The 57,671-nt window shown below is 52.1% G+C and carries 46 protein-coding genes (2 of these 46 cut by a window edge); 18 read left to right on the top strand and 28 right to left on the bottom strand.

Translation table 11 applies throughout. The features are described from left to right. From pbpC to ACO0LC_RS00830, 8 genes are all read right to left on the bottom strand, one after another. Positions 1-1,356 carry the 5' portion of a penicillin-binding protein 1C gene (gene pbpC, locus ACO0LC_RS00795; protein ID WP_422999646.1) on the bottom strand. The gene continues 1,005 nt to the left of window position 1, outside the view, so only the first 1,356 of its 2,361 coding nucleotides appear in the window; its start codon is at positions 1,354-1,356; its stop codon lies beyond the left edge, outside the window. Positions 1,357-1,692: 336 nt separating this feature from the next. Continuing rightward, positions 1,693-6,843, bottom strand: coding sequence for an MG2 domain-containing protein (locus ACO0LC_RS00800; RefSeq protein ID WP_422999648.1), 5,151 nt, complete (start codon positions 6,841-6,843; stop codon positions 1,693-1,695). Between the two features lie 156 nt (positions 6,844-6,999). Continuing rightward, positions 7,000-7,410, bottom strand: a complete 411-nt coding sequence (locus tag ACO0LC_RS00805; protein WP_422999653.1) for a hypothetical protein — start codon at positions 7,408-7,410, stop codon at positions 7,000-7,002. 199 nt (positions 7,411-7,609) lie between these two features. After that, positions 7,610-8,209, bottom strand: a complete 600-nt coding sequence (locus tag ACO0LC_RS00810) for a protein tyrosine phosphatase family protein (RefSeq protein WP_422999655.1) — start codon at positions 8,207-8,209, stop codon at positions 7,610-7,612. A gap of 2 nt (positions 8,210-8,211) precedes the next feature. Continuing rightward, complete coding sequence (locus tag ACO0LC_RS00815; RefSeq protein ID WP_422999657.1) at positions 8,212-8,646, bottom strand: YybH family protein; 435 nt, start codon at positions 8,644-8,646, stop codon at positions 8,212-8,214. A gap of 46 nt (positions 8,647-8,692) precedes the next feature. Beyond that, positions 8,693-9,400 carry a riboflavin synthase subunit alpha gene (locus ACO0LC_RS00820; RefSeq protein ID WP_422999659.1) on the bottom strand — a complete coding sequence of 236 codons (708 nt, stop codon included), beginning with the start codon at positions 9,398-9,400 and terminating at the stop codon, positions 8,693-8,695. Between the two features lie 65 nt (positions 9,401-9,465). Further along, the gene (locus ACO0LC_RS00825; protein ID WP_422999661.1) at positions 9,466-11,475 is read right to left on the bottom strand and encodes a sensor histidine kinase; all 2,010 of its coding nucleotides are present in this window, start codon (positions 11,473-11,475) and stop codon (positions 9,466-9,468) included. A gap of 180 nt (positions 11,476-11,655) precedes the next feature. Then, positions 11,656-12,630 (bottom strand): LysR family transcriptional regulator, encoded by a 975-nt coding sequence (locus ACO0LC_RS00830; protein WP_422999663.1) that lies wholly within the window; start codon positions 12,628-12,630, stop codon positions 11,656-11,658. A 148-nt stretch (positions 12,631-12,778) separates the two neighbouring features. Here ACO0LC_RS00830 and ACO0LC_RS00835 point away from each other — a divergent pair, with 148 nt between their 5' ends. Then, positions 12,779-13,096, top strand: a complete 318-nt coding sequence (locus ACO0LC_RS00835) for a hypothetical protein (protein ID WP_422999665.1) — start codon at positions 12,779-12,781, stop codon at positions 13,094-13,096. A 68-nt stretch (positions 13,097-13,164) separates the two neighbouring features. Continuing rightward, the gene (locus tag ACO0LC_RS00840; RefSeq protein ID WP_422999667.1) at positions 13,165-13,572 is read left to right on the top strand and encodes a DUF2798 domain-containing protein; all 408 of its coding nucleotides are present in this window, start codon (positions 13,165-13,167) and stop codon (positions 13,570-13,572) included. Between the two features lie 27 nt (positions 13,573-13,599). On the opposite strand, the gene ACO0LC_RS00845 is transcribed toward ACO0LC_RS00840, so the two are convergent. After that, positions 13,600-14,370 carry a substrate-binding periplasmic protein gene (locus tag ACO0LC_RS00845; protein ID WP_422999669.1) on the bottom strand — a complete coding sequence of 257 codons (771 nt, stop codon included), beginning with the start codon at positions 14,368-14,370 and terminating at the stop codon, positions 13,600-13,602. Between the two features lie 143 nt (positions 14,371-14,513). Beyond that, positions 14,514-16,364: a phosphoenolpyruvate carboxykinase (GTP) gene (locus ACO0LC_RS00850; RefSeq protein WP_422999671.1), complete on the bottom strand. Its 1,851-nt coding sequence runs from the start codon at positions 16,362-16,364 to the stop codon at positions 14,514-14,516. Between the two features lie 374 nt (positions 16,365-16,738). Here ACO0LC_RS00850 and ACO0LC_RS00855 point away from each other — a divergent pair, with 374 nt between their 5' ends. From ACO0LC_RS00855 to ACO0LC_RS00875, 5 genes are all read left to right on the top strand, one after another. Beyond that, on the top strand, positions 16,739-17,716 hold the full coding sequence (locus ACO0LC_RS00855) for a D-2-hydroxyacid dehydrogenase family protein (RefSeq protein ID WP_422999673.1): 978 nt from the start codon (positions 16,739-16,741) through the stop codon (positions 17,714-17,716). 316 nt (positions 17,717-18,032) lie between these two features. Next, on the top strand, positions 18,033-19,961 hold the full coding sequence (locus ACO0LC_RS00860; RefSeq protein WP_422999675.1) for a putative bifunctional diguanylate cyclase/phosphodiesterase: 1,929 nt from the start codon (positions 18,033-18,035) through the stop codon (positions 19,959-19,961). A 91-nt stretch (positions 19,962-20,052) separates the two neighbouring features. Further along, positions 20,053-20,640, top strand: a complete 588-nt coding sequence (locus ACO0LC_RS00865) for a YdcF family protein (protein WP_422999677.1) — start codon at positions 20,053-20,055, stop codon at positions 20,638-20,640. Positions 20,641-20,819: 179 nt separating this feature from the next. Beyond that, a complete protein-coding gene (locus tag ACO0LC_RS00870) occupies positions 20,820-21,335 on the top strand; it encodes a TlpA family protein disulfide reductase (RefSeq protein ID WP_422999679.1) in 516 nt (171 codons plus the stop codon). 13 nt (positions 21,336-21,348) lie between these two features. Beyond that, on the top strand, positions 21,349-21,783 hold the full coding sequence (locus tag ACO0LC_RS00875; RefSeq protein WP_422999681.1) for a GNAT family N-acetyltransferase: 435 nt from the start codon (positions 21,349-21,351) through the stop codon (positions 21,781-21,783). A gap of 163 nt (positions 21,784-21,946) precedes the next feature. On the opposite strand, the gene ACO0LC_RS00880 is transcribed toward ACO0LC_RS00875, so the two are convergent. Further along, positions 21,947-22,723 carry an L-asparaginase gene (locus ACO0LC_RS00880; protein WP_422999683.1) on the bottom strand — a complete coding sequence of 259 codons (777 nt, stop codon included), beginning with the start codon at positions 22,721-22,723 and terminating at the stop codon, positions 21,947-21,949. A 147-nt stretch (positions 22,724-22,870) separates the two neighbouring features. Between ACO0LC_RS00880 and ACO0LC_RS00885 the strand changes: the two genes are divergently transcribed. Continuing rightward, positions 22,871-23,356, top strand: coding sequence for an asparaginase domain-containing protein (locus ACO0LC_RS00885; RefSeq protein ID WP_110254445.1), 486 nt, complete (start codon positions 22,871-22,873; stop codon positions 23,354-23,356). 27 nt (positions 23,357-23,383) lie between these two features. Then, entirely contained in the window at positions 23,384-23,878 is a 495-nt protein-coding gene (locus ACO0LC_RS00890) for a hypothetical protein (protein WP_422999685.1), read from the top strand. Between the two features lie 7 nt (positions 23,879-23,885). Here ACO0LC_RS00890 and hisC read toward each other — a convergent pair whose 3' ends face one another. Both hisC and ACO0LC_RS00900 read right to left on the bottom strand, forming a co-directional pair. Continuing rightward, positions 23,886-24,950, bottom strand: coding sequence for a histidinol-phosphate transaminase (gene hisC / locus ACO0LC_RS00895; RefSeq protein WP_422999687.1), 1,065 nt, complete (start codon positions 24,948-24,950; stop codon positions 23,886-23,888). A 151-nt stretch (positions 24,951-25,101) separates the two neighbouring features. Beyond that, positions 25,102-25,572, bottom strand: a complete 471-nt coding sequence (locus ACO0LC_RS00900) for a MarR family winged helix-turn-helix transcriptional regulator (protein ID WP_422999689.1) — start codon at positions 25,570-25,572, stop codon at positions 25,102-25,104. A gap of 38 nt (positions 25,573-25,610) precedes the next feature. On the opposite strand from ACO0LC_RS00900, the gene ACO0LC_RS00905 reads away from it, so the two are divergent. Next, the gene (locus ACO0LC_RS00905; protein WP_422999691.1) at positions 25,611-26,348 is read left to right on the top strand and encodes a siderophore-interacting protein; all 738 of its coding nucleotides are present in this window, start codon (positions 25,611-25,613) and stop codon (positions 26,346-26,348) included. 101 nt (positions 26,349-26,449) lie between these two features. Here the strand turns inward: ACO0LC_RS00905 and ACO0LC_RS00910 are convergent, their stop codons facing one another. Beyond that, complete coding sequence (locus tag ACO0LC_RS00910) at positions 26,450-26,995, bottom strand: hypothetical protein (RefSeq protein WP_422999693.1); 546 nt, start codon at positions 26,993-26,995, stop codon at positions 26,450-26,452. A gap of 20 nt (positions 26,996-27,015) precedes the next feature. Further along, positions 27,016-28,278, bottom strand: a complete 1,263-nt coding sequence (alaC, locus tag ACO0LC_RS00915) for an alanine transaminase (RefSeq protein ID WP_422999695.1) — start codon at positions 28,276-28,278, stop codon at positions 27,016-27,018. A gap of 629 nt (positions 28,279-28,907) precedes the next feature. On the opposite strand from alaC, the gene ACO0LC_RS00920 reads away from it, so the two are divergent. Continuing rightward, positions 28,908-29,801: a Dyp-type peroxidase gene (locus ACO0LC_RS00920; RefSeq protein WP_422999697.1), complete on the top strand. Its 894-nt coding sequence runs from the start codon at positions 28,908-28,910 to the stop codon at positions 29,799-29,801. On the opposite strand, the gene ACO0LC_RS00925 is transcribed toward ACO0LC_RS00920, so the two are convergent. Beyond that, positions 29,784-32,681, bottom strand: a complete 2,898-nt coding sequence (locus ACO0LC_RS00925) for a bifunctional diguanylate cyclase/phosphodiesterase (RefSeq protein WP_422999699.1) — start codon at positions 32,679-32,681, stop codon at positions 29,784-29,786. The two genes, ACO0LC_RS00920 and ACO0LC_RS00925, sit on opposite strands and share 18 nt — an antisense overlap. A 457-nt stretch (positions 32,682-33,138) precedes the next feature. Here ACO0LC_RS00925 and kdpF point away from each other — a divergent pair, with 457 nt between their 5' ends. The 7 genes from kdpF (at position 33,139) to ACO0LC_RS00960 (ending at position 42,268) form a co-directional block, all read left to right on the top strand. After that, on the top strand, positions 33,139-33,228 hold the full coding sequence (gene kdpF / locus ACO0LC_RS00930; RefSeq protein ID WP_110254457.1) for a K(+)-transporting ATPase subunit F: 90 nt from the start codon (positions 33,139-33,141) through the stop codon (positions 33,226-33,228). Beyond that, positions 33,228-35,036, top strand: a complete 1,809-nt coding sequence (gene kdpA, locus ACO0LC_RS00935) for a potassium-transporting ATPase subunit KdpA (RefSeq protein ID WP_422999702.1) — start codon at positions 33,228-33,230, stop codon at positions 35,034-35,036. The genes kdpF and kdpA overlap by 1 nt, the downstream gene beginning before the upstream one ends. A gap of 99 nt (positions 35,037-35,135) precedes the next feature. Next, the gene (gene kdpB, locus ACO0LC_RS00940; protein ID WP_422999704.1) at positions 35,136-37,304 is read left to right on the top strand and encodes a potassium-transporting ATPase subunit KdpB; all 2,169 of its coding nucleotides are present in this window, start codon (positions 35,136-35,138) and stop codon (positions 37,302-37,304) included. Positions 37,305-37,331: 27 nt separating this feature from the next. Then, the gene (gene kdpC / locus ACO0LC_RS00945; RefSeq protein WP_422999706.1) at positions 37,332-37,934 is read left to right on the top strand and encodes a potassium-transporting ATPase subunit KdpC; all 603 of its coding nucleotides are present in this window, start codon (positions 37,332-37,334) and stop codon (positions 37,932-37,934) included. Between the two features lie 58 nt (positions 37,935-37,992). Further along, positions 37,993-40,719 (top strand): two-component system sensor histidine kinase KdpD, encoded by a 2,727-nt coding sequence (gene kdpD / locus ACO0LC_RS00950; protein WP_422999708.1) that lies wholly within the window; start codon positions 37,993-37,995, stop codon positions 40,717-40,719. Further along, a complete protein-coding gene (kdpE, locus tag ACO0LC_RS00955; protein ID WP_422999710.1) occupies positions 40,716-41,438 on the top strand; it encodes a two-component system response regulator KdpE in 723 nt (240 codons plus the stop codon). The genes kdpD and kdpE overlap by 4 nt, the downstream gene beginning before the upstream one ends. A gap of 95 nt (positions 41,439-41,533) precedes the next feature. Next, positions 41,534-42,268: a TorF family putative porin gene (locus ACO0LC_RS00960; RefSeq protein ID WP_422999712.1), complete on the top strand. Its 735-nt coding sequence runs from the start codon at positions 41,534-41,536 to the stop codon at positions 42,266-42,268. Between the two features lie 99 nt (positions 42,269-42,367). Here the strand turns inward: ACO0LC_RS00960 and ACO0LC_RS00965 are convergent, their stop codons facing one another. From ACO0LC_RS00965 to ACO0LC_RS01020, 12 genes are all read right to left on the bottom strand, one after another. Further along, positions 42,368-42,850: a hypothetical protein gene (locus ACO0LC_RS00965; protein WP_422999714.1), complete on the bottom strand. Its 483-nt coding sequence runs from the start codon at positions 42,848-42,850 to the stop codon at positions 42,368-42,370. 95 nt (positions 42,851-42,945) lie between these two features. Further along, on the bottom strand, positions 42,946-43,395 hold the full coding sequence (locus ACO0LC_RS00970; protein WP_422999716.1) for a hypothetical protein: 450 nt from the start codon (positions 43,393-43,395) through the stop codon (positions 42,946-42,948). A gap of 18 nt (positions 43,396-43,413) precedes the next feature. Further along, positions 43,414-44,061 (bottom strand): hypothetical protein, encoded by a 648-nt coding sequence (locus tag ACO0LC_RS00975; RefSeq protein WP_422999718.1) that lies wholly within the window; start codon positions 44,059-44,061, stop codon positions 43,414-43,416. Positions 44,062-44,078: 17 nt separating this feature from the next. After that, positions 44,079-45,023, bottom strand: coding sequence for a 4-hydroxy-tetrahydrodipicolinate synthase (dapA, locus tag ACO0LC_RS00980; protein WP_422999720.1), 945 nt, complete (start codon positions 45,021-45,023; stop codon positions 44,079-44,081). A 43-nt stretch (positions 45,024-45,066) separates the two neighbouring features. Beyond that, the gene (locus ACO0LC_RS00985; protein ID WP_422999722.1) at positions 45,067-45,465 is read right to left on the bottom strand and encodes a hypothetical protein; all 399 of its coding nucleotides are present in this window, start codon (positions 45,463-45,465) and stop codon (positions 45,067-45,069) included. Between the two features lie 151 nt (positions 45,466-45,616). Continuing rightward, on the bottom strand, positions 45,617-49,330 hold the full coding sequence (locus ACO0LC_RS00990) for a two-component regulator propeller domain-containing protein (RefSeq protein ID WP_422999724.1): 3,714 nt from the start codon (positions 49,328-49,330) through the stop codon (positions 45,617-45,619). Between the two features lie 184 nt (positions 49,331-49,514). Then, positions 49,515-50,579 carry an ABC transporter ATP-binding protein gene (locus tag ACO0LC_RS00995; protein WP_422999726.1) on the bottom strand — a complete coding sequence of 355 codons (1,065 nt, stop codon included), beginning with the start codon at positions 50,577-50,579 and terminating at the stop codon, positions 49,515-49,517. Between the two features lie 81 nt (positions 50,580-50,660). Beyond that, positions 50,661-52,439 carry an ABC transporter permease gene (locus ACO0LC_RS01000; protein WP_422999728.1) on the bottom strand — a complete coding sequence of 593 codons (1,779 nt, stop codon included), beginning with the start codon at positions 52,437-52,439 and terminating at the stop codon, positions 50,661-50,663. Positions 52,440-52,547: 108 nt separating this feature from the next. Beyond that, complete coding sequence (locus tag ACO0LC_RS01005; protein ID WP_423000193.1) at positions 52,548-53,624, bottom strand: ABC transporter substrate-binding protein; 1,077 nt, start codon at positions 53,622-53,624, stop codon at positions 52,548-52,550. A 95-nt stretch (positions 53,625-53,719) separates the two neighbouring features. After that, the gene (locus tag ACO0LC_RS01010) at positions 53,720-54,703 is read right to left on the bottom strand and encodes a Bug family tripartite tricarboxylate transporter substrate binding protein (protein ID WP_422999730.1); all 984 of its coding nucleotides are present in this window, start codon (positions 54,701-54,703) and stop codon (positions 53,720-53,722) included. A 120-nt stretch (positions 54,704-54,823) separates the two neighbouring features. Then, complete coding sequence (locus ACO0LC_RS01015; RefSeq protein ID WP_422999732.1) at positions 54,824-55,939, bottom strand: ABC transporter substrate-binding protein; 1,116 nt, start codon at positions 55,937-55,939, stop codon at positions 54,824-54,826. A 577-nt stretch (positions 55,940-56,516) separates the two neighbouring features. Next, positions 56,517-57,671 carry the 3' portion of a methyl-accepting chemotaxis protein gene (locus ACO0LC_RS01020; protein WP_422999734.1) on the bottom strand. 768 nt of this gene lie beyond the right edge of the window, so 1,155 of the gene's 1,923 nt are visible here — the last part of the coding sequence; its start codon lies beyond the right edge, outside the window — the gene reads right to left on this strand; it ends in the stop codon at positions 56,517-56,519.

Here is a 57,671-nt window from a genome sequence, read left to right on the forward strand (position 1 = left end):
ACCGCCAAGAATAACACTGAGGTTGGGCGTTGCACCACGCGGGAATTCCAGCTTCAAACCACCGCGCCTGAGCATGGAGACAAAATTCGATGAGCCCAGTTGCTCCAGCACTTCGACAGCCGGTACATTCAGGGACTTTACGAGTGCTTCAGACACACTGACCGGGCCACTGAAATTTTGCTGGAAATTGCCAGGCTGGTAGCCAGAAAAAGATTGCGGTGTATCGGATAATAAAGATTCTGAATGAATCAGGCCTTCATCAAGCGCAAATGCATACAAAAAGGGTTTCAAGGCAGAACCTGGCGAGCGCGCCGCCCTCACCATATCGACATCACTGAAACGTTCACGGTCACTAAAGTCTGCCGAACCGGCATAGCCCAGCACTTCAAAGCTGGCATTGTCCATCACCATCGCGGCCATCGATACATGTGGCGGCAGTTGTCGTATGCGGTCGGCCAGCAGGGTTTCTACAGTTTGCTGGATGGCGGTATCAACCGTGGTCTGGATCACGGTCTGCTGGTTTTTTCTGCGCCTGGTCTGCTGCTTCATGCGCAGTGCCAGCAAGGGTGCGAGCAGGGGTTCACGCACGACCTGGGCAGTCACAGGCTCTGTCAGGGCATCGGCAATGATGTCCTGACTCCAGTTGCCATCCATGCGCCGTATGACCTTGTCACGCGCCGCTTGCGCGCGTTGTGGATAACGGTCTGGCCGCAAGATGGACGGCAATTGTGGCAACACCGTCAGCAGTGCTGCTTCTGCATGCGTGAGGCGACTGGCAGGTTTGCCAAGGTAGGCGCGGCTGGCGGCTTCCACGCCTTCGAGTACACCACCCATGGGGGCATAGTTGAGGTAGATAGTCAGGATTTCTTTTTTCGAATAATGCGCTTCCAGTTGCAGCGCACGGGCAATCTGTTTGAGCTTGCCACGCAGGGTATGTGGTGTAGGGTCGATGATACGCGCCACCTGCATGGTGATGGTGGACCCACCGGATACGATCTTGCCATTGTGCACCCACTGCCAGGCTGCCCGCGTCAATGCCAGCGGGTTGACACCAGGGTGCCACCAGTATGCCCGGTCTTCATACTGCGTCAGTGCATCAACATAATAGGGCGAGACTTCCTGCAGGCTGATGGCGTGACGCCAGATGTGGTCCTTGTCAGGGAAGGCGCGCAGCGGCGTGCCATCGCGGGCCAGGACTACCATGGCGTAAGGGGAATCGCGGCCGGGTTTGGGCAGGGGGAAGCAGAGGTCGGCGATGATGAAAGTCAAGGCGACGATGATGATTGCTGCCCAGGTTTTTTTGTGGGTGAGCAGGGCTTGTATATGTCGTTTGAAAATTTGCAGATATTTGTTCATCGACTTACTTTGTTCAACGCTTAAATTCCCTCCCTTTCAAGGGGAGGGTTAGGGTGGGGATGGGGTGCGGTTGATAGGCAACGAGTTTCCATTTGCGTCAGAAACTCATCCCCATCCCAACCTTCCCCTTGAAGGGGAAGGAGTAACAAATCCAGAATTGGCAGGTCATTAGCAAATCGACGCGAAGAAACCACGAAATCTCTTTGCTTTTCCTCTGTGACTCTGTGTCTCTGTGGTGAGAGGTTTTAAATCAGGCTTTGATTAACAACTACGCTATTCAAAGCCCCAGTGTTGGGCTGGTGAAGCGTAGCCCAACCTACATTTCGTTTGCCACACCTACTTCCCACTCTCCACCACAGTCAACATATCCGCCCCACCCGTTTGCCCATACAAATCCGGCCTGTACATATCTTCTGCATACAGCGGCGGGATGACGAATTTACCTGGGGTCACTACCCGCACGCGGTAGAACAGGTTCAGTACATTCCAGTCCATGCGTACTGCTGCTACAAACCTGTCGTCGCGGAATTCTACATGCTTGATATGCGGGTCTTGCATGACTTCGGCGGGCTTGAGTTTATCTATCGTCACCGTACTCATTTGCTCACCCTGGACGATATTCGTGTTCTCGATTTCCAGGCCAGCCGGGATGCGGTCGACGATCATGCCTGTGCCCATGGCGTTGCGGCTGCGGGCGGTGATGCGCATGATGATGGTCTCGCCTACCTTCAAGGCACGGTTGCCGATTTCCGAGCCATCCGGTGCATACATCTTGCGGCTCAGTTCTATGACATCAGTCTTGGCAGGTGGCATCTTGACCGGATTACCGTTCATGGATAATTCTACGTACAGATTGTCCTTGCTGTTATTGCTGAGCTTGACGCCGCCAGACAATTCACTGGCCTGCAATTCACGGAACAGCGTGCTCCTGGCTGACAATTCATCAGCCTTGCCTGCGATGGTTAAAGTACCAGTCCATGGAGCTGCTTCACCAGTACTGTAAGAGCGGCCCACCAGGAACAGGGCAAGTTTTTCCTGGGTGCTGTAGTAGCGGTATTTCTCCATCTCATTGGCGATGACGCCTACCAGATTGTCGCGGCCAGGGATGTTGATCTGGTGGCGATCCAGCAAGGCATAGGACAGGGCAGCGTCGCGCAGATTGCTGCCGTAGTCATACCACCAATAGCCATTGTCACGGCCCTTCTTGACACCTTCAGCCAGTGCCACATCGCTGCGTGCCTTGTCGCCCATTTGCTTCAGGGCGATGCCCAGTTGTATCAGGCCCAGGCCAGACTGCGCATTGCCACGGACATCATGCATCTGGCGCAATGTTGCCAGTGGTGCCTTGTTCTGGCGTGACAGTACATAAGCACCGGCTGCCAGTACGCTAAAGCGACCATTGTCGAGCACACGGTTTTCTTCCCACAAGCCAGTGCTATTGGCGGTAGTAGTTGTTGCGGCTGCCACCGGTTTTGGATTGGCTGGCAAACGTGCTACCCCTTCCTGCAAACCGCGCAGCAAAAAGTCCAGCGCCTTGTTATACATGGCATCTGGCACACCAAAGCCCTGCTCACGTGCATCCACCAAAAAGCCGGTGACATAGGCGGACAGCCAGTACTCATACTCAGATGCATTACCCCACAGGCTGAAACCGCCATTCGGTGCCTGCATGGTGGCCAGGCGGGCGATGGCCTTGTCCAGCATTTCCACCCTTTGCTCGCGTGTATATGGCTTGAGTCCAAAGCGTTTAGCGGCTTCTTCATCGATGAAGACATGCGGGTAAGCGGTACTGGTGGTTTGCTCGACACAGCCGTAAGGGTAAGTCAGCAAACCCTGGATGGCGGCGCGGACATCGATAGGTGCCTTGTTCGATACCACCATGTGCGCCAGCACAGATGCCTTGTGCAAGCCAGCCAGATCAGCTTCCTTGATATCCAGCGATTCGCCAGCCTTCACCGTAAAGCGTTTGGTGATCTGTGTCTGTGGCGTAGGAGCCTGTACGGTCAGGGCAAAGCTACGTTCCATCTTGATGCCAGAGCCGCTGATGTTGACGGTAATGGTATGCAAACCCGGCACAGGCCTGGCTTCGATAGGGAAGCGCAGGGTTTGTTTTTGCTGGTCTTTCAGGCTCAGGCTGCGTTCTGCCTCAGTCAGTTTCAAGGCTTCGCCGCCATTGATGCTGACTTTCAGGTTTTGTCCAGCACCCGAGAGATTATGCAAATCCAGCGCGACGATGGCAGTGTCACCAAAGGACAGAAAGCGTGGTGTCGCCAGTTCGGCAATCAGCGGTGCTGCCACTGTCATCTCGGCATCTTTGGCACCAAAACGCTCACCACCAGCCACCACGGCCATCAGGCGCAAAGTGCCGTTGAAGTCGGGGATGGCCAGCGGTATCTCGGCTTCACCCTGCTCATTGAGTTGCACAGGGCCGCTGAAGATGTCGATGAGTTTGACCTTCTTCGGCAAGCTCTTGGTGGCTTTGGGCGTGTTATCACCACCAAACTTCAGCTTGCCTTTCTGGCCCTGCATTTTTTCTATGAGACGGCCATAGATATCATGCTGGTCCGGGCCATAACGCAATTTGGCAAAGAAAAAGGCATGCGGATCAGGCGAGGCAAATTTGGTGATGTTGAGTATGCCCACATCAACTGCCGACAAGGTCACCATGGTTTTTTGGCCTTTGGCTTCCGGCACCTTGATTTTTACCTTGACGGTGGTGTCAGGCAGCACTTTGACGGGCGCTTCCATGCTCACGGCAAATTTGCGGTCTGTTCTGTCCAGCGGGATATGTGCCAGGCCCAGTGCACGCGCCGGTGTCACCTTGTCGCCTTCATTGCCAGGGCGCAGAACCACGGCAGATACATACAGGTCGTGGCGTTTCCAGTCCTTGTTGAGTGGGATATCGATGGTTGTCGCATCGGCACCGACAGACAGGCGTTTTACCCACAGGGTCTTGTCACCTTCCACCGTGATCAGGGCTTCGCCTTTATGCGGTGGGGTGATGGTCAGGTGTGCTGTGTCACCGTCCTTATAGACGGGCTTATCCAGCTTCATGGCGACCTTGTCGGGGCGTACACCCTGGCTTTCGTCACTGCGCGCGCTCCAGCCTGCATAGAAGCGATACACGGCTTGCATCTTGGTATCCGGGTCCAGAACTTCAAGGCGATAGCGGCCGTAATGCACTGGCAGGCGCAATTTGCCACGGCCATTGGCGGGCACGGCAACGACACTGGTTTCTACCAGTTCATCGGTTTCAGTAAAGCCAGATTGCCAGCCGCGCTGGTCTTCAAAACGCCAGTAGTAATTACGGTCTTCGCGGAACAGACGTACCGGCAAGGTTGGCGATGCCTGCAATTTGCCTTCCTTGTCCGAGCGTATGACTTCAAATTCCACAGGGCTGCCTTCAGGCGCATATTCACCCGTGAACATCGGGCGCAGGCCGACCAGTACGGGAGCAGGCCAGACTACGCGTTCCATACTGCGTACGACGGGGCGGCCACCACTTTCCAGCAGGCTCAGGGTAGTGCGTACGGTGAAGGGGGAACGGCGTTTGGCGATGGGTGAAAGATCAACATCAACGGAGGCCTTGCCTTCATCGTCGAGCTTGCTCTCCTCGAGTTCAGTGCGGGTCTTGGCTTCGTTCTCTGTGACATCGCCAAATTCAAAACCTGGGTATTGCTTGGCCAGGGGATTTTTATTGCGCTCGAACTGAGCTACACCCAACAGGCGGTTACCGGCTGCCGGTGCGCCATACAGATAGTTGCCGACCACATCGACACTGTAGTCACTGTCAGCCGCCAGTGTTGCCAGCTTGCTGGACAAATCCAGCTTCATGCGTTCCGGTAAAAATTCTTCGACGCCGAAGCGGAATACCGTGCCTGGCACCTTGTCGGCAGGGTCAGCCCGTAATTCCAGGGTCCAGAAACCGGTAGGTGCATCGGCGGGTAATTCCAGGCGCTTGACCAGGTAACCACCAAAGCGCTGGTCTGGTCGCCAGGTGGCGGTGAACTGGTCCTTGCCATCGGGACGTTTCAATTTGGCTTGTATGGCTTTGGCAGGCACAGTGCGGCCATCGGCATCGCGGGCCAGTACCGACACATCAAATTGTTCGCCGGGGCGGTATAAATTACGGCCAGAATAGGCGAACAAACGCGTCGCCTTGAATGGCGAGCCAGTGATATCGTATTCCGACAAATCAAGCGCCGGTTCTTTCAGGGCCAGTACAGAAATCTGCTCGCCCTTGCGTGCCATCAAGACCTTTGCTGTCTTGGGTTGCTCGGCAAAAGTCGCATGGCCATCACCATCGGTATCCGACTTGGCCAGTACCTTGCCTGCTTCATCCATCCAGGAGACTTCGACACCACTGACGGCCTTGCCATCGGTCAGGGAACTGACAAAGGCGTCGGCTGACTTGTCATACAAACGCGTATGCAGGCCAAGGTCGGATACATAGAAATAAGTGGTCTGGTATTCATAGCGGAAGCGGCCAGGCTGGCTCATGACTGCGACATACACGCCGGGTTCCTTGAGTTCCTTGATGTCTTCCACCGAGATGTAGGTGACGCTGCGTTTGTTGGCTTTTTGCTCGGTCATGAAGCGGCCAAGGTAGACGCTGTCTGACATACCGCGCAGATCATCGATCTGGTAAATCTGGACAGCGCCCTTCAGGCTGCTGCGCCTGTAGTCATAGTTGTAGTCATCGCCGCCTTCACCTTCTTCATCGTCAGCTTTTGCAGTATCGGCTTTTTTCGTTTTGCCATTGATGACACGGTCCAGGAAGCGTGGCAACTGGTCATTTTTCACACGCAGGAATTGCACATCCACTTCTGGCACATTCACCGTGACGATGGGCAGGCCGCCATTCTGCTTGGCTGGCAAGACCATGCCATTGCTGGCGAAATAATAGGAAGGCGATACTGGCGCAGAGACGATGGAATAACGCGCCTCGCTACCCAGGGTCTTGCCATTGCGCGCAGGTAAACCTATCTGCACTTGTACGACATAGCGGGTTTGCGGCTTGATATGCGGGAAGTACAAGAGGCGCGGGTTTTCACCCACCACCCAGGCACCGGCTACCGGCTTGCCACCCTTGCTGTCGGTATCTTCTGCCGTGGTACTGACGGTGCTGACCTTGCCCTTCTTGGGCTGGCCATCGTCGTCGTAGCCATTTTCTTCATCGTTGTTATTAGTCTCGGTCTTTTTCAGGTCGGCTGCCGAAGGTGGCATCTCGAATACCTGCAAATACTTTTCGTAGGTCTTGCTACTGTCGAGCGGAATGCTGAAAGTCAGGGCCAGTGCCGGTGCACCATCAAGGCCACGGTCTGCCGCATCGACCAGGGTAAGTGGGGCATTTGGGTCATCATTGACTACCAGGCCGCCTACAGCATCGGATGCTCCCGGGCTTTTGTTCTTGTACCAGTATGCGCCGCCTATGATGGCAATGAGTAAGGCGAACAACATCGCCATTTTGAACGATTTGCTTTGCATGTGGTGTCCCTGAGTAATCTGGATGATTGCTTAAATTTTGCCCAATGATTATGACATGGGCATTGTCAACAATTTCACTTGTTACGATATCTTCCGGTGTTACGATTTCTTCCGCGGGGGGAAATACAACAGAGCTTCATAAGAGAATTTCAGTGCTCAGGGAGTGGGACGCAGATACGTAAAATAGATCACCATCAACAACAAGGCTGCGGCCAGTACGCCAGTGACAATAAAGAAAGCGATGTGGGTTTTACCGTAAGTCGCCTGGCACAGGGCACCTATGCACAGGCAAATACCGCGCAGCACGGCAAGCGAACTGAGGAAAGTGATGAGACCAAATAGTTTGGCATAGCCAAATGCGGAATTAAAGAATTCTGTGTTACTGGGGTTGCTGCCATGCCCACCCTGTCCAGCCAAACCCGCAAGCAGGACGATGCCAACCACGACTGTGATGGAGACAATCAGGAAGAGTACGAAAATCGGTATGGATAACAGTAAGGCGCGTGTAGCTTGTCCCCATGTGACGATGTGCTCGTTCTTGACTGCATTGCTGAGGTATTCAATCACGATATTCCACCTGTTCCATGGGCAAACCAATGTGTCTTGTTCATGCACAGGGCTTAGGTGGCATGGGCGAAAATATACAAAATAATAGGCATACTATCGCGATGGAACACAAAAACATAGCCGACCAAAGTATGTGGTGGCTTCAGGACACCTGGGTTTAATATGGTCAAGGTGCCCTAAGATTGCTTAAGGGGATGGATCAATACGGCTCAAAATTGATCTTGTGCTTTTGCAAGACATCCAGCATCAATTGCTTCCAGGGTCCGCTGGGTGCCCAGACCTTGCTGACGGCTTCATAAGCCAGGACAGGGTCTTCCTTGCCTACCACCACCCGGTACAAAAAGACCATGGTGGATGCGCGCATATTCACCTGGCAATGCACCAATACCTTTTTCTTTCCCAGGCCTTGCAGGATGGCGGCAAAGCTTTCGTAGTCGTTGACGGTGGGCTTGTTGAAAACTATGGGGATATTCACAAACACCATGTTCTGGCGACCGACGATGAGATTCTCTTCGCGCACGGCATCAGAGACATGCGGCGGGGCCAGGTAGATGACGGCTTCATAGCCTTGTGCGGACAGGCTTTCCAGCGCCTTGGCGGTAGGCTGGCCTGAGCTGGTTAGTTGTGCGGTAATCGGGACGACATTCGGTGCATCAATGTTTTGTGCATAAGTGCTTGTGGATAAGCCTGTACATAAGGCTGTGGACAAGCCCAGAAAAGCGGTGCATAAGTATGTAGATAAGCTTGTGGATATACCTGTGAATATCCTGTGGAACAATGAGTCAGAAAGCTTGTACATGTTCATGCTCCTGACTCATTCCGGGTTTCCAGCGTCAGCAAATTCGCATCACGGCTGATACGCCATTTGCCATCGGCCTGCAAGCGCCAGATACTCAATACATTCCCGGCACGCCGCATTTGCGGGCCTGCCTGCTTGGGGATGATCTCGACTTGCAGGTAAGACCAGGTATAGGCCAGATCAGCCTGCACGACAATTTCCTGTATCTGGGCGCTGGAAGCGATGTGATGTGTCTGTAAGATGTTGCGCAGGTTCTGGGTAAATTGTTCGCGGCCCTTCATGGGCGGATGGCCTGCTATCAGGAACACCACTTCTTCATCCATCAAATCAAGCAACTTATCCACATCCCCGGCAGCGGTGGCATCTTGCCATAGCTGGATATTGTTGCGTATGGTGTTGGCTGCTGCGCTGGTTTGCTCGCTTACTGCAGTGTGCATGGCTATCCTTGTTGATGTTTGGGGCTGAAGCAAGCGCATACCAGATTTATTTTTTTGGTGACACCTGGGTTTGCAGGATTTGTCCCAGGTCCTTGCCTTGCTGTGCCAGCAGGATTTCCAGTGCCGGCATCAGCGGCCCCAGGGTTTCTGCCAGCATGCTGCGTACTGTATCGACCACGACCTGGGTAGTTCGTTCAATTTCTATGTTCAGGCTGGCACCGGTTTTTTTCTCGGCAAAGACGGTCATGCGCAGGGTTTCAGGGATCAGCCAGACTTCAAACCAGCCTTCCTGGCGGTTGACTTCAGCTATCGTCAGGCTGGCACCATTGATGGCGATATAGCCTTTGGCGAAGATATAGCGCAGCCATTCTGGTGGCACGGCGATGCGTATCACATAATTATTTTCCAGCTCGCGTATCTGGGCGATATGGGCTTTGAAGTCGATATGCCCAGACAAGGGGTGGCCGCCGATCTCGGCACCATCTTTGGCGGCGCGTTCTACATTGACGCGGCCATCCTGGTCATATTCACCCAGCGTGGTGATCGCCAGGCTTTGCTGCATGACATCAAATTCTGCGGCGTGGTCGCCATGCAAGGCCGTCACAGTCAGGCAAACGCCGTCGACGGCAACGCTGGCACCGATTTCCAGGTCTTTGCAAAAACCTTCAGGGAAATCCAGCTGATAAGTGCGCAAGCCGGTTTTGTCATGGAGTGCTGTGATGCGGGCTATGCCCTGTACTATGCCTGTAAACATGTTTTATCTTGTTGAGGTACTTGGAATGTCTATGATTGTAAGCCATTCGTGCACTGGCGATATTTTTATGCCGCCAGTGGCAATTCCACCATGAAGCTGCATCCCTCGCCGACCACGCTTTCGCAATGGACCTTGCCACCACAGGCTTCACTGAGTTTCTTGACTATGGACAAGCCCAGGCCGCTGGAATGTTCACCGGCTGTCGGCAGGCTGGATAGCTTGGTGAATTTTTCAAACAAATGCTGCTGGTCTTCTGTGGATAAGCCCGGCCCTTCATCCCTGACCTGGAACACGCCAAACTCTGGTGTATTGCTGACACTGAGCCAGATGCGCTTGCCCAGTGGTGAATACTTGACCGCATTCGACAACAGGTTATCTATGATTTGTACACAGGCATCAAAGTCGGCCTTGACCATGACGCCATCCTGTATATCCAGGATGACTTGCAAGTCCTTGGCTTTGAGCATCTCGGTATATTGCTGGGCCACGTCCTGCAAGATCTTGCTGACATCCAGGCTTTGCATCTGCAAATGCAGATGGCCGGTTTCCAGGGCATTCACATCCAGCAAATTACTGATGATGCGCATCATGCGCTGGCCACTGTTGCTGATGCGTTCGAGATAATGCTGGCGCTGTTGCTCCGGCATGGATTGCTGTAATTTACGCAATAAATCACTCATGCCTATGATGCTGGTTAGAGGGTTTTTCAAATCATGGGCAGCGATGCCCAGGAAATCATTCTTATCCTTGTCCAGTTTTTGCAGGCGCGCCACGGCTTCGGCCAACTCGGCAGTGCGTTGCCTGACTTTGGCATCGAGTTGCTGTTCCGTGCGTTGCGAAATTTCCAGCAATTTGGCCTGGGTCTGGGCATGTTCTTTTTTCATCAGGCTGATGTGGTAAGCCTGGGCCAGCGCCAGCAAGATGGCTTCAATGGCAGAACCTATCTGGAAGCCGTATTCAGTTTCCCAGCTCGGTTCCAGCACACCCATATTGCGCAGGGTGACCAGCGACAGGCCAGTGATCCAGGTGGCTGATGCCAGCATGACGATGTAGCCAGGCCGGTAGCCGCGTATGCCAACGATCAGGCACACTGGCAAGATCACCAGTATCAGGGCGAAGCCAGTCACTTGCATGATGGGAGCAACCAGCGGATAGTAACCAGCCAGCACTGCCAGCGCGGCAAGCACACAGACGATCTGTGCCAGCACGAACAGGCGATAGATACGCGGCATTTTCTCTTGCAGGCGCAAGAAGCTGGCGATGAACATGGACGTACTCATGACCACCAGGGGTGACAAGACGCCCGGTAGCATATCCACAAATTCAGGCCAGTCGGGGGTCAGGTACATGCCTACATGGCCATTGATGCTCATGCCCGCCAGCAGGGATATGCAAGATAGCAACAGGTAATAGCGCAGCGCGACATCACGATAAGACACGGCCAGCAAGAGGTTATAGACTATCATCGCCAGCATGATGCCGTAGTAGATCCCCATGAAATTCGAGACCTGGTTCGAGTGCTCTACAAAGGCATGCGGCTGCCACAGGCTGGCCCGTAAAAACACGGCGCTGCTGCTTTGTATGCGCAGATATAAATGATGGACTTCGGTATCTGGCAGCTCCAGCAAGAAGAGCGGATAGCGATGGCATATTTCCAGAGCAGAAAATGGCAGGTGATCACCGGCGCGGTGCACTGTCATGCTGCCATCAGCGGCGTAGTGATAGAGGCGGATATCGTCGAGGATGACAGGAGAAAGTTCCAACAGCCATTGTTTGCCCTGATCTGGCCCGGTGCGCTGTATGTCCAGCTTGAGCCAGAATACGGAAGAAGAAAAAGAAGCGCTCAGATTGCCATGCAGGGGCTGGAATTTTTTTTCGTACTCTGCCTTGCTTATGTCGGCAATTTGCAGTTGTGCACTTTTGTCTTCATAGACCTGAAAGCTGGAGCGCAGCGAGACTTCATCCTTGCTGCCATCGAGCTTGAGGCTTGCTGCATGCGCTGTCGTATTGCACAGGCCCAGGCACAGTGCAAACAAAAACAGATAGCGCAAGCAATAAGCGTGGATTTCGGTCATGTTAAAGTGTAAATATCGTGCGTTGCAGCCATGCCGAAATGGGAAAGTAAAAAAATGCCGCCAGAAATCCTGCTTTTAGCCTAACAAGTTTTTGCTGGTGCAGCAATAGCAGAAAGACTTGTCTTCGTTCAACTGCGCTGTTTTACAGCTATCTTGTCTTTTTTCATGTTGATACCGGCTCTAGGTATCGAGTTGCACATCATGCTCGAGTTCCGGGATCAGATTGGAATGTGTCATATTGACCAGGTTCTGGCGCAGCCACTGGTGAGCAGGGTTGCGGCTGTCGCGTTCATGCCAGAGCATGTCGATATGGACATCCGGCATGGTGAAGGGCAGCTCTTTCCAGATCAGCGCCTCGGTCATGCCGGTGGCAGAAATCAGGTGGCGCGGCAAGACAGTGAGCAAGTCTGAATTTGCCACTACCCGGCCACCGGTGAAGAACTGGTTCACCGTCAACAAGATACGTCGTTCACGGCCCATCTGGCTCAGGGCCTCATCGACCAGACCATGGGCACGACCAGAAAAACTGACCAGCAAATGCTTGGCATTGCAATAATCGTCCAGCGTCAGCTTGCTATTGGCCAGGGGATGATCTTGCCGCATGACGCAGACATAATGGCCGGAATACAATCTTTCATGACGGATCGCGCTATTCGCCGCCCCTTGCCCACCTGTCAATTGAGCAACCACGCCAGGGAAGAAACCGATAGCGATATCAATATCTCCACGCATGAGCATGGGGCGCGGCTCGCGTGTAGTCAGTGGCACCATGCGCGCATTCACGCCCGGGGCCTCGTTTTCTATGGCACGCACCAGGGTGGGCATCCACAAGGCGGCAGTGGCATCAGCCATGGCCATGCGAAAGGTGGTCTGGGCTTTGGAGACATCAAAGCTGCTGGGTGCGATGGCGCTTTCCAGGCTGGAGAGTGCCTGGCGTATTGCTGGCCACAGGGTTTCTGCCCGCGGTGTAGGCTTGACGCCATAGGCGGTGCGTATCAATAACTCATCCCCCAGGGAATGACGCAGGCGTTTCAGGGCATTGGAGACAGCGGGTTGGGTCATGGCCAGCTTGTCTGCCGCACGGGTCAGGTTTTGCTCAATCATGACGGCGTCAAAGACACGCAGGAGATTCAAATCCAATGTCAGAAAATTCACGTTATTCACTCCGGTTAGTCAATTAGCAATAAATTACTGACAATTATTCATAAAAAGCATAATTGATATGATAAATCAAAATTAGAATTATATGATGCACTGCAATATTATGACGTCATTACAAAGTGTTTAAAGAGTGGAGTAAATCATGACTTTCCTAAATATCGCCTTCCCTGCTGCAAGTGCCCTGCCCGTTTCTCAAATGGCCATCAGTGCTGTTATTGGTGCTGCCCGTCCTCTGCTGGGCCTGGGTATCCTGGCTACCATGCTGATCGTATTCAAACCCATGTTGATGGGTATGTTGCGCGCTGCCTTGCTGGTCATCAGCCCAAAACAATCCCGTGAAGAAAAAACCGCGTCCCGTAACTTGCGCACTATGCTGACTATCCGTCGCATTGCCAATGACCTGGATCGTAGTTCACCAAACATGGCTGCAGAATTGCGCGCCCTGGCTGCACGTGGCTAAACAGTAGCACGAATAAATAAGCAGACTTAAAAATAGACTTAGAAGCAGATTCATACGTTATTGCTATTATGCAACAGTCAACAGTATATTCCCTGGCTACAGGCACGGTTCAGCGGCAGTCTCAAGCTCAGGCCCGCGTCGTGGCTGGTTCCAAGAGTCTGGCGTCTATGCTGCCTACCATCCTGACGACGGGTTTGGTGAGTCTGGTGGCAACGGCAGTCTTGCGCTTGATGTGGATGGGCTGGGGCCATGATTTTATGGGGGCATGGATGGAAGCCTGGTTGACGGTATGGCCTATTGCATTTCCGGCTGCCTATATCAGCAAACCCCTGGTCAACAAGCTGGCGCGTCGCCTGAGCAAACCCTTGGCAAGCGAGCATGCGCTGGGTGCCAGCACCATCATGCAGGCGTCGAAGCAAGCAACAGCCAGAAGTGGTTTGACACGCAAACCCAGCTTATTACCTGTACATCGTTGAACTTATAAAGTCATTTACAAAAAGCCGCTAGCCAGCGGCTTTTTTGTTTCTTGCATCAGAAAGTTCTGTGCATTGTTCCATGTATTCCTGCATGACTTCTTCCTGGATTTTCTTGATGCTGCCGTCTCTTTCCATATTCCTCAAGACCTCTTCCAGTGCAGGCACCAATTGCTGATGCCTGATATGCAGGAAGTGATAGCCCAGGCGTTTCTCCAGCGAGGGTTCAAGGATGCGAATATGATTGAGGCCCAGCTTGCGCACCAGGCAAAAGCTGAAACGTGAGTCGACGGCGACATCGGTGCGTCCGGCTTCCAGTTTCCTGAACAGGGATTCCAGATTGGGTGCAGTTTCTTTTTGCGGCACATTCCTCAGTCTTTCATCCAGATAAGTGACACCGTTGACATAGCCAACCACATAGGGTTTCAGGCTGTCAAAGCCATCGACAGTAAAAGTCTTTTTTGTCGCAAACACCACCGCTTCTTCATAGGCAATGGGTATATTGACCTTGATGGAATCCGGTAAGCCACTATCAATGACCTTGGCTGCGACGGCATCAAGCTTGCCTGCATTCCACATATTCATGGTACGTGCTGCAGGTGTGGCGATGAAATTAAGCTTGATACCCAGTTGCCCATAGGCCATGCTCAAGACTTTTTGCGCGGCCATGATGCTGGGCCGATTCACGTCTGGCAGCGAAATATCCAGCCTGAGCTCTTCCCTGCCTTGAGACAGGCCAGGCCAGGCAAGTATGCTAGCGGTGAAGAATAGCGACAACAGCCGGTGTTTGGAGATGAGCATGGGATTCCCGCAATCTTGGTCACCATTAAGTGATACGCGCATGGCTGCTATTTATACACCTGTTGACTGTGCATTTCCAGCTTGTGCAAAAAAACAAAAAGCGCGACCAGAGCCGCGCTTTTTGTAGATTCATGCTTTCAGATTCAAGCTGACAAACTTTTTTCCAGAGCCTGACGGGTCGCTTCCAGCTCGACTGGCAAATGATAAGCCAGTTTTTCAAATAGCTCGGTATGCAGTTTCAACTCTGCTTCCCAGGCGGCTTTGTCGATAGAAGTGATCGTGTCGAACTGCGCTTGTGTGAAGTCCAGGCCTTCCCAGTTCAGGTCGGCAAAAGTGGGCGTGACACCAAAGATGTTTTCCACACCATGAGCCTGGCCTTCTATGCGTTCCAGCATCCACTTCAAAACGCGCATATTGTCGCCAAAACCTGGCCAGACAAATTTGCCGTTTTCATCCGTGCGGAACCAGTTGACGCAGAAAATGGCTGGCTGTGTTGCACCCGCGGCTTCTATCTTCTTGCCCATGTCCAGCCAGTGCTGGAAATAGTCACTCATGTTGTAGCCCATGAAAGGCAACATGGCGAAAGGATCACGGCGCACCACGCCTTGCTGGCCAACGGCAGCAGCCGTGGTTTCAGAACCCATGGTCGCAGCCATGTAGACGCCTTCCACCCAGTTGCGGGCTTCTGTCACCAGCGGCACTGTCGTTGAGCGACGGCCACCGAAGATGAAGGCCGAGATAGGCACGCCAGCCGGATCATCCCAGGCTGCATCGATGACAGGGTTTTGTGTTGCTGCCACCGTGAAACGCGCATTAGGATGGGCGGCTTTACGGCCGGTCTCCTTGGCAATTTCTGGTGTCCAGTCCTTGCCTTGCCAGTCTATCAGATGGGCTGGGGCTTCTTTGCTCATGCCTTCCCACCAGACATCGCCATCATCGGTCAGGCCGACATTGGTGAAGATAGTGTTGGCGGTCAGGGATGCCATGCAGTTGGAATTGGTCGCGGTATTGGTGCCAGGTGCCACGCCAAAATAACCAGCTTCAGGATTGATCGCATACAAACGGCCATCCGCACCAGGTTTGATCCAGGCGATGTCGTCACCAATGGTGGTGACTTTCCAGCCCTTGATGGCAGGGATCAGCATGGCGAAATTGGTCTTGCCGCAGGCAGACGGGAAGGCTGCAGCCACATAATGCTTCTTGCCCTCTGGCGATTCCACACCGAGGATCAGCATGTGTTCTGCCAGCCAGCCCTGGTCACGGCCCATGGTAGAGGCGATACGCAGTGCAAAGCATTTTTTGCCCAGCAGTGCATTGCCACCGTAACCGGAACCGAAGGACCAGATCTCGCGCGTTTCTGGATAATGCACGATGTATTTGGTGTTATTGCAAGGCCATGCCACATCAGCCTGGCCTTCTGTCAAAGGTGCACCTACGGTATGTACGCAAGGGACAAAATCGCCATCCGTGCCCAGTACGTCATATACAGCCTGGCCCATGCGCGTCATGATGCGCATGTTGACGGCAACATAAGGCGAGTCAGACAATTCCACGCCTATGTGGGCGATGGGTGAACCCAGCGGGCCCATGGAGAAAGGCACGACATACATGGTGCGGCCACGCATGCAGCCATCAAACATGGGATTCAGGGTGGCGCGCATTTCTGCCGGTGCCATCCAGTTATTGGTCGGGCCTGCATCTTCCTTGTTGGTCGAGCAGATATAGGTGCGGTCTTCGACACGGGCCACGTCCGACGGGTCGGAACAGGCCAGGTAACTATTCGGGCGCTTGGCTTCATTGAGCTTTGTCATGGTGCCAGCGGCAACCATTTGTGCGCACAGACGGTCATACTCTTCTTGCGAGCCGTCACACCAATAGATATTGTCAGGTTTGGTCAAGGCCGCCATTTCGGCGATCCAGTTGATCAATTTCTGATGTTTCACGTAAGCGGGTGCGTTTAATGCAGCCACACCTTTCATGATGGGTTGATTCACGATACTACCTCCAATGCCATTTCAATAAAAAAACCGGTGTAGCGGCACGGCAGGATCGTCGTTAGATTGTGGCGATGCGATCGCAGGAGCGCTCAAGCAAGGCGAACACCATAGCGGCGGTTCTGTCGGATAATACGAAGACAAGAGGGTGTCTTGGCTCCAGGCTTGCGCCCGGCAGGATGGCGCGGGGCGGAAGAAATCAAAAAGCTACGTAGGCGAACATTGTACACGCGAGTCTTGCCTGACGCGAATTTTGCATCAGTTTCATTATCATTGTTTTACGTTTTGTGAAAGTGAAGATTTTTCGGCTCAAGCTCGAATCAAAGCAGGAACAAAGATTTTCTATCGTTTTAAAGAATGAATAAGGATAAAGCATGAAAATAGCCATACTTGATGATTACCAGGACGTGGTCCGGCATCTGCCTTGTTTTGATCTATTGAAGGACCATGAAGTCAAGGTCTTCAATAATACCGCCGTAGGTACAGGCCAACTGGCGATACGCCTGCAAGCTTTTGACGCCGTCGTGCTGATACGCGAGCGCACCCGCCTGACCCGCGCGCTGATGCAAAAACTGCCCAATCTGAAGCTGATTTCACAGACCGGCAAAGTCGCAGGCAATATAGAGATTGCAGCCGCCCATGAACTGGGTATCGTCATTGCCGAAGGCATAGGTGACCCGACCGCACCAGCGGAGCTGACCTGGACCCTGATCATGGCAGCCTCGCGCCGCCTGACTAACTATGTACAACTCTTGCAGGAAGGCGCCTGGCAAACTTCCTCCCTCAATCCCGCCCACAATCAGCTGGGCCGTGTCTTGAAGAAGCGCACCCTGGGTATTTGGGGCTATGGCAAGATAGGCAAGATGATCGCTGGCTATGCCAGGGCCTTTGGCATGCAGGTCATGGTATGGGGACGTGAACCCAGCCGTGCGCAAGCTGCACAGGATGGTTTGCTGGTGGCAGATTCCAAACAAGCCTTCTTTGCCGCTTGCGACATCATCAGCATGCACCTGCGCCTGAATGAGGCCACCCGCGGCATCGTCAGCCAGGCTGATCTGGCGCTGATGAAGCCGGATGCCTTGTTCGTTAATACCAGCCGTGCAGAACTGGTGCAGGAAGGCGCTCTGGAAGCCGCCCTGGATGCCGGTTGCCCCGGCTTTGCTGCGATTGATGTCTTCGAGAGCGAGCCGGTTGCCCCAGATCATCCTTTGCTGCACCGGGAAAATGTTCTGGCAACCCCGCACCTGGGTTATGTCGAGCAAAGCAGTTATGAATTGTATTTCCGCATTGCTTTCCAGAACATCGTCGATTTTGCCAATGGTAATCCGCAAAACATTTTGCCAGCGACCTGAGACTGGAGCGCATCCATAGAGTCAGGAATAAATATAAACAAATATGAAAAATATGATCATTTTCCAACAGGTGAAAAAATATTTCAAAAATAACATTGTAAATACTTTAACTTTGTAAAAAATACACTAAACTTTAGCCTCATAGCCAGCGTCCAAGGGCTAATCTGTGTGAGTGATGAATTTTCCTTGGCAAGTATATTTGTCAAAGATTGCCACACATTAATAAATCCTGAAACTGGCCTTGCCTCTATCAACCTGAAGCTACGTTGGTATGACTCATATTGACTGTGAGGAGAGCTTTGCGATGAGACTACAAATGTTAAATCCTGCCATGCTGAAAGGCATGCTGGGTATGGTGGCCGGGCATGAGTTAAGCGTCAAGCAGCGCAAACCTCATGTGCGGCGGCTGATTTATATTGCCTTGCCCTGCGCCATATTGCTGGCCCTGGCGAATTACCTGAAATCCGGCTATCCCTTGCCGGGTTTGATTTTTGCGCTGATTGCCGCGCTGATGCTGGGCGCGGCATTTTTTCTAAGTACTCAGGACAAGCTGCTGGCAATGTCAGAGTCCTTGCTCTTGCTGTTTGCACTGGGCACCAGTGTTGCCCTGGGTTTGCTGGGCGGCATCTCTGGCAGTGGCGTGTTGTGGATTTACGCTTTCCCCTTCCTGGCCTTATGGCTCAAAGGCCAGCGCCAGGGCGTGCAATGGAGTTTGCTGTGGTTGTTGTGCATGTCGCTCAGCATCTGGAATGCCAGTGAACTTTCTTTCGGCTATGTCTATGAAGAACAATTCAAGGTACAAGCCAGCATTGCCCTGCTGCTGTATACCGGCATAGCGCTGGCCTACAATTTCAGCCGTAGCCAATTGCAAGAAAAACTGTATGTCAGCGAGCAAGGGGTACAGGCCAAGAAGCGCGACTATCTGACGAAACTGGAGCAAGCCGCCTATCAGGATGGCGTGACCGGTCTGCCTAACTGCCTGCGCCTGCTGGAGTTATTGCACAAGGAAATCAGCATAGCCCAGGAACGCGGCCATACCTTGCTGGTAGCCCATATACGCCTGAAAAAAATGTTTGAAACCGCCAATATCATAGGTGCAGATGCCAGCGATAAACTGATACGCAATATCGCCGCCACCATGACGGCGGCGGTAGGTTCACGCGGCAGCTTTGCACGCATACGGCGTGACGAGTTCGTCTGCATTTACCGCAAGCATTCGGAAGACATCACCGCTACCGATATCATCAAGGAAATCCTGGACTTTCGCCTGGAATATAAAATCAATGAGTATGCGGTGCACATAGACCATACGATAGGCATAGCCAGCTTCCCCAGACATGGGCAAGATGCCGAGACCTTGTTGCGCAAAGCTTCTCAGGCCATGCTGCAGGCACAATTTGCCCATCAGAGCCTGGCATTCTTTGATGAAAGACAGGAACAGCAATTCACCCGCCAGCAACAGCTCTTTGTGCAGCTACATGAAGCATTGCATAAAGGCGGTCTCAGCTTGCATTACCAGGCCTTGATCGATTTGAAAACCGGGGTCGTCGTCGGTGCCGAAGCTTTGGCCCGATGGATAGACCCGGTATCCGGGCCTGTCACCCCGACGGAATTTATTCCGATTGCAGAAAAATCCGGCCTTATCAAGCCGTTTACCCTGTGGGTCATGCGCGAAGCCTTTGGCCAGCTTGCCAGATGGCGTGCCGAAGGGCTGAACCTCAGTGTCTCCATCAATTTGTCAGCCCGCTGCATAGTCGATCGTCAACTCGTCGATGACTTGTGTGCTTTGCTCACAGAATTCAATTTGCCTGCTGAATCCATCATCCTTGAACTGCGGGAATCCAGCTTTGCCGATGCAGCTGAAACTGCCATGCAAACCATACAGAACTTGCATAAGCTGGGCTTTCGCCTGTCCATCGATGACTTTGGAGCGGGATATTCTTCCCTGGCTTATCTGAAAGACTTAAAGATAGATGAACTCAAGATAGACCAGAGCTTTATGCGCACCATGGGGATAGATGCCAGCAGCCGTGCCATCGTGCTATCGACGATACAACTGGCGCATAACCTCAATCTCAAAGTCGTCGCCGAAGGCATAGAAAGCGCCAGGGTCGAGCAGCAATTGCAGGAAATGGGCTGTGACCTGGGCCAGGGCTATTATTTCTGTAAGCCCATGCCTGCTGATGTATTCAGCCAATGGGCCAGATCCTGGCAAATCAACCGGCGGGCAGTGTTGTCGGCCTGATCCAGGCATAAGCAGGTATAAGCCGGGTTTTGCATTCGACCCTGAAAAGGCTTAGCATGCGGGTTCCTGTCTACTACTTCCCCCTGCTTCCATGCCTTATTCACTGCAAAAGAAAATAAAACAATTCAGCCTGGCTTTCCTGATCTGCCTCTTGTTCATGGCAGCGGCTATTTCTACCCTGGGTTTGCGCGATCAGGTTGTGGCTGCGGATGTGGTGGTGGTACCGGGTAATACCGTCAATCCCGATGGCAAACCATCCGATCGCCTGCGTGGCCGCCTGAATGCAGCCTTGCGCTTGTATGTGGCACAAAAGTGCAAAGCCATCCTGGTCAGCGGTGGCACAGGGGAAGAGGGTCATGATGAAGCCGCCGTGATGAAAAAATACCTGGTCGATCATGGGGTGCCAGACGCTGCTGTGTACACCGACAACCAGGGCATCAATACCTTTGCCACCGCAAAAGCTGCGGCAGCCCTGATGAGAGAGAAAAACTGGAAATCCAGCATGCTGGCCAGCCAGTTTTTTCATATCGCACGTTTCCAACTGGCAATGAAGAAATATGGGATCGACCCTGTGGGGCATGTACATTCTACCGATTATGAAATACGGGATGCTTATTCACTGGCACGCGAGGTATTTGCCTATTTTGAGTATACATTCAGCAATCCACAAACAGAGTGAATTGTTTGTTGTAGCCACTTAATCGGGGTTTGCTATGGGCTTGGTCAGCTTGAAAATGAGAATGTCATATTTCGTGTCCTGAAATAAATCACAGTAAGCTGATCGTCTAAGCCTGCGACCAATTTATATCTGTCGTATGATTCATGCATAAGTACATATCTTTATAGAAAGCTTTTATCGTGAAAAAAACAAAATTACTCAGTGTCATCATCGCAGCGATGCTGGCGACAGCCAGTGTCGGGGCTAGTGCACAGGCAGGCAAGGATAGCCAGCAGATGAGTTTCCAGGGGGCGGACTTGAATGGCAAGAAGCTTGCCCTCAGTGATTACGCGGGCAAGACCGTGCTGGTCAGTTTTTTTACTGCGGGTTGCAATCTCTGTGCACGCGACTTGAAACTCATGCGTGAGTTTTATGTAGGCAATATGAAACGCAATTTTGTCTTGCTGGCCATCAATATTGATGCGGACAAAAAAGATTTTGATTCTTATGTACAACTGATCAATCTGGCTGTGCCTGCGGAGCAACGTTTTCCCATCATCTGGCGCAATACGCCAGGGTATAAGGATAATTTTGGCACTATTGTCAGCCAGCCCACACATTTCGTGATTAACCCCAAAGGCCAGCTGGTCTTGAAACGGGAAGGCAGTTTCCAGGCGAATGACTGGGATAATCTGTGGGAATCGCTGGGCTCCTGAAATAGGGATGGAGATGAAATACGAAGTGAGCATACTTGATACCAGCCTGGTAGAAAATATACGCCAGTGTTTCAGCGTTTTTAGCTACTTGCGGCCCCACCTGGATGAGGCAGAATTCATCAGCCGGGTGCAAACCCAGCTGGCAGAAGGCTATACCATCGCCTGCATCTACATGGACGGGGAAGTGGTCGCTGCGGCTGGCTATCGAATCCAGCATTATCTGGCCTGGGGCAAGATACTCTATCTCGATGATTTGATTACCCACCCGCAAAAGAAAAATGCGGGTTTGGGCTCAGCATTGATGGAATGGGTAAAACTGCAGGCAAAGATCTTGAATTGCAGTGAATTGCACCTTGATACCGGCTATCAAAGGCATGATGCGCACAGACTGTATCTGAAGAATGGCTTTGACCTGAGTTGTCACCATCTTTCCAGGAAAACAAGCTGAGCTGGCGGCTACTCCCTACTTGTGTCTTGTAGGAGCGGCTTCAGCCGCGCATCTCTGAGCCAAATGAAATGCTGGCACGGCATGCTGTTCGCGGCTAAAGCCGCTCCTACAAAGCCAAGCGCATGGACCCCAGCGCAGTCGTCTGCAGTTATTCAGAGCTTTCTTAGAATTCCAGCGGCAAACTCCAGCTGGTGGGAATCACATCATGCCTGACCACGGCACGCTGTTGCTGGCGGCGTTGCAGGCTGTCGGGGCTCCAGGTTTTTTCCCAGCCGGGTGGGTAGGCCAGGCCCACACCTTGCCAGTCTGGCAGGCGCTGGCGCACGGCGATCACCGGCAGGTGCAGAGGTAAAGGCTGCTCCGGGGTATCTGCCCCCAGGCTATAGGCATAATTCGGCAGCAGGGCATCGCAGACTGCGGCAAACCAGGCCATATGATCTTCATCCTGGCCCAGCGCATTGGCCAGGCCAGCCGGATCAAAGCGGGCCAGGGCCTCTATCAATTCTGCCGTGCTGGCACCGGGGGCATCGCCCCAGCCCATGACGGGGTTGAAGTTGTAGTCGGCACCTGAACCATACCAGCCTTCACGCCAGGGTCTTTGCATCCAGTTGCGCGGGCCTGTGAATAATTGCCAGCGCCAGTGCAGGCCAGACGCCTTGGGCCAGCTATACAGATAGAGTTTTTGATACCCGGCAGCATGCAAGTCCCTGACCATGGCCATCAGGCGCGCATGTGGCATGCGTTCTGGCGGAGTGCGGCGGAAAAGTATGGGTTCACCATCGGCATGCTGGACTTCATCTGTCGACAAGTTCAAATCCAGGGTGCGCTTTTCATCCCCAAAGCGCGCCGCCACCCAGCCACTGAGCAGGTTCACGGCAGTCAGTACGCCATAGCCACGATGGCGGTGAAAAATTACGGTTCCGGGGGCGATCGGTTTCATATATCTCTGGTGTATCTTGGATCTATCAACAAGCTGCATGCGATGAAATGCAACAGCTTAGTGTAGCAGTTTTCACTGGCCCCCTATGCGCGTTACAATGTGTCTAATCCAAAATTTTTGAAACCCCTCATCTACAGAGACTAGACCATGACTTTGCGCATCATCGCCACGGGCGGCACTTTTGACAAACATTATGACGAACTGGCAGGCAAGCTCAGCTTTGCTGACAGCCACCTGCCTGAAGTGCTGAAACGCGCGCGCCTGACCATACCGGTAGAACTGGAAGTCTGCATGCTGGTCGATTCGCTCGACATGAACGACAGCCACCGCAATACCGTCTTGCAGGCTTGCCAGCAATCGGCAGAAAAAGCCATCGTCATCATCCACGGCACCGACACCATGCGTGAAACCGCAGAAGTACTGGGCGCGGCCAATCTGGGCAAGACCATCGTGTTTACTGGTGCCATGATCCCTTACGAAATCGCCAATTCCGATGCCTTTTTCAATCTGGGTTTTGCCTGCAGCGCAGCACAACTCTTGCCAGCCGGTGTGCATGTCGCCATGAATGGCAAGGTCTTCCCCTGGAACGATGTACAAAAGAACCGTGAAGCTGGCGTCTTCGTTAATAAGTAAGATCAACTGAGACCAAGCGAGACCACTATGAAACTGCTGCTGGCGACTTTATTGCTGTGTTTTTCTACCTTAACGCAGGCAGCAGAAACGCGTTTTGATTCTATCTATTTTTTCCAGTCGCAAGCCGAGCTGGAAAAAAAAGGCATCAATGTCGATAGCTTTGGCCGCTATACCCGTGCCTTGCAGACACAAATCTACAAGGCCCTGAAAAAAGCCAAGATGCCTGAGAGTGCTGGTTATCTGGTCGTGGCGATACGTTCAGATGGTGAAGTCACTTGCTGGCTGGACATGACACCCGCCGTGCATGAATATTACGATAACCAGATTTATGAAATCGTCAAAAAAGTTTCGCCTGTGAATGTAGAAAGCGGCATCCTGGTATTTGGCATGAAGATGGCGATAGACACTGCCGTACATACCAAAAAAGCCGTGCCTGCCCCTGCTGACTGGGCAGAGGCTAAAAAGAAACTGAATGATCCGAATAATATAGAAGAGCTGGTCTTGTCCCGCTGGCCTGAGTAAGCACTTTTCAGTCTTGTTTTACCAATAGCTTTAATGCCGCAAGCAGTTCCGCACTTTCTTCGTCCGTGCCTATGGAAATCCGCAAGAATTCACTGATGCGCGGCAGCTTGAAATGGCGCACGATAATGCCGGACTGACGCAAATCCAGGGCGATTTTTTCAGCAGCAAAACCAGGGTGGCGGGCGAAGATGAAATTCGTGGACGATGGCAAGACTTCAAAACCCAGCTCCCGCATATCTGCGGCCAATTTTTCCCGCGTTGCCATCACCGCCTGGCAAGTCTGCAAAAAATAATCCTGGTCTTCAAATGCAGCAATCGCGCCTGCTACTGCCAACCTGTCCAGTGGGTAAGCATTGAAACTGTTTTTGACACGGTTCAAGCCTGTAATCAGGTCTGCATGACCAGCCGCAAAACCTACCCGCAAACCGGCCAGTGAGCGTGATTTTGACAGGGTGTGCACGACCAGTAAATTGGGGTAACGGTCTATCAAAGCAATCGCCGTCTCGCCACCAAAATCCACATAGGCTTCATCAATGACAACGACGCTATCGCGATTGTGTTGCAGCAGGAATTCAATTTTTTCCAGCGCTACGGCGCAGCCGGTTGGTGCATTAGGATTGGCGAAAATAATCCCGCCATTTTCTTGCAGATAATCTTCTACATTCAGTTGAAATTCTGCATCCAGTGGCACCCTGCGATGGGCTATCTCATACAGACCGCAATACACTGGATAAAAGCTGTAGCTGATGTCAGGGAAGAGCAAGGGCTGCTGATGCTTGAGCAAGGCCTGGAACACGTGGGCCAGCACTTCGTCAGAGCTGTTACCAACAAAAACCTGGTCTGCCTGCAAGCCATGATAATTGGCGATGACGCTACGCAAATGATCTGAACCGGGGTCAGGATAGAGACGCAGGTCAGCATTCGTGGCTTGCTGTATTGCCGCCAGCACAAGGGGCGAAGGCGGGTAAGGGTTTTCATTGGTATTGAGCTTGATGAGTCTTGCCATTTTTGGCTGCTCACCAGGGGTATAAGGGCTCAACTTGTGGACAACTTCACTCCAGTATTTACTCATGATCTGACAATTCTTTAGCTAAAATTTCTTTAGAGGCTGTTGCAAAAATAAATGTGTAGGGTGCGCCACGCGCACCGCTTTCATAGCCAAAAAAATGCTGCACATGGCGTACCTTACAAGGTGGCAGGCACCCTCATCTTGCAACAGCTTTTCAAGACCCGGCATCCAGATTGACTTTAACTCTTTGCAAGAGTTGCAGCAACTCTTGCTGCTCATTGCTGGCCATATCTTGCAATGCCAGGGTATTGAGGCGTTTGGCTTGCTGGCGTAATGTCGTCAGCACGCTTTGTCCATCCGTAGTCAGTGTCAACCGGACATTGCGCTTGTCGCTTTCATCGGCAACGGCATCAAGCAGGCCACGGTCACGCAAGCCCTTGATGAGCCTGGCCAGTTGCGCCTTGTCGCGGCCACTGTGCTTGGCCAGGTCACTCTGGGTAGAACCAGGGTAATGGCCAAAAAAACTCAATACCTTGCCTTCCATATGGGTGATGTCATACGGGCCATCGCGCAAGGCCTGGTATTGCATGGAGCGGTATTGATGCATGACCGCATGGATAAGGTCCAGCACCCCATCCTCATTATTTTCTTGAGAATGGTTGACATTGTCATTTGTTTTGCGCATTATAGTAGATATTGTCAACTAATTTGATGGGTGAATAAATGAGTATAGCCTCTGAAACCAGCCGCGTACAACGCATACGCCATGAAATCAAACGCCGTAATCTGCAAGTTGTCCGTGTTGAAAGCCCAACCCCACACTTCCGCCGCATCACCCTGAGTGGTGCTGATCTGCCAGGTTTTATCAGCGCATCTTTTGATGACCATATTAAACTGATACTGGATGCTGACAGTGAAGATGCTATCAAGCGTGACTATACGCCCAGGCATTACGATGCCACCAAGGGCGAGCTGGTGCTGGAATTTTCCATACATGGCGACGGCCCTGCGGCCGCCTGGGCCAGCCAGGCAGATGTTGGTCATAGCGTCACTGTTGCCGGGCCGCGTGGCTCGCTGGTCATCCCGGTCGATTACGAATGGCATTTGCTGGCCGGTGATGAAACTGCCTTGCCAGCGATATCCCGACGCCTGGAAGAATTGCCTGCCGGGGTAAGCGCCATCGTCATCCTGCAAGTGCAGCCAGCCGAACGTCGCACATTAAGCAGTGCAGCAGATATCAGTATAGTCTGGGTGGAGAGTGCACAAGAGTTCCTGGACACCTTGCGTGCTCTGCCTTTGCCGGCGGGCGATGGCTATGCCTGGTGTGCCGGTGAAGCAGCCACCATGGCAGCCACACGTCGCATACTGGCAGAAGAAAAAGGCCATGCTGGTACTGCCATGCGGGTGGCGGCTTACTGGAAGCGCGGTTTGACAGCGCATCATGAGAATTTGGAAGCCTGATTCAAGAATGAAACCCTGCTACAGCCGGATAGCTATTTGAAGAATTGTTATGCCAAAAAAATACTCACCATGGTCCTGTCAGGGACCGGGCCAGTCTTAATTCAGCAATACCAGCGCCAGGCGGCCAGCATTTGATGGGCATCTGCACTACCTGCCAGTAGCTGATCCAGCGCCAGAGTGACTTGCGCACGGGCAGTGGCTGTCAATTCATAAGTGTCATCAAAAGCCTGCTCATCGAGTTCGCGCATGGTATTCGCGACGCAGGCGATGGCGGCGAAGGCTGTCAGCAAATCTGGTGCAAACAGCTGGAAATCGGGCTTGCCACCAGCCAGGGAAAAATAAACCTGCCCTGATACGGTGTCGAGCATGAAGGGATTGCTGCCTTCCGTCGCCACCACCAGCCAGTGGTCTTGCCAGCCAGGCAAACGCTGGCCGGTATTGCCATGCCAGCGATAACAAGCCTGCCTGGCCCACAGGTTTTTGAGCAATGGTATATCGACAGGATTGCCGCCTGCACTCAGCGACAAACCCGTGGGCCCGGCTTGCGCATAGAAGTCGGCGACAATCGCAGGCAGGGGTATTTCACCCTGCCAGTCACTTGCTGCTTGCGGGCGCAATTCTCCCCATGCTGACAATAAGTCACGCAAGACAGTAAACGTGATACTGCTTATTTCGCCACTCCATCATCCTTGAACATGGTTTTCAAACCACGCAAGGCCTGGCGTATGCGCGACTCATTTTCAATTAAAGCAAAGCGCACATATTCATCACCATATTCACCAAAGCCTATGCCGGGTGAAACGCAGAGCTTGGCTTTGTCCAGCATCTGTTTGGCAAATTCCAGCGAACCCAGGTGGCGATAATGTTCAGGGATATGGGCCCAGATATACATCGATGCCTTTGGTTTTTCCACCATCCAGCCAAGTTCATGCAAGCCCTTGACGAGTACATCACGGCGGCGCTGGTACTGGTCGCGTATCTCATTGACGCAAGTCTGGTCGCCTTCCAGCGCGGCAATCGCAGCCACTTGCACCGGTGTGAAGCTGCCATAGTCATGGTAACTCTTGATGCGTGCTAGCGCCGCCACCAGTTCCTTGTTACCCACCATGAAGCCTATACGCCAGCCTGCCATGTTATAGCTTTTTGAGAGCGTAAAAAATTCCACGGCGACATCGCGTGCACCTGGCACCTGCATGATGGACGGGGCTTTCCAGCCATCGTAAGTGATGTCGGCATAAGCCAGGTCATGCACCACCAGAATATTGTGTTCCTTGGCGAGCCTGACCACGCGCTCGAAAAATTCCAGTTCCACACATTGCGCGGTGGGGTTCGATGGAAAGCCAAAGATCATCATCTTCGGCTTGGGATAAGTTTCGCGTATCGCTCTTTCCAGTTCGGCAAAAAAATCTACGCCAGGGCTCATGCGTATGGAGCGTATATCTGCACCGGCGATTACTGCACCATAGATGTGGATGGGGTAGCTGGGATTGGGTACCAGCACCGTGTCGCCCTTGTCCAGCGTCGCCAGCATCAGATGGGCCAGGCCTTCTTTTGAGCCTATGGTAACGATGGCTTCTGAATCAGGATTCAGGTCTACCTCATAGCGGCTCTTGTACCAGTGAGCAATTGCGCGACGCAAACGGGGTATGCCTTTGGAGGCAGAATAACCGTGGGTGTCAGGGCGCTGTGCCACTTCGACCAGTTTTTCCACGATGTGCGCAGGGGTTGCACCATCGGGATTACCCATGGACATATCAATGATGTCTTCACCACGACGGCGCGCAGCCATCTTCAGCTCGGCAGTGATATTGAATACGTAAGGGGGCAGGCGATTGATACGAGCGAAAGAAAATTGAGGAGTCGTTGTTGCAGGCGCAGGCGTGCCTTCAACAGCAGAACCCCGGCCCGGCGGAGTAGTTGTATTTGTCATTATCTAAATTGTACGTAGCCCTTGTAGTCCATAAGACTGCAAGAACGGGCGCCCGGAACCGTCCGAGCGACGTTGAAGCGATTTGCCTCGCGTTTGATTGTAGCGAGCAATCTAAAAAATAACAAGCTGCTATATCGCAGGATGTCATACTGCTCTCTGGAATAATTATCTTGACTCGTTTTGAACACCAAATACAAGCCGTGTCCTAGCGATTTTTCTGTGTTAGGTTCTTAATTCTGCAATTGAATATTTTTGCCAATGGTCGCAATAGAAGCTCCTTCCCCTTCAAGGGGAAGGTTGGGATGGGGATGGGTTTCTGACGTAAATTCATCTATCGTTAATCAATCGAAACCCATCCCCACCCTAGCCCTCCCCTTGAAAGGGAGGGAATTTAGTCGCTATTGCTTGTGAAGCACGTTATTCCAGACAGCATTGCAGGATGCCAGGAGGATTTTACCTGGAACATATTGCCTGCCTGTTGATAAAATGCGTCCCAGAGCTGGCTTACGTGCCCTTTGCATTTTTGTAGGAGCGGCTTTTGCTGCGAACAGTCTGCTGTGTCGGACATTCGCGGCAAAAGCCGCTCCTACAACACAGGTAGTTTGAAATTTATCAATCAGGAGCAGTACATGAACTTATTCCAGGAAGGCATATTGCAGACAGTCCCTGCCCATGCCGTTTATCTCAGTTTAAATATCAAGGCTGGTATTGATGCAGCAACGCTCAAGAAAGTAGTACGCGCACTGGCAGACAAAACCGATGGCCAAAATCTGGTCATCGGCTTCGGTGCCAGCCTCTTGCAAGTATTGGGCAGCGAGATCGCCGGCATGAAAGAATTCCATGGCATACAAGGCAGCCGCATGCGCCTGCCTGCGACACCAGCGGCATTGTGGTGCTGGTTGCGCCAGCATGAACGTGGCGACCTGGTGCGTCCTTTGCAGCAACTGATGTCTGTGCTGGCTCCGGCATTTGAATTGCAACAGCAAGTCGATGCCTTCAAATACCAGGAAGGCCGTGATCTCAGCGGTTATGAAGATGGTACAGAGAATCCGCATGACGATGCTGCCATTGCTGCGGCTTTTGTGATGGGTGATGTGCCTGGCCTGGCAGGCTCCAGTTTTGTAGCCATCCAGCAATGGCTACACAAGTTTGATCGCTTTGATGCCATGGCAACTGACGACCAGGACAATGCCATAGGCCGTCGCCGCAGCGATAATGAAGAACTGGAAGATGCGCCAGAATCAGCTCATGTCAAACGCACTGCGCAAGAAAATTTCACACCCGAAGCCTACATGCTCAGGCGTTCCATGCCCTGGTCTGCGCAGGACAAGGCCGGCCTGTATTTCGTCGCTTTTGCCAATTCCTTCTATCCGTTTGAAGTGCAATTAAAACGCATGTCAGGTGCTGAAGATGGTGTCACTGATGCCTTGTTTCAGTTCACTGTTCCGCAGACTGGCAGTTATTTCTGGTGTCCACCCATGCAGGATGGCAAGCTCGATGTGCGCTTATTGAACCTCGTCTGATTCTGGCGCTTTCAAGAGTGCCAGAAAGCCTTCCAGTGGCAAGGGTTTGGAGAAGTAATAGCCCTGGAAGGCATAGCAATTATGGGCAATCAAAAACGCCCGCTGGGCACTGGTTTCCACCCCTTCGGCTATCACATTCAAACCCAGGTTAACGCCCAGTGAGATGATGGCGCGGACTATAGTAGCATCATTTTCATCATGACTTAAGTCGCGCACAAAAGACTGGTCTATCTTCAATTGATTTAAGGGCAGGCGCTGCAAGTAGGCCAGTGAAGAATAACCAGTGCCAAAATCATCCATGGAAAAAGCAATGCCCAGCTTTTTCAACTCATGCATTTTTTCGGTCGTGGCATCGACATTGTCGAGCACGGTACTCTCCGTCAATTCTATTTTCAGGCGGGTGGGATCTATCTTGTGCCGCCGTATGATTTCGCTGAGGGTATCAACAAAATCGACTTGCTGGAATTGTTTGGCACTGACGTTGACCGCCAGTGTCAGGTGGCGGGTGTCCTTGCTGCCTTCCCATTGCTTGATCTGGGCACAGGCGGTTTCCAGTACCCATAAACCTATGGGAATGATGAGGCCGGTTTCCTCTGCCAGCGGGATAAAGTCAGCCGGTGAAATAAAACCACGGTCAGGGTGTATCCAGCGCAGCAGGGCTTCTGCACCTATGAGCTTGCCTTCGGAGTTCACTTGTACCTGGTAGTACAACTGGAATTGATTATTCGCCAGCGCCACGCGCAAATTCGATTCCAGCAGCATGCGCACCACCAGGATAGCCTGCATGGCCGGATCAAAAAAGCGCACGGCATTGCGACCCGCCGTCTTGGCTTCATACATGGCGGTGTCGGCGCGCTTGAACAAGTCCTTGACCGTGATATCGCCCCCCTGGAACAGGCAGACACCTATGCTGCTGGAACCATGATGCTCAAAGTCGGTTATCTGATAAGGCTGGCTCAGTAGCTGGCGTATTTTTTCTGCGATCCTGTCAGCCTGGCGCAGGGCATCTTCTTTTTCTACACTCAGTTCTTCGAGCACCACGACAAATTCGTCGCCACCCAGGCGCGCCACGGTGTCGCTGTCGCGCATACAGGTTTGCAGGCGGCTGGCAGTTTCTATCAACAGCAGGTCTCCAGCATCATGGCCACGGGTATCGTTGAGGGTCTTGAAGTTATCGAGGTCGATAAACAGGATGGCGCTGTGGGTGTCATTGCGGTTACTGATGGAGATCAAGTGCTGCAACCTGTCCATCAGCAAACGGCGGTTAGGTAACTGTGTCAATGGATCATAGAAGGCCAGATTGCGTATCTCAGCTTCATATCCCTTGTGGCGACTGATGTCGGTGAAAGAACCTATGTAATTGCTAACCTCGCCATGGTTGTCAGTGATGGCGGTCAGGGTAATCATCTGTGGGTAAATTTCCCCATTCTTGCGGCGGCTCCACAGTTCGCCATGCCAGTAGCGGTGTTCTGCCAGCGAGGCATTAATATGCACAAAAAAATCCCGGTCTTGCTGTTTGGTCTTGTGCAAGGGCGGGCGTTTGCCTATCAAGTCTGCCGCTGCATAACCGGTGATACGGGTGAAAGCCTGGTTCAGCCTCAGCATGACCCAGTTGGCGTCAGTCACGAAAATACCTTCCTGCGATTCAAAGGTGCAGGCAGCGATACGCAAATCCTGTTCAGCCTGTTTGCGTTCTGTGATGTCGGTAATAAAACAATGCCAGAGCATGGAGCCACCAGGCTCAGGCTCAGGCAAGCCATCCAGATACAGCCAGCGCACCGTGCCATCCTTGCGGTGCATGCGGAATTCGCTTTGCCAGGGTGAGAGATTGCGCATGGCCTCACGTATCAGTGCTGTACCGTTTTCTATATCGCGTGGGTCTATGCGGGAAAATAAATGCAGGGCATCATCCTTGACTTCATCATGCGTGACTTCGAACATCTGCACGATGGCATCGCTGGCAAAAGGGATGGAGGCACTATGGTCAGGCCGTATGCGATATTGCAAGACCAAACCAGGCAGGCGCGAGGCAACTTTGTTGATGCGCTGGTAAGCTTCCTGTATCTGCCGGGTGGCGTCTAAGCTTTCTGACTGCAGGGCAGTGATGATCAGGGTAATCAATACCATGGTCGTCATATACGCCCAGAGTATCAGCAGATTCGCCTGGCCACCGTCATAAAACGGCCCCATGCTATTGGATGTGGCCCAGGCCGAGAACAAAGACGTCGTCAGCACCACACAAGATGCGCCGCTAATACCAAAACGCATTGCCGCCCAGATCATGATGCCCACCATGACGAAGGTCAGGTGCAGGTGGCTATAAGGGGAAGCAAAAATCAGCCAGTTGGCCAGCGCGAACAGCAGCAGGAAACCAAATATTTCCTTGCGGCGTTTGGACAGGCCTGACAGCGACTTCAGCGAAAAAGACAGCAATAGGGGGGCGGCCAGCAAGGCTCCTACGGTATCACCGGCCCACCAGGTCAGCCAGACTGTTGCCAGATCGGCATTCAAGCCATGTAGCCAAAGTGTCAGTGTGCCACCCGTCGCCGAGATGCACATGCCCAGCATGACAGCCATGCCAAAGCCGATCACATCGCGCCGCCTCGGAAAATCGCGCCTGAAACCCTGTTTGCGCAATAGCCATTGACTGAGCACTGGCCCCAGGGTATTACCCACGGCCAGGCTGCCAGCCACCCATAAGCTGAAGCCTGCCGACATTTCCAGCAGCCAGGCTGCGATAAAAACAGCAATCGCCGCCAGCTTGCCATAACGCAGCAAGCCTGTGATGGCGATGCCGGTTGGCAGCCAGATCAGGCTGACGTTGGGGTTGACATAGGGAATGGACAAGCCTATGCGCCCGGCACCAAAGTAGGCCAGCATAATCAATAGAATATGCCCCAGCCTTATTTTCTGGAGAAAACTTCTGGATAAGGCAAATTGCTCAGACTTGTACATGGATTAAGGCTTTAAGAGACTTGAGCAATTATGCGGCAAAGCCAGACTGGCGTTAGTTAACTTTTGATAAGTCAACATTCTTTGTCATTAGTCGGCGCTGACAAAAATACATAAGGGCAGTCATTCTTGATCTTAGATCAAGATCCGCATTCTTTCAATTTGCCTTTGAATTGCAGATTCTGCCAAATTTTTACATCTTGTTTACGTCCCCTGTTTAAGTCTTTACGAAGTTTTTACATGCTTCTGGCTATGCTTCACAGTGTAAAAACGAGGAGCGAAGCATGGAATATCTGATGGAATTTTTATATCTCGCAGGCATGGGAATTTTCTTCCTGTTGGTCTGGGCTTTAGTGCTGGCCTGCGACACTTTGGGAGCAAAAGCATGAATCCCTTCTACATCCTGGGCACGGTGGTGGCTGCCGCCTTGTTCGTCTATCTGATCGCAGCCTTGTTGAATGCCGAGGAGCTGTGATGACTACGCAAGCAATTGTTTTATTGGTATTGTTCCTGGTCGCGCTACTGCTTCTGGCTTATCCCCTGGGCGGCTTCATCGCCAGGATCGCCGATGACAAGGCCACGGTGCCCGGCATGGGTTGGTTGCGCTGGCTGGAAAAAGGCCTGTACCGCATGGCGGGCATAAAAGCGGAAGCAGGCATGGGCTGGAAGCAATATGCCATCGCCCTGCTGATTTTTAATACTCTGGGTGCGCTGGCCGTGTATGCAGTGCAAAGATTGCAAGTCTGGCTGCCTTTGAATCCGCAAAATATGGCGAATGTCAGCATGGATTCATCCTTCAATACCGCTGTCAGCTTTGTCGCCAATACCAACTGGCAAGGTTATACCGGTGAATCCACCATGAGCTACCTGACCCAGATGCTGGTGCTGGCTGGACAAAACTTCTTTTCGGCCGCGACCGGCATTGCCGTGGTGTTTGCGCTGATACGCGGCTTTAGCCGTCACTCCGCCACATCCATAGGCAATTTCTGGACTGATATCACACGTTCCACCCTGTACCTGCTGTTGCCATTGTCGGTGATATTCGCCGTCTTTCTCATGGGCCAGGGCGTGATTCAGAATTTCTCTGGCTACAAAGATGTGCAACTGATCGACCCTGTCACCTACAGCCAGCCCAAGCTCGGCCCCGACGCCCAGCCTTTAAAAGATGACAAGGGCGCACCAATCATGGAAACCCTGACGGCGACTACCCAGACTTTGCCCATGGGTCCGGTGGCTTCACAAGAAGCCATCAAGATGCTGGGCACCAATGGTGGCGGCTTTTTCAATGCCAACTCGGCACATCCTTATGAAAACCCCAGCTACCTGAGCAATTTCATGCAGATGATTGCCATCTTCCTCATCCCTGCTGCGCTGTGCTTTGCCTTTGGCCACATGGTTGGTGATATGCGTCAGGGTTGGGCGGTATTGACGGCAATGACGGTCTTGTTCGTGGCCATGACGCTGACAGTGATGTTGTCAGAACAGCAGACTCACCCCGTGCTGGCCAGCATGAATATAGACCAGGCCACGTCAGCCCTGCAAGCCGGTGGCAATATGGAAGGCAAGGAAACCCGCTTCGGCATCAGCGCTTCCAGCCTGTTTGTGGCGGTAACAACGGCAGCGTCCTGCGGCGCGGTGAATGCCATGCATGATTCCCTGATGCCTATCGGTGGCCTGGTACCTATCGTTCTCATGCAGTTTGGTGAAGTGGTGTTTGGCGGCGTAGGCAGTGGCCTGTACGGCATGTTGATCTTCGCGATACTGGCAGTGTTTATCGCTGGCCTGATGATAGGCCGCACACCAGAATACCTGGGCAAAAAAATCCAGGCTTATGAAATGAAAATGACTTCGATCGCCATCCTGGTGACACCTGTCCTGGTGCTGGCAGGCACGGCCATCGCAGTCATGTCAGAAGCGGGCAAGGCCGGCATCCTGAACCCTGGTGCCCATGGCTTTTCTGAAGTGCTGTATGCCTTTACTTCAGCCGCCAATAACAATGGCAGCGCCTTTGCCGGTCTGAGTGCGAATACGCCCTTCTACAACATCATGCTGGCGATAGCCATGTGGTTTGGCCGCTTTGCCATGATCGTGCCTGTACTGGCGATAGCCGGTTCACTGGCAGGCAAGAAAAGGCTGGAAGCCAATGCTGGCACCATGCCCACCCATGGCCCCATGTTCATCGCCTTGCTGGTTGGTACGGTGGTGCTTATCAGTGTGCTCAATTATGTGCCTGCCCTTGCCCTGGGCCCGGTGGTTGAACATCTGCAATTGATCGTGAAATAACTCGCGAAATAACGTGCGAAATAATTTGGGAAACCTGAATGAGGCTTTGCCTGATGGCGCACGCTCATTCAGACCCAATCGTAGTTTAAGGGGATTAACATGTCTAGTACCAGTGTACAAAAAACTATCGACAGCAAAGTCAATGCAGCCGCCAAACCTGGCGCTGGACAAGCTGGCGATTCCATATCCGGCGGCAAGCCACGCTTGTCGCTATTTGACAGCAGTCTGATCATGCCTGCCGTCATCGATTCATTCAAAAAACTCAGCCCGCGCACGCAATTGCGCAGCCCGGTGATGTTTGTCGTGTATGTAGGCAGCATCATCACCAGCATGCTGTTCGTGCAATCCCTGATGGGCCAGGGTGAAGCCAGTCCTGGCTTTATCCTGGCGATTTCCATCTGGTTATGGTTTACCGTCCTGTTCGCCAATTTTGCCGAAGCACTGGCAGAAGGTCGCAGCAAGGCCCAGGCTGCTTCCCTGCGCGCATTGAAGCAAACCGTGATGGCCAAGAAACTGGCCATACCAAAACACGGCACCACCTGGCTGCCAGCCCAGGCCAATGACTTGCGCAAGGGTGATGTGGTACTGGTCGAAGCCAATGATGTTATCCCTATCGATGGTGAGGTCATAGAAGGTGTGGCGACAGTGGATGAAAGCGCCATCACCGGTGAATCCGCACCCGTGATACGTGAATCTGGCGGTGATTTTTCTGCTGTTACCGGTGGTACCCGCGTCTTGTCTGACTGGCTGGTGATGCGTGTGACATCCAACCCTGGAGAAGCCTTCATCGACCGCATGATCGCCATGGTGGAAGGTGCCAAACGCCAGAAGACCCCAAATGAAGTTGCCCTGACCATTTTGCTGGTGGCCCTGACCATCATCTTCCTGGTGGTGACTGTAACCCTGTTGCCATTCTCGCTATTCAGTGTCGATGCTGCCAAGGCCGCGGGTTTTGCTTCTGCCCCTATCTCCATCACAGTGCTGATCGCCTTGCTGGTCTGCCTTATCCCCACCACCATAGGCGGCTTGCTGTCTGCGATTGGTGTGGCTGGCATGAGTCGCATGATGCAGGCGAATGTCATCGCCACGTCTGGCCGCGCGGTGGAAGCTGCCGGTGACGTTGACGTGCTGATGCTGGATAAAACCGGCACCATCACCCTGGGTAACCGCCAGGCATCTGATTTCTTCCCTGCACCTGGTGTGACCCTGCCGCAACTGGCTGACTCTGCTCAATTGGCTTCTCTCGCCGATGAAACGCCAGAAGGCCGCAGCATCGTCATCTTTGCCAAGCAAAAATATAATCTGCGTGAACGCGAGATGGCCAGCCTGAATGCGACTTTCGTGCAATTCACTGCACAAACCCGTATGAGTGGCGTCGATATCGGTAACCGCCAGATACGCAAGGGCGCTGCAGATTCCGTCAAAAAATTTGTTGAGTCCCTTGGTCGCCCCTTTCCTGCTGAACTCAGCAAAACCGTGGATGATATTTCACGCCGTGGCAGCACGCCATTGGTCGTCGTCGATGATGGCAAGGTCATGGGTGCAATAGAACTGAAAGATATCGTCAAGGGCGGCATCAAGGAAAGATTTGCCGAGCTGCGCCGCATGGGTATCAAGACCATCATGATTACCGGTGACAACAAACTGACTGCAGCGGCGATTGCTGCAGAAGCCGGCGTAGATGACTTCCTGGCAGAAGCCACACCGGAAGACAAGCTGAAACTGATACGCAGTTATCAGGCCGATGGTCGCCTGGTGGCCATGACAGGTGACGGCACCAACGATGCACCGGCACTGGCGCAGGCTGACGTGGCAGTAGCCATGGCTTCCGGCACACAGGCGGCAAAAGAGGCAGGCAACATGGTGGACCTGGATTCCAACCCTACCAAGTTGCTGGAAATCGTCGAGATAGGCAAACAGATGCTGATGACACGCGGTTCGCTGACGACGTTTTCGATTGCGAATGATATCGCCAAGTATTTTGCGATTATCCCGGCAGCCTTTGTCGCCACTTATCCACAGCTCAAGGCGCTGGACATCATGCACCTGACCAGCCCTTCATCTGCCATCATGTCTGCGGTGATCTTCAATGCTCTGATCATCGTTTTCCTGATCCCACTGGCTTTGAAGGGTGTCAAATACCGCGCCATCGGTGCATCGCTGCTGTTGCGCCGCAATTTGCTGATCTATGGCCTGGGTGGCATAGTCCTGCCTTTTGTTGGTATCAAGCTCATTGATGTCATCCTGGCTTTACTGCATCTCGCTTGATTTTACATTGCTCAATAAGGAATCATCATGAGTACTAATACAAACACTGACACTGGCAATGCTATCTTCCGCCCCGCCATCGTCCTGTTCGCCGGGCTGACGCTGGTGGTTGGTGTCATCTACCCTTATGCCATGACAGGCCTGGGTAAGGTCATTTTTAATGATCAGGCAGAAGGCAGCCTCATCGTGCAGGATGGCAAGACCGTGGGATCTTCACTCATAGGGCAAGCTTTTACATCACCCAAATATTTCTGGGGCAGGCCGTCAGCCACCAGCCCTATGCCAAATAATGCCCAGTCTTCGGGTGGTTCCAATTTCGGTCCTAGTAATACAGCGCAGACGGATGCCATCAAAGCTCGTGTGGAGGCGCTGAAGGCCGCAGACCCTGGCAACACCGCAAAAATACCGGTGGATCTGGTGACTGCATCTGCCAGTGGCCTGGATCCTGAAATCAGTCTGGCTGCTGCCAATTACCAGCTTGCCAGGGTGGCACGTGAACGCAAGCTGCAAGAGTCGCAAGTCAAGGCTATCATAGGCCAACTGGCGCAGCAGCCTATGCTGGGTTTGCTGGGTGAAGCCAGAGTGAACGTGCTGGCTTTGAATCTGGCACTGGACAAGCTCAATAAATAAGATAGGCTGTTCGCCTGTGTACTTTGCAGGCGAAAGCAGTTTCGACAAATAAACCGATATGGCCACCAACAGCGAACAACGCCCCGACCCTGATGTCTTGCTTGCCCATGTGCAGGAGCAAGAGCGTAGAGCCACGCGCGGCAAGCTGCGTATTTATTTCGGCGCATCTGCCGGCGTGGGCAAGACCTACGCCATGCTGACTGCTGCGCGCAAGCTGGTGGCGCAAGGCCAGCAGGTATTGGTCGGTGTCATAGAAACCCATGGCCGGGACGAAACCGCAGCCCTGGTCGATGGGCTGGAAGTATTGCCAGCCAAGCTCATTCCCTATCGTGACAAGACACTCAGTGAATTTGATATAGATACGGCGCTGGAGCGCCATCCACCCCTGATACTCATGGATGAGCTGGCGCATTCAAATGCCGCCGGTTCACGCCATCCCAAACGCTGGCAAGATGTTGATGAATTGCTGAGTGCCGGCATCGATGTGTATACCACCGTCAATGTCCAGCATCTGGAAAGCCTGAATGATGTGGTCGGCGGCATCACCGGCATACGCGTCAATGAAACCTTGCCCGACAAGGTCTTTGATGAAGCCGATGAAGTCGTGCTGGTGGATATCCCTGCTGATGAATTGCTGGCCAGGCTAAAGTCTGGCCGCGTTTATAAAGTGCAGCAGGCAGAACGCGCCGCCAAGAATTTCTTCCGTAAAGGCAATCTGATTGCCTTGCGCGAACTGGCGCTGCGCCGTACTGCTGACAGGGTGGAAGATGATGTACAGGCCTATCGCATAGAAAAATCCATAGGCACCATCTGGAAGACCGATGCCGCCTTGCTGGCCTGCATAGGGCCGCGCAGTGATGCCGATCATCTGGTACGCAGTGCTGCCCGCCTGGCAAGCCAGATGAGTGCAGAATGGCACGCTGTCTACGTTGAAACCCCGCAATTGCAGCACCTGCCTTCTGCCCAGCGCGAACGCATATTGAAAACCCTGAAGCTGGCAGAAGATCTGGGGGCTTCGACGGCAGTGCTGACCGGCAAGGATATCGCGCTGGCGATTGTTGACTATGCCCATAGTCATAATTTTTCACGCATAGTCCTGGGTCGCGGTAAAGCCAGCAATTGGCGATTTGTGTGGCCGCAAGCGACAAATCTGAAAGATATCGCCGCTTATGCACCAGATCTGGACTTGATCGAGGTTGGACAAAGCCGGACTGGCGCGACAGATACTGATAATGAAAAAAATTCGGTAAATGGTAGTAGCAGTGAGTTACCCAGCCCACGCGTACCAGCGCGGCATTGGCGTTATGTGTATGCCGTATTGGCCAGCGCTGCTACCGGCCTGATAGCGACACCTTTGTTTGAGGTGTTCAATCTGGTCAATATTGCCATGTTGTTTTTGTTGACCGTGGTACTGGTGGCCGTGAAATTTGGGCGTGGCCCTTCGGTACTTTCCACTGTTGTTGGCATAGCTGTATTCGATTTCTTTTTTGTACCACCACGTTTTTCTTTCGCAGTGAGCGACTTGCAGTATTTGATGACCTTTGCCGTCATGTTACTGGTGGGTTTGATTACCGGTCATCTGACTGCTGATTTGCGGTATCAGGCAAGGGTGGCATCTCACCGGGAATCACGTGCACGTGCGCTGTATGAATTTGCCCGTGACTTATCAGGAGTGTTACTGGCAGAACAGATTTCAGAAACTACCCAGCTCATCATACAAAGAGCTTTCCGTGCCCAGGCGACCCTGCTGCTACCCGACGATGCCGGACGTCTGTTGCCACCGGCCACGACAGTGAGCGGACTGGACATGGGCATCGCACAATGGGCCTTTGACAAAGTGGAGGCAGCGGGCATAGGCACAGACACCCTGCCCGCCAGTAATTTCTTTTACCTGCCGCTGGTGGCACCCATGCGTACCCGTGGCTTACTGGCCATACAGCCAGAGAGCAAGCGCTGGATCATGATCCCTGAGCAAAGACAGCAACTCGACACTTTCGCAGCCCTGGCCGCGATAGCACTCGAGCGAGTGCACTATATTGAAGTCGCGCAAGATGCCTTAATTCACATGGAGTCCGAGCGCCTGCGCAATTCACTGCTGGCTGCGCTGTCACATGACTTGCGTACGCCGCTGACCTCGCTGGTAGGTATCTCGGAATCCCTGGCCATGTCCAAGCCCGCGCTCGCAGATGCACAACTGCGTATGGCGCAAGCACTGAGGGATGAGACCCTGCGCCTCTCTGCACTGGTGACAAATTTGCTGGACATGGCAAGAATAGAAAGTGGTGAAGTCAAATTGAATCTGCAATGGCAGACCTTTGAAGAAGTGGTCGGCACTTCCCTGCGCATCTGTAGTGCGCAATTACAGAATCATAAAGTGGAAACCCGTTTGTCGCCTGCTTTGCCACTCATCAATTTTGACGCTGTGCTGATAGAAAGGGTCTTGTGTAATCTGCTGGAAAACGCCGCAAAATATACACCCGCTGGCTCAGTCATTAGTATTGCTGCCGGAACCAATGGCAGTATGCTCGAAGCCATGGTCTATGACAATGGGCCAGGTTTGCCAGCTGGCCGTGAAGAAGCTGTTTTTGAGAAATTTACCCGTGGCGAACGCGAATCTGCCTTACCTGGCGTAGGCCTGGGATTGGCGATTTGCCGCGCCATCGTGCAGGCGCACAAGGGAACTATGCATGCAGGCCACTCTCCCGATGGTGGTGCTTGCATAGTCTTCAATCTACCTTTGGGCACGCCGCCTGCCATGCCAGAATCAGAAGAAGAAAACAAATGACTAGCCATACATTAAATGGAGCTACCGTTGCCATGCCAGTCGCCTTGCTGGTAGAAGACGAGCCGCAAATCCGCCGTTTCGTGCGCAATGCACTGGAAGAAGAGGAATGGCAGGTATTGGAATCTGCCAACCTGCAACGTGGACTGGTAGACGCAGGCACACGTCAACCTGATCTGATTATCCTTGATCTTGGCTTGCCTGATGGCGATGGAATTGATTTTATCAGGGATGTCAGAAAATGGTCGAGCATACCTATCATCGTGCTTTCTGCCCGAGTCAGCGAACAGGAAAAAATCAAGGCACTGGATGCCGGTGCGGATGATTATCTGACCAAGCCGTTTGGTGTTGGTGAATTACTGGCGCGGGTACGTGCGACTTTCCGTCGTCAGCGTCAACCAGGAGTCAGCCTGGATGGCATAGTCCAGTTTGGTGACGTCAAGGTCGATATGAAAGCCCGCCTGGTCACCAAGGCCGGGGCGATGGTGAAGCTGACACCGACAGAATTCCGGTTGCTGATGGTGCTGGTCACCAATGTTGGCCGGGTTGTCACCAACCCGCAACTGCTGCGTGAAGTCTGGGGCCCCAGTCATTCCGAAAGCGGCCATTACCTGCGCATCTACATGGGACATTTGCGACAGAAACTGGAAGATGACCCGGCACAACCGCGTTATTTGTTGACTGAAACAGCGATAGGTTATCGCTTGCACTTGCCAACTTAAACTACCTACGAATCTGAATAACCGGCAGCATCCTTTGCTCGCCGGTGGGACTTTTGCATCCTTAAATTTTGCAAATATTTTTTTAGAGGACTCAAATGAAAAAACTCATCTTGGCAGCAGCCATCAGCAGCGTCTTTTTTGCCGGATATGCCAGCGCAGAAGATGTCAAACCCGAGCATGAAGTCAGCTTCAATGCGGCAGTGACTTCTGACTACCGTTATCGCGGCATTTCACAAACACGCCTGCAGGCAGCATTGCAGGGTGGGGCTGACTATACCCATAACCCCAGCGGCTTTTATGCCGGCACTTGGGCATCCACCATCAAGTGGACCAAGGATGCTGGTGGTGGTGGCGATGTAGAAATTGATCTGTATGCGGGAAAACGCGGTGAAATCACCAAGGACATCAGTTATGACGTCGGTGTGCTCAGCTATGTCTATCCATCCAATGGCCTGGCTGTGAGTGCGAATACCACCGAAATTTATGGTCAGCTCTCCTACGGCCCGGCCTATGCCAAGTACTCACATTCCGTCACCAACCTCTTCGGGTTTTCCGACAGTAAAAACAGTGGCTATCTGGATCTGGGGGCTAACGTGGAAATGGCCACTGGCCTGACGCTGAACCTGCATGCCGGTCATCAGCAAGTCAAGAACAATGGTGCTTACAGTTATACAGACTGGAAGCTGGGTCTCAGCAAAGACTTTGGCATAGTCACGGGGGCGGTAGCAGTCATTGGCACCAACGCCGGGGAAGTTGCTTATGCATCGCCAGTCAATGGCAAGTTCCTGGGCAAGACTGCGCTGGTAGTTACGGTTAGCAAGACATTCTGAATAAGTCCTGATTAAATTTGTAGGGTGCGCCATGCGCACCCTACAAGATTCAGGCTTCGTTTTTCGATTGGCTATATTTGTGGATATGGAACAAGGCAATCATGGCAAATAGATTGCCCTGTAAAGCTGTGTCGTCGGCATATCATTTTCTGCATCAAGGTAAATAAATTTGATATGCGAAAGCTGCTGCGACAACTGGCTGACAAATTTCTGGCCTTGGATGCAAGCGATTTTATCTATAGTGATCAGCACTGGTAAATGCTTATTTTTACTGCGTGCCAGCCGTATGCATTTATAGAGTTTCGCCTGTTTTTCTTTATCCCATGTATCCAATTCTGTATGACATATCAACAGGTCACAGCAGGATAAAGCAGTGGCTGCATCTGCATAAAATGGTTTGGGAATATCCATTAAAATATCGTGGAAACCTGCATGTCCATGCATCAGCTCTACGATAATCGCCTCGGAAGAAAGTATGCCAGGTTTCGCACCGTTTTTAATTTCCAGGTGTAACCACGCAATATTCTCAGCTTCCTTCCGGTACTGGTTAGCCTGCTTTCTCTCGCAATTTTGTTTTAGCAATAAGACGTTCCTGCCCGCAAGTGCCCGGCGCTCAGCCAGCCTGGCGGCTGTGCTGACAGTTGCTGATGCAAAGTCTGCAGTCACTATCGCCACAATCATGGCAGGTACAATTCTGAAGAAAATTGCGCATGCATGTCAGCAAGCAGCTCCTGTGTTGCCAGCATGATTATTATCAGGGCCAATAATTTTTGCAAACTGATGAATAGCAGTGCGTAATTCTTTTGACGAGGCCGCTGCTCACCGGGGAGTGCGACTACTATCTGTATCAAGCTGGTAAAGACAAGCATCAGCATAGCTTCTATCAAGCAGCCATTTCTATTCGTTTGATATGCTGCGACCAGTAAGCAAACCGAAATGCAAAAAACCTGCTCAGTTCCATTATTCTTTTGCTTGATCCCCATGAATATGCAGATAGCAGTTGCCAGCAGTATCAGTCCAGAAATTATCTGCAATCTCAGGTCTTGTATCTGCATATAGGCAAGCACAAAAAAACCAGACAAAGTCAGGCTGCTGTATGCAGCCAGTGCAATAAGCAGACGTTTCATGGCGTGCGACATATATATTCAGTGACTGGCAAATACCTTGCTGGACAAGGCCTGCATGGCCTTGATCGTCATGGGATGGGCAGCAGGATATTCACAGACTGACAGTCCATCTTGATAAGCTTGATGAAAACTGCCCCCACAGAATAAGGGATAGGGAAATAGTTCTGCGGCGTCGAGCTTGCTGACAAAAGTCTTTACCCTGTTCACTTTATCGGCGGCAGCCTGGACATCGCTGCAACTCATGACGACCAGGGTGCGCATGCGGGGATTTTCTGCCTGTGCAAGCTGTATGCGCGTGCGCAGCTCATGCTCTTGCAATTGTGCCAGTTGATCAAGGTCGATAACCAGTATCGTGACATGCGCTGCCTGCAAGGCGCTGCGACTACCCATGCAGTCGCGTGCTTCTGCATCAATGACGATATCCTGATAGTGAAAGCCGAGGTTTTCCAGTTCAGCCTGCATGCCCTTGCCGCTGACTCTGCGCACGTTGACTGGTGTGCAGTCAGTAGTGCGGCGGCGGGCGCGGCTCCAGTCCAGGGATGAGTGACGGGCGTCGTTATCGAGCAAGATAAGTTTGCTGCCTGACTGGGTACGCAAGGTAGCGAGATTGTCGGCCACGATGGATTTGGCGCAGTCTCCCGCTCCATGTGCAATGGTGATGATCATAGGTAATTTCGGTGTGCTCAGCGCACCATGCGCAGCGAGCGGATATTGTTGATAACTGGGCTGGGCAAGCTCCTGGCTTTGACAGGCAAAGGTAAAGCCGCCAGTCTCTCCAGTTCATGCGCGAGTTTGATTTTCCCTGCAAGCGACATGGCTGTCATGGGCAGGCGCAGTTCTTCCTGTATCAAACCCTGCATCGCCAGTGCTGCCTTGACAGGGGCAGGATTGGATTCAGAAAACAATAAGCGTATCAGTGGCTGTATTTCAGCAAACAAGGCCTGGGCTTCTGGCAAATGTTCAGTGCGCATGAGTTCATACAATTGCACAAACAAATCCGGCCTGACATGCGCCGCTGCAGAAATCGCGCCTTGGCCACCCATGCTCAGCGTGTCGAGTAACATGGCATCGTCACCGCATAACACTTTTAGGTGACTGCAATTCACCAGCCCCATCATTTGCGTCAGGTTGCCGCTACTTTCTTTGATGGCGACGATATTTTTTTGTTTTTCCAATGCGATGACGGTGCTCAAGTCTATGTTCACCCCTGTCCTCGCCGGCACGTTATACAGGACGATATCTTTCTCAGTCGCTCTGGCAATGGTCTCAAAATGCAAGCGTACACCTTCTTGCGAAGGTCGCAGGTAAGAGGGGGCGCTGAGTAAAAAACCGTACAGGTGCTGACTGGTATAGGACGCTACTTTTTCTGCCAGCAAGCGCGTGTCGCTGCCACTCATACCCATCAGCACAGGACAGGAATTTTTCGTCACTTCCAGCACGGCAGTAAGCAGCTGTTGTTGCTCATGCTCTGTCAGAGTCCCAGCTTCGCCTGTAGTGCCACAGACCACCAGGCCGTGTACACCTGCAGCGATCAATTGCGTGGCCAGTTGTTGTATTTTATCCAGCTCAGGTTGGCCATTCTTAAATGGCGTGACGAGCGGAACCCAGATGCCTTCGTAGATAGACATAGTGATCTCTTTAAATATTTGGAGTTGTCGGCGTGTCTTAAAATCAGATCGCGATCAGCGGTGTAATTTTCCCGAATTCAGCTTGCGGCAAGGCGCGCATGATGTGGCTGATGATGGTATCGACCGAGGATTTGCTCAGGCATAGCCAGACTTTCATCTTGCTGGCATGGTCTATAGGTTTGACACGCATGAAGAGAACCAGGTCACCGCAGGATTTCAGTATCAGATGACGCAATGCAGTAATGCTGGCAGAGTCTACCGTGATGCGCATGACGAAATCATCTTGTACTAATTTCGCTGGTGTTTTATAGGTGACCAGTGGCTGGCGCAGGGCATAAGCGCTTTTACGCTCGCGATGATTTTCAAATAAAAATTTCTCGCGCTTGCATGATTTTAATACATCTGAATAATTTTCAGATGTGTGACCAGGGTATTGATTCATCATAATCTCGTGTTGTTTGACACAAAACAAGATTAGCAGTCGCCGCGTAAAGATACTCTAAAAAGAATAGGGAGGAATCGTAAACATGATGTAAATTTTTCTCCCGGAAATACAGGTATCCATGGTGATGCCAGAGCCGGATAGCTGAAAATTACTGCTTCGCTTCATTTATCATATGCGACACGACTTCATGCAAAACTTCTGCCTGTATGGGTTTGTGCATCAATACCAATTCTGCGGTTTTGGCATCTTCTGCCAGTTGTGGTGAGATGTCGCCGGTAATCAAAATGGCGGGGATGTGATAATTAAATTCCTCCCGTAAGTTACTGACGACATCAATGCCGTTTTCATTCAGGTTCAGGCGGTAGTCACAAATCAGCAAGTCAGGGATTTTGATTTCTTCACTGCACATGGCGAGTGCCTGTGACCCTGAAGTTGCAGTGATGACACGGCCATCCCATTGCTCCAGCAAGGCGCGCATGGCCATCAGTATGCTTTCATCATCTTCTATGACGACGATCAAGGCTTCCAGCAAGGATGCCGTTGCGATGGACTTGCCACGGCTTTGTTTTTCCCTCATTTCCTGACTCATGGAGAGTGGCAAACTGATTGCAAAAGTTGAGCCCTGGCCAGGTTGTGAGCGTAGTTGTATTGGGATATGCAAAAGACGGACCAGCCTTTGCACTATCGCCAGACCCAGGCCCATGCCCTTGGTGCTGCGCTGTGACTCTACCTGGAAAAATTCTTCAAAAATGGTTTCCTGGTCATGCAGGGAAATACCGATGCCGCTGTCTTCCACAGTAATTTGCAGTTGATCCCAGATTTCCGTGCAATTGATTATCACTTGCCCGGCAGGGGTATAGCGTATGGCATTGGCGATCAGGTTGCGCAGTATTTGTTCCAGCAGGGCAGGGTCAGAGTTGACTACGGCCATGCTATGTTCAATATGAAAGTGCAAGCCCTTTACCAGCGCTTGTGGCATGAATTCCACTTCCAGTCTTCCGAGCACTTCGGCGATGGCGAACTCTTGCCATTGTGGTTCAACTATCTGCGCGTCCAGGCGTGATAAATCCAGCAGATTGGCAAACATGTCGTCCATGGTGCGGGCGCAGTGCCTGAGGTTATTGAGCACAGGCCTCACAGTTGCAGGCAATTCAAAATTACTCAGTGCACCCAGGTATAAATTCAGTGCATGCATGGGCTGGCGCAAATCATGGCTGGCCACAGCCAGGAAGCGTGTCAATTCACTTTGCTGTGCTTCTTGCCGTTTATTGACCCTGAGCAGCGCTTGATTGGTTTTTTCCAGCTCTTCTTTTTGTGCACTGACTTCCGTGGTTCTGATATTGACTTCAGCTTCCAGGGCTTGTTTTTGTTGTATCAATGTACGCACACGCCACAAATAGGCAAGCCAGATGATGGCCAACAGGCAGGAACCAAGGACCAGTCTGAACCAGATGGTTTGCCAAAAGGGAGGCAAGACGGTGATCTTCAAGCTCCTGCCAGTTTCATTCCAGACACCATCCTTGTTGGCGGCTTTCACTTTGAAGATATAGGTGCCAGGGTCCAGATTGGTATAGCTGGCAAAACGCTTGCTGGCATCTGTCATGACCCAGCCCTGGTCGAAGCCCTGCAACTGATAGGCGAACTGGTTTCTTTGTGTATCAGCAAAATGCAGAGCTGAAAACTCCAGGGAAAAAATCGCATGCTGATGTTTCAGTGTGATTTCTGTTGCATCCTGGATTTGTCCCTGCATGGAAAAGCCTTCAGGAAATTTTCCTGTACTGACAGATTGATTGAAGATTTTTAAATCCGTCAACAAGACTTGAGGCGCGTTGGGATTATCGCGGATATCTTCTGGCTGGAAGCTGATGAGTCCGGAAGGTCCGCCAAAATACATGGTACCTTGTTTATCCTTGTGACAGGCATTCTGGTAGTAGCCTAATTCTCCCAAGCCATCTTCATAAGTATAGTTCTTGAATTCACCACTGCCAGGATTGAAACGTGCAATATCATTTTCCTGGCTCATCCATATCAAGCCCTGGCTGTCTTCCAATATGCAATTGACAGGTTGTTTGCTGGGATAGTTGATAAATTGCGCCTGCTGGTCTTTCCAGCCATCCAGTTTACTCAGACCTGCTTCCGTACCCAGCCATATTTGCTTTTTACTGTCAGAGAAAACATGCAGTACATTGTCGTGTAACAGGCTGTGGCTGTCCGCGGCATTGTGCTGAAACCTGCGAAACTTGCCAGTACGGGTATCAAGCAAATTTAAACCCTTGATGGTAGCGGCCCACAACTGTCCGTCGTCACCGATGAGCAGGGAGTTAACATAGTCACTAGAGATACTGGCAGGATCATCTGAGCGGTGTTTGTAGGCGAGCAGTTGGTCAGTTTTTGTATCGAGTTGCATCAGGCCGTTGATACTGGCTATCCAGAGGTGATTTGCCTTGTCTGAATCCATTTCATTGATAGAAGACTTTAAGGACGGCTCATTCTTATTGTAAGCGCGCAGTATCAGCTGGCTCGATTGTTGATCTATATGGCCCAGCCCCGCGCGCGTTGCTACCCAGATTTTGCCATTTCCGTCCTTGTGCATGGTGTTGACGATATCGGCGTCGTCTATACGTTGGTCACCAGCTTTGCTTTGTCTTACATTTCTTAATTCTTTACCAGTGTAGGGATCGAAGAGCTTGATTCCCTTACCCATTGTACTCATCCACAGGAGTTGATCTGTTTCAGAGACAATCTTCGATACCTTGCTGTCAGCTTCTATACCCACGCCAGGAGGCCGGTAAGCAAAATTATTAAAGCCGCCACTGGCCAGGTCAACCCGGTTGATACCACCTGACCAGGTGCCTATCCATAGCGAGCCACTCCTGTCCTGATGCAGCGCTTCGATCTGGTTATCAGACAGGCTCTCAGGTATGCCAGCCTGATGCTGAAAAGCACTGAACTTTTGACTGACTTCGTTCCACTGTAGCAAGCCCTTGTCTGCCATACCCAGCCAGATACCTGAGTCTCTGTCTTCGCAAATTTTAAGAGTCACACCTTCCAGCCAATGTTCATCATTGCCAAATCGTCGGCGTTGCGGCAGGCCTTGTATCTGTGTCCACAATTCGAGTGAATCATTGGTGCCTATCCATAAGCGTTGCTTGCTGTCTATCAGCAGGCTACGTATGGTTTGCTGTGAGGCCGCTGTGGAAATTTGAAAGTGTTCAAATTGACTGCTGCCATATTTCTTTCTGTCCAGGCCCTGGGTCGTACCTATCCACAGATGTTGACTTGCGTCCATTGCCAGCGAAGTGAGTTTGTCATCTACCAAGGAATCCACTTTGCCAGCATCATGCTGGAAGACCTTGAATTCTTGTCGCTCGGGATTGAAGTGCTTGAGGCCATTTCTGCTGGCCAGCCAAAGCCCGCCTTCGCCATCGCTGATGATGGCGCGCAGGGAATTATTGGCATTATTGCCATTGCCAGCTTCCGGGGAGTTATAGCGTCTGAAATTATTTTTTTTACGGTCGTACAGATGTAAACCACCGCGATTGCTGCCTATCCATAAGCGTCCAATTTTATCCACATGCAGGCTGCGTATCCAGTTATCGTCAAGACTGTAAGGGTCATCTGCCTGGTTCTTGTATATGCTGAATTTATACCCATCAAAGCGTGATAAGCCTTGTTGTCCGGCTATCCAGATATAGCCTTGTGCGTCTTGCACAATGTCGGTAATCGGCCCGGCTTGCAGCCCCTGTTTCGTCTTGATATGTTCGAATTGCAAGCTGCGCAGGGACGTGCCTGCGCTGGCATGATGCCAGCTTGGCAGAAACAGAAGAGAAATGATCAACAGCCAGGCGCGAAAAATAGGCATCTTTGTTAGGTCAGTCTGATGTAGGAAGGCATGATGACCGCATATGCCTGTCCCGGCAAGAGAGGTGATACCTAAGTATGCCTTCAAAGACTATTTATTTCCCCGGGAAAACAAAAAACCCACACTGTTATGCACAGTGTGGGCTGGTTTCGATTTGTTCCGCTCAGATTTGAATACGCCTCTCTTAGTACAGCCAGAGCTTGTCTGCATCCAGTTGCAGATAATATTCCCCCTGATCCAGCTTGAATGGCGAATAGGCGCGCAAGCCACCTTCTGCATGACCGAACAGGCATTCCCAGCGGTCACCAAGGTACATACAAGTGGTCAGCGGCAGCTTGATGGCATTCTCGATATGACTGTCAGCAATTTTGACCTTTTCCAGGCGGATGATGGCGGTGACATCTTCACCCACATTCTTGCCGCGCACCGTGGCTTTCAATTGTTCACCATTGACACTGATGGTGGCAGTATCGCCATTCTTCTGTACGACTTTGCCTTTCAATTTATTATTACTACCCATAAATTCGGCGGTGAATAGTGTGTTGGGTGTCTCATACATACTTTGCGGCGTGCCCTGTTGTTCTATGACGCCATTGTTCAATAACAGGATGCGGTCAGAGATTGCCATGGCTTCGCCCTGGTCATGTGTCACCATCAAAGCGGACAAATTCAGCCTGACGATTAGTTCACGCAAGAAGGCACGTGCTTCTTCGCGCAGCTTGGCATCCAGATTCGACAGCGGCTCATCCAGCAGGATGACAGGTGGGTTGTACACCAGCGCCCGCGCTATCGCCACGCGCTGTTGCTGGCCGCCTGATAATTGATGCGGGAAGCGTTCGCCCAGATGGCCCAGTCCAAGCTGGCCCAGCACATCCTTGACCTTGTCATTGATTTCGCTACTGCCCAGTTTGCGCAATTTCAAACCATAGGCGACGTTATCGAATACCGTCTTGTGTGGCCACAAGGCATAAGACTGGAATACCAGGCCCAGGTTGCGCTGTTCTGCCGGTACTTCCAGCCCTTTACTGCCATCAAACATGGCGCGCTCGCCCAGGTGTATGGTGCCTGTCTTGGGTGACTCCAGCCCGGCCACGGCACGCAGCAGGGTGGTCTTGCCGCTACCGGATGGGCCCAGCAAGGCAACGACTTCGCCACGCTGCAAGTTCATCGACACCCCTTTTAGGATGGGATTGGCCGTGGCACCGGAACCGTATTCCAGGGTCAGATTTTGTACGCTTAATTCAGACATAGTGTGCTCTCGTATATTTTTGTATTGCTATGCAATGAAATTTTTTATCGGAAGTCATCAGTGATTACTTTAGTGACTAACTCAGTGATTAAGCTTGACGCCAAAGCGCAGGGCCAGACCCAAACCTATGGCAACCAGGGTGATATTGATGAAGGACAGTGCCGCCACCAGATCAACAGAACCACCCGCCCACAGCGAAACAATCAGGGCACCTATGACTTCAGTGCCTGGCGACAGCAAGTACACGCCAGTTGAATATTCACGTTCAAAAATCAGGAAGACCATCAGCCATGCACCCAGCAAACCAAACTTGACCAGTGGCAGGGTGACATCACGCGTGACCTGGCCACGACTGGCGCCAACGGCACGCGCTGCTTCTTCCAGCTCAGGGCCAACTTGCAGCAAGGCAGTAGAGATCAGGCGCAGGCCATAAGCCATCCATACGACGGAATAAGCTATCCAAACCGAGAAGATGGTCGAACGCAAAGCACGCAATTGCGGTATCACATTTTCTATCAGCCAGATGCAGAAGGCATTATCAAAACCCTTCAAGCCACCTTCCAGCCAGCTGGGCACGAACAGGAATACCCATAGGAAAGACAGGCCGGCCAGCAAGCCAGGAATGGCACGCGGCACCAGCACGCTATAGTCCAGCAAACGGGTAATGCCATCTGGCTTGCGATGCATGGCCAGTGCAATACCGGCATAGCAAATCACCGCCAGCGCACCACCTATGATGCCTATCAACACGGTATTGAAAATACCGCGCATCAAGGAAGGTTGTTCCAGGATATCCCTGAAATGCTGCAGCGTGATCACATCAGCCAGCTTGACACCCTCACCCCAGTAAGAGACAAAGGCACGCAAGACTATGCCTGACAATGGCAGCACGATAGTGAAGATCAGCCAGGCTGCCAGTACAGCAAAAGCCAGCCATTTCCACTTGCCTAGTGGCAGTGCTTTCTGGCGTGAACCCTTGCCCTTGATCGATACATATTTATTGGCGGATTTCAGCAACCAGCGCTGCACCATCACCAGTGGCATGGTCACTGCCACCAGGCAGACAGCGGCAGCTGCCATCAGGTGATAAGACGGTGTTCCCAGCTTATTGGTCAGTTTGTACAAATAAGTTGCCAACACCAGATGCCCTTCCGGGTCACCCAACACCAGCACCAGACCAAACACTTCAAAGCCCAAAAAGAATACCAGCACTGCGGCAAAGGCCAGCGCAGGCATGATCATAGGCAGGGACACATGCATGGCCACCTGGAAAGGTGAGGCACCCGCTACCCGTGCTGCTTCTTCCACGTCTGAGCCCAGGCTCTTCAGGGCAGCAGATGAGTACAGATAAACATGTGGTACATGTGTCAGGCCAGCGATCAGGACGATGCTGAAGAAGGAATAAATATTCCATGGCTCAACCCCGGTCAACTGCTTGACCCACAGCGTATAGAAACCTACCGGCCCCATGGATACCACATAACCAAAACCCATCACCATGGGCGAAACAAAGATAGGCACCAGCAACATAGGCTCTATCCAGCTACGGCCTGGCAAATCTGTGCGTACCATCAGGAAAGCCAGCAAGCCACCTAGTGGGACAGCGATAGCAGCCAGGCCAGAAGCCAGGATCAGGCCATTCCAGAAAGCCTGACGGAAATCAGTATCATCAAAGATGAAGCGATAAGAATCCAGGCCCAGTTCTTTTACCGGCGAAAAAAAAGGCGCATTCAAAAAGCTCTGGAATAAAATCAGTGACAGTGGTGTAAATATTGCCAGCAGCGTCAGGGTCACAACCAGGCCACGCGGCCAGTTGAATTGCGACCACCGGCTGCGCGGAGGTAGACTCAGGGTACTCATGCTTGGCCCAATAAGAATGTAGTTTGTGGTAGCGGTGGAAGAAACAGACCACCAAATGCATTTTGCAATGTCAGTTGTATGCAAAGACATTGCAATAGTCTGTAAGGCTTATTTTTTGCCTGCGGCTTCTTTCCATTGTTTCAGGAAAGCCAGGCGTTTGTTTTGATCAAGGTATTGCAATAACATGGGGTTGACTGGCAAGGGCTTGAGGCCTATACCTATCAGTTTTGCCAGGTCAGAATACGTGGTTTCCCCCTTGACGTCAGCACGTATCGCATACAGTCTGGCCTCATTCGCAATCATGGTCTGTCCGCGTTTGGACAAGGTGTAGTCCAGCCACAGCTTGGCTGCATTCGGATGCTTGGCGGCCTTGCTGATGAACATCACGCGTGACAAGACCAGAGTGTAATCTTTAGGGATTTGCACACCTATCGACGGATCCTTGGCAGCGCGCACCAGGGCATAAGAGCCGAGGATGTTGTAACCCAGCAGGTTTTCGCCGGAAGAAATGCGTTCCAGCATGGTGCCGGTGGATGATTGCACGCGCACGCTGGCTTTGCCGAAGGCTTTTGCCAAATCCCAGAATTCCTTGTTTTCACGGCTATCCTGGGTGATGAACATGAAGCCTACGCCGGATTTTTCGATATCGTAAGTCGTAACCTTGTTCTTGAATTTATCCAGTTTGCTATTGATGAGCTTGGCAAATTCAGCATGGGTCTTTGGCACTTCATCAGCCGTCACCAGACGCTTGTTATAGACGAAGACTGCTGGTTCAAATGTCGTGCCATAGGCTGCATTATTCCAGATCGCCCATTGTGGTATGCCACTGATTTCTGGTGAGGCGTAGACCAGGCCATAGCCATCAGAAACCAGTTTGGTTTGCAAATCCATGGCAGATGACCACATCAGGTCGGCGCTATTGCCACCGGCTGCCATTTCCGAGATATAGCGGTTATACACTTCAGTGGAATTCATATCGTTGTATTCAACCTGCACATCTGGATACATGCTGCGAAAATCCTTGATCAGCGGTTCCACAGCCTTGGTATCGGTGGCGCTATAAATGACCAGCTTGCCTTCTTTTTTTGCTCCGTCGACGATCTTGCCATAATCGGCTGGATAACCAGCTGGCACCTGTGCCTGGGCATTCAATATCATCATGCTACTTACAGCAAGGGCGGCCATGCTTTTAACGAAGTAATTTTTTGCTTGCATTTGTCTTCTCCTGTTTTGCTTATTGTTAATTGATACTTTAGTAGATATGCGGGGCTGGCAGGTGCCTAACGCACCATGCCAAATTCTTTTGCCTGCAACCGGTAATTATTGACGGCTTTTTGTATGTAATCAGTCAGCTCCTTGCCTGTCATGGCGAAGGGGAAGAGGCCGTGAATTTTTCTTTGCTCCTCAAAGGCTGGGGTGGTCATGGCTTGCTGGAAGTAAGTGACCCATTTCTGATAATCCTTGTCGCTGACCTGTGGGCCCATATATACGCCGCGGATGATGGGCCAGGTCACGTCAAAACCCTGTTCACGCGCGGTAGGCACATGGGCCAGCGGGCCAGGCAGGCGGGCATCAGACAAGACTGCCAGCACACGTATCTTGTCATCGCGGGCATGCAGGCTGGCTTCAGAGGCATCGCCGGATACTGCCTGCACATGGCCAGCCAGCAAGGCAGTGAAAGACTCACCCCCTCCTTCAAAGGCCACCAGGCGCATGGACTTGGAGTCTATGCCTATCTGCTTGCCAACCTGGGCCATCTTCAGCCAATCCTGGCTACCGACGGTGCCACCGGCCCCGATGGCGATATTGGCGGGCCTGCTCTTGATGGCTTCCATTAATTCGCGCAGGTTCTTGTAGGGGGAGTCCTTGCGTACCGCAATCATGCCGTAGTCGGTACCGATGGCTGCCACCCAGCGCACATGGCTGGCATCAGATTTACCGAACTTGCCTTCGGCCAGGTTCAGCAGTGAGCCACCAGAATAGGCGATCAGGGTGTTGGCTTCAGCTTTTCTCTGCGAAATGATGGTGGTCCAGGCGATAGCACCGACACCGCCAGGCAAATAACTGATTTGCATGGCTTGATTTGCCGTAGCCGCTTGCGCCAGCTTGCAAGTCAGGTCCATGCCACCACCTGGTTTGGCCGGGACTATGCACATGGCCAGTGCCGGCTTATCTGCAGCTATCACAGGTAGTGCTGCACCCGCTGGCAAGCAGGCCAGCAGGCTGCTCAGCAATAAACTCAGATGTATGGGCCGGATGTGCATGACAAGACCATGGTTGATGGGTTACATGGATCATACCGAATTGAATCTTTCAGTACGCTTTCACAAAATGGGGGCTAATGAATGCAATAATCGAATGCAACAATAGAAGGTAACAGCAGCTTACCGCAATATCACGCCATTTTTACCAACGATGGTCAACTCTACAAAATGCGAGCCATCATGGTCCTTGGGGCTATAACTGACTTCCACTCCACCCAGGTCGACATTGCGCATATTTTCCAGCGCCTGTAGCAATTTTTTTGAATCTGGATTATTTCCGGCACGACGCAAGGCTTCAGTCATTAATTTGGCGGCAACATAGCCTTCCAGTACAGCATAGGACAAAGGCGGTGGATTTTTGGCTGATTTCAAGGCTTTTTGCAACTCCTTGACCACAGGTATGCCTATGTCACGTGGGTAAGGCATGACTTGCATGACGCCTATGCCGCGTCCTTCTGCCCCCAGGGATTTGAAGAAATCATCAGAATTGACATTCGACAGCATCAAAAATTGCGGTCTTTGCCCCAATTTTTGCATTTGCCTGATGAAATCAGCGCAGGCAGCCGGTGTACAGGCCATCAGCACGGCTTGTGGAGTCGTCGCTGCGATACTGGCAACAGCAGCATCTAGCTTCATTTCTTTCCTGTCATATTTGGCGATGACAGCAGCACGCATACTCCGTTTTTCCAGATTTCTGACAAAGCCATACAAACCGTCCTTACCAAAGCTGTCATCCTGGTGCAGGATGGCCAGCTTGCTGATCTTCAAATCGGCCAGCGAGGCTACCATCCTGGCTGCCTCATCCTGATAGCTGGCACGCAGATTGAACACCTGGGCATGCAGGGGCTGGTGCAGGCTTTGCGCACCAGAAAAAGGTGCAACCAGCGGTACTGCATGCTGGTCCAGCAGTGGCAGTATGGCTTCTATGGTCGGCGTGCTACGGTAGCCAAACAGGGCAATCGCATGGTCTACATTGATGAGCTTCAGGGTATTTTCTTTGGTCAATACAGGATCGCGCTTATCGTCATAGCTGATGAATTCTATGCTTTTGCCATGGACGCCGCCCTGGCGGTTCAGTGCATCAAAATACAATTGTGCACCTTCGCGGTTTTCCTTGCCGGTGGCCTGGCCGGATAATTCTACGGACTGGCCTATGACGATCTTACCCTCTGCGCTGACGAGGGCAGGGCAGATAAAACAGGCGAGCAGGAAGAAACTGAGGCGTAAGGGCTTCATGATGGTAGTCTCCGGAATTTTTTTTGTAAGGGAGCATAGGGCCTGGAGGCTTTCAGTTTGCTTGCAATGATTGGGCTTCTGGGAGATTTGTGATGTTTGGCTATTTGAATGTATGAGCATGCATAAGGGGCATTCTTGTTAACGTCATTCCTGCATGCTTTTGGCAGGAATCCAGCGACGTTCTTAGCATGCCATGCAACGTATTACATTTATATTTTTAGATACTTTCATACGTAATTTACGATTGCAGGCCGGTGATAGACCGGCGGCTACTTCCTTGACACACTCCGTCTCGCCAAGAAAAGGAAGCAAAAGAAGGCGACCCAGGCGTCGCCACCCCTGCGGGGTTCCCGTTTGTGCAGTATAAAAATGGGAAGATCCGAAACTCGCTACGCTCAAACAGCGGCTCTTCTCATTCCATTTTCTGTACCGCACAAACGGCGTCGACACATGGGAACTGCAAAGTTCAAAAGCAACGTCAATACAAGCTTTACCCATATTTGCTTATGTGCAGTTTTTCAACATGTTAAAAAGGGACACTTGCGCGTCCCTTGGCTACTTGCAAAGTACCGCCTGGTTACAACTTAAACACACTCACCGTCTGCACCAGCGCCTGCGATTGTTCCTGCAAGCCTTCGGCAGCTGCTGCCGCCTGTTCTACCAGGGCGGCGTTTTGCTGGGTCATTTCATCCATCTGGGTGATGGCCAGGTCGATTTGTTCTATGCCTGTGCTTTGTTCTACGGTGGCGACGACGATTTCCGACATGATATCGGTAATGCGTTTGACGCTGGCGACGATGTCTTTCATGGCTTTACCGGCATGGCTGGCGAGTTCATTACCGGCATCGACCTGCTCTACGCTACTGCCTATCAGGCCCTTGATTTCGCGGGCGGCGGTGGCGCTGCGCTGCGCCAGGTTGCGGACTTCGGCGGCGACTACGGCAAAGCCACGGCCTTGTTCCCCGGCGCGGGCGGCTTCTACGGCAGCATTCAGGGCCAGGATATTGGTCTGGAAGGCGATGCCATCGATGACGCCGATAATCTCGGATATTTTGCGGGAACTGATATTAATGGCTTCCATGGTATGGATGACCTGGTCGACGATGCCACCTCCTTCGGTGGCGACCTTGCTGGCATCATTGACGAGTTGATTGGCTTGCCTGGCGCTGTCGGAATTTTGTTTCACTGTGCCCGTCATCTGTTCCATCGACGAGGCGGTTTCTTCCAGGCTGGAAGCCTGGGTCTCGGTACGGGCTGACAGATCTACATTGCCCTTGGCAATATCATGTGTGCCATTGTTGATATTCTCTATGCTATCCCTGACATCACCGACTATACCTATCAGGCTGGTGCGCATGTCTTCCAGCGCTTGCAACAGCCGCCCGGTTTCATTGCCGCCACAGGCATCGGCTGGAAAACGCAAGTCCCCACTGGCGATATGCTGGGCTACCACGATGGCTTGTTCCAGTGGCACGCTGACTGAGCGCGCAATAGCCCTGGCAAACAGGCCAGCTGCGCAGATCATTACCAGCATAGAGATGATCATGGTCCATCTGAGCTGATAAAAATCGCTGATGCGTTGATCGAGTATATTGTGCAATTCCTTGCTGGCATCTGCATTGAGCTGGAATTGGGCATCAATTGCACGGGTCGTCACCTGTACATATTCCACCGATGAAAATTCCAGAGACTCGGCCTTGGCAATTTTTTCCGTTGCCAGCTTCATCGCACC

Source organism: Undibacterium sp. JH2W, assembly GCF_049340425.1.
Lineage (GTDB): Bacteria > Pseudomonadota > Gammaproteobacteria > Burkholderiales > Burkholderiaceae_D > Undibacterium.

Excerpts from the sequence above, each read along its gene's own strand:
- kdpC (WP_422999706.1), top strand. The coding sequence starts at position 37,332 with ATGAGTACTAATACAAACACTGACACTGGCAATGCTATCTTCCGCCCC.
- ACO0LC_RS00875 (WP_422999681.1), top strand. The coding sequence starts at position 21,349 with ATGAAATACGAAGTGAGCATACTTGATACCAGCCTGGTAGAAAATATA.
- ACO0LC_RS00960 (WP_422999712.1), top strand. The coding sequence starts at position 41,534 with ATGAAAAAACTCATCTTGGCAGCAGCCATCAGCAGCGTCTTTTTTGCC.
- ACO0LC_RS00800 (WP_422999648.1), bottom strand. The coding sequence starts at position 6,843 with ATGCAAAGCAAATCGTTCAAAATGGCGATGTTGTTCGCCTTACTCATT.
- ACO0LC_RS00835 (WP_422999665.1), top strand. The coding sequence starts at position 12,779 with ATGACTTTCCTAAATATCGCCTTCCCTGCTGCAAGTGCCCTGCCCGTT.
- ACO0LC_RS00880 (WP_422999683.1), bottom strand. The coding sequence starts at position 22,723 with ATGAAACCGATCGCCCCCGGAACCGTAATTTTTCACCGCCATCGTGGC.
- ACO0LC_RS00855 (WP_422999673.1), top strand. The coding sequence starts at position 16,739 with ATGAAAATAGCCATACTTGATGATTACCAGGACGTGGTCCGGCATCTG.
- ACO0LC_RS01015 (WP_422999732.1), bottom strand. The coding sequence starts at position 55,939 with ATGAAGCCCTTACGCCTCAGTTTCTTCCTGCTCGCCTGTTTTATCTGC.
- kdpF (WP_110254457.1), top strand. The coding sequence starts at position 33,139 with ATGAATCCCTTCTACATCCTGGGCACGGTGGTGGCTGCCGCCTTGTTC.
- alaC (WP_422999695.1), bottom strand. The coding sequence starts at position 28,278 with ATGACAAATACAACTACTCCGCCGGGCCGGGGTTCTGCTGTTGAAGGC.
- ACO0LC_RS00845 (WP_422999669.1), bottom strand. The coding sequence starts at position 14,370 with ATGCTCATCTCCAAACACCGGCTGTTGTCGCTATTCTTCACCGCTAGC.
- ACO0LC_RS01005 (WP_423000193.1), bottom strand. The coding sequence starts at position 53,624 with ATGGCCGCCCTTGCTGTAAGTAGCATGATGATATTGAATGCCCAGGCA.
- ACO0LC_RS00900 (WP_422999689.1), bottom strand. The coding sequence starts at position 25,572 with ATGCGCAAAACAAATGACAATGTCAACCATTCTCAAGAAAATAATGAG.
- kdpB (WP_422999704.1), top strand. The coding sequence starts at position 35,136 with ATGTCTAGTACCAGTGTACAAAAAACTATCGACAGCAAAGTCAATGCA.
- ACO0LC_RS00820 (WP_422999659.1), bottom strand. The coding sequence starts at position 9,400 with ATGTTTACAGGCATAGTACAGGGCATAGCCCGCATCACAGCACTCCAT.
- ACO0LC_RS00975 (WP_422999718.1), bottom strand. The coding sequence starts at position 44,061 with ATGATCATCACCATTGCACATGGAGCGGGAGACTGCGCCAAATCCATC.
- ACO0LC_RS00865 (WP_422999677.1), top strand. The coding sequence starts at position 20,053 with ATGCCTTATTCACTGCAAAAGAAAATAAAACAATTCAGCCTGGCTTTC.
- ACO0LC_RS00970 (WP_422999716.1), bottom strand. The coding sequence starts at position 43,395 with ATGAAACGTCTGCTTATTGCACTGGCTGCATACAGCAGCCTGACTTTG.
- ACO0LC_RS00920 (WP_422999697.1), top strand. The coding sequence starts at position 28,908 with ATGAACTTATTCCAGGAAGGCATATTGCAGACAGTCCCTGCCCATGCC.
- hisC (WP_422999687.1), bottom strand. The coding sequence starts at position 24,950 with ATGAGTAAATACTGGAGTGAAGTTGTCCACAAGTTGAGCCCTTATACC.
- ACO0LC_RS00995 (WP_422999726.1), bottom strand. The coding sequence starts at position 50,579 with ATGTCTGAATTAAGCGTACAAAATCTGACCCTGGAATACGGTTCCGGT.
- ACO0LC_RS00860 (WP_422999675.1), top strand. The coding sequence starts at position 18,033 with ATGTTAAATCCTGCCATGCTGAAAGGCATGCTGGGTATGGTGGCCGGG.
- kdpA (WP_422999702.1), top strand. The coding sequence starts at position 33,228 with ATGACTACGCAAGCAATTGTTTTATTGGTATTGTTCCTGGTCGCGCTA.
- dapA (WP_422999720.1), bottom strand. The coding sequence starts at position 45,023 with ATGTCTATCTACGAAGGCATCTGGGTTCCGCTCGTCACGCCATTTAAG.
- ACO0LC_RS01000 (WP_422999728.1), bottom strand. The coding sequence starts at position 52,439 with ATGAGTACCCTGAGTCTACCTCCGCGCAGCCGGTGGTCGCAATTCAAC.
- ACO0LC_RS01010 (WP_422999730.1), bottom strand. The coding sequence starts at position 54,703 with ATGCACATCCGGCCCATACATCTGAGTTTATTGCTGAGCAGCCTGCTG.
- ACO0LC_RS00815 (WP_422999657.1), bottom strand. The coding sequence starts at position 8,646 with ATGCACACTGCAGTAAGCGAGCAAACCAGCGCAGCAGCCAACACCATA.
- kdpD (WP_422999708.1), top strand. The coding sequence starts at position 37,993 with ATGGCCACCAACAGCGAACAACGCCCCGACCCTGATGTCTTGCTTGCC.
- ACO0LC_RS00885 (WP_110254445.1), top strand. The coding sequence starts at position 22,871 with ATGACTTTGCGCATCATCGCCACGGGCGGCACTTTTGACAAACATTAT.
- ACO0LC_RS00810 (WP_422999655.1), bottom strand. The coding sequence starts at position 8,209 with ATGTACAAGCTTTCTGACTCATTGTTCCACAGGATATTCACAGGTATA.
- ACO0LC_RS00905 (WP_422999691.1), top strand. The coding sequence starts at position 25,611 with ATGAGTATAGCCTCTGAAACCAGCCGCGTACAACGCATACGCCATGAA.
- ACO0LC_RS00825 (WP_422999661.1), bottom strand. The coding sequence starts at position 11,475 with ATGACCGAAATCCACGCTTATTGCTTGCGCTATCTGTTTTTGTTTGCA.
- ACO0LC_RS00990 (WP_422999724.1), bottom strand. The coding sequence starts at position 49,330 with ATGCCTATTTTTCGCGCCTGGCTGTTGATCATTTCTCTTCTGTTTCTG.
- kdpE (WP_422999710.1), top strand. The coding sequence starts at position 40,716 with ATGACTAGCCATACATTAAATGGAGCTACCGTTGCCATGCCAGTCGCC.
- ACO0LC_RS00985 (WP_422999722.1), bottom strand. The coding sequence starts at position 45,465 with ATGAATCAATACCCTGGTCACACATCTGAAAATTATTCAGATGTATTA.
- ACO0LC_RS00890 (WP_422999685.1), top strand. The coding sequence starts at position 23,384 with ATGAAACTGCTGCTGGCGACTTTATTGCTGTGTTTTTCTACCTTAACG.
- ACO0LC_RS00925 (WP_422999699.1), bottom strand. The coding sequence starts at position 32,681 with ATGCTGGCCTACTTTGGTGCCGGGCGCATAGGCTTGTCCATTCCCTAT.
- ACO0LC_RS00840 (WP_422999667.1), top strand. The coding sequence starts at position 13,165 with ATGCAACAGTCAACAGTATATTCCCTGGCTACAGGCACGGTTCAGCGG.